This is a genomic window from Bradyrhizobium nitroreducens, assembly GCF_002776695.1.
Taxonomy (GTDB): Bacteria; Pseudomonadota; Alphaproteobacteria; order Rhizobiales; family Xanthobacteraceae; genus Bradyrhizobium; species Bradyrhizobium nitroreducens.
The window spans coordinates 2,392,327-2,449,833 of record NZ_LFJC01000003.1 but is presented as its reverse complement, the minus strand read 5'-3'; the positions used below and the strand labels follow the sequence as shown (position 1 = coordinate 2,449,833).

Sequence of the window (57,507 nt, the reverse complement as noted above, 5' to 3'; positions counted from 1 at the left end):
GATAGTCGCCGGACGCACTGATGTCTTCGAGCAGCCGTCCGCAGATCTCGGGCAGGTCGTCCAGGCAGTGGCGCAGCGGCGGCAGCTCGATCGAGAGCACGTTGAGTCGGTAATAGAGGTCGGCCCGGAATGTCCCCTCGCTGACCCGTTTGTGCAAATCGACATTGGTGGCCGCGATCACGCGCAGGTCGACCTTGGTGACCTTGTCGGAGCCGAGCGGCTCGATCTCGCGCTCCTGCAGCACGCGAAGAAGCTTGGCCTGCAATTGCAGCGGCATCTCGCCGATCTCGTCGAGAAACAGCGTGCCGCCGTCGGCGACCCGGAACTTTCCCTCGCGTCCCTTGCGGTCCGCGCCGGTATAGGCGCCCGGCACGGCGCCGAAGAATTCCGATTCGATCAGCGTCTCCGGGATCGCCGCGACGTTGACGCTGACGAACGGCTTTTCGGCGCGGGCGGACGCGTTGTGGATGGCCTGCGCCAGCATTTCCTTGCCGGTGCCGGTCTCTCCGGTGAGCAGGACGGTGACGCTCTGGCGCGCGGCACGCGCCGCGAGCTCCTTGGCCTGCGCAATGCCCGCGGTGGTGCCGACATAGTCTTCGAAGGTGAACCGCGCGGCGCGCGCATGCGACAATTGCCGCCGCGCCAGCCGCAGATCGTTCTCGAGCTGGGCGACGCGGCCGAGCAGCGGCTTCAGGCCTTCGAGGCGGTCGTAAAGCACGAAACCGATCGCGCCGATGATGTTGCCCTTCTCGTCCTCGATCGGCATGCGCGTGACGACGAGCTGCTCGCCGCCGAGCTCCATGATGTCGAGGATGATCGGCTCCCCCGTCTCCACGACCCTTCGCATCAGGCTGTTGGGGATGACCTCCTCGATCGGGCGGCCGAGCGCCTCGGATTCATGCGAAAGGCCCATCGCGGTGACGTATTTTTCGTTGACATAGACGACGCGTCCGCTGCGGTCGATCGCGATGGCGCCCTCGCACAGATGCTCCAGCCGCTCGAACAGCGTTTCCATGGCGCGTGCGCGGATATAGGCGGGATCGCTGACGACGGAAGAGGGACCGGACATGGCATGCCTCGCGGGAAGCCTGCCCGTGTATTACCAAAAGACCAGCAATTTCAAAGGGGGAAATGGGGGCGTCGAGGTGCCGCCCCATCCCCGCTGTCATGCTCCGGCTTGACCGGGGCAGCCAGTATGCCGCGGCCTTTCGATTCAATAACGACTGTCTCTGGAATACTGGGTCGCCCGGTCAAGCCGGGCGACGACAGCGAGATTGGAGCGGCGCGATCGTCCCTACCGCCGGTATCCGCTCGCGCGCGAATAGCCCTGGCGGTTGTGCTGCATCGGGCGGCTGACGACGCTCGCCCGCGACTCGCTGGAGAGCGGGGTGGCGAGCTTCAGCTCCTCGAGAAAGATCGGGCGCGAGAAGTAATAGCCTTGCGCGTAGCGGATCTTGGTCGCGGCCTGGAGATAAGCGAGCTCTTCGTAGGATTCGAGGCCTTCGGCGATCACGGTCATGCCGAGCGCCTCGCTCAAGGATTCGATCGCGCGCAGGATGCCCTGGCTGCGCGGGCGCTTATGGATGTCGGTGATGAAGGAGCGGTCGATCTTGATCTCGTCGGCCGTGATGTCGGCCAGCGCCGAGAGCGAGGAATAGCCGGTGCCGAAATCGTCGATCGAGATGCCGACGCCGAGCTTGCGGAACATCGGCAGGATCTCGGCCTGGAAGTGATTCTTGGCGACGAAAGCGTCTTCCGTCACCTCGATCATGAAGCGCTGGGGAAAGCCGGTCTCTTCCAGCGCCTGCGCAAAGCTGCGCATGAACTCGGGCTTGCCGGCCTGCTTGGCGGCGACATTGATGCTGATGGTGGCTTCCGCGCCGAACGTCTCGTTGATCAGGTCGATCGATTTGACGATCTCGGCGAGCACGAGATGAGTGAGCTCGTCGATCAGCCCGAGCTCGCCGGCGAGATTGATGAACGAGCCGGGCGCCTGGATCACGCCTTCGTCGTCGCGCAGGCGCACCAATGCCTCGATGCCCTTCACGGCCTGCGTGCGGATGTCGACCTTGGACTGGAAAGCGCAGCAGAAGCGCTTTTCGAGGATCGCGAGCCGCAGCGACTGCTCGATCTTGGTCCGCGCCTGCGCCTCGCGCTCCATGCTGGCATCGAAGAAGGCCGCCATCCCCTTGCCGTCATTCTTGATGCGATACATCGCGATGTCGGCGTTCTGGCGCAGCGTCTCGAAGCTGCTTCCGTGATCGGGATAGAGGCTGATGCCGACCGAGGTCGAGGCGAAGACCTCCGAATTGTCGATGAAGAACGGCGCGGTCAGCCGCTCCAGCGTCGCCTGGATGAACTCGGCGACCTCCTCCTGGCTCTGGATCGGCGAGAGCAGCAGCAGGAATTCGTCGCCGGAGATGCGCGACAGCATGTCCGAATCGCGCAGGTCGCGTCCGAGCCGCTTCGACAGCTCGACCAGCAGCGCGTCGCCGACGGCGTGGCCGTAATAGTCGTTGATGTGCTTGAAATTGTCGACGTCGAGGAAAGCCAGCGCGAAACGCTCGCCGCCGCTTCTCTCCGACAGCAGGCCGTTGGCGCGATGTTCGATCACGCGCCGCGAGGGCAGCCCGGTCAGCTCGTCGAAATAGGCCGAGCGGAACAGCTGGTCCTCGAAATTCTTCTGCTCGGTGATGTCGGAGGACGCCGAGATCAGCAGCTCGCGTCCGGCGAGGCGGACGGGACGATGGGTGGTGAGCAGCACTTGTCGGGCGGCGCCGCCATGAAGTGCCTCCTCGGTGACGACAGGCTGGCCGGCACTCAGGGCCTGGCGGCAGGCTTCGCGGCGCGGCGAAAGATCGGGTGAGGGACGGCTGCCGTCCATGCCGAGCTGCGCGGCCGCGGCGTCGTTAACCAGCAGAAGCTCGCCATGCGCATCCTGCACGGTCAGGCCCGCCGGCAGCATTCTAACGATTTCCTTGAGAAATCCGAGCTCGGCTTCGCTCGCGCCGGAATATTTGTTGTCGTTCATAGAAGTCATGAATCTTGTTGTTTCAGCGCGTTTTGCAATGAGCACGATCTTGCGTGGTTCCCTCTTAAGTTTGGTTAAGGGCTCCGGAGAAATACGGGGGTGTTTTGGGTGAAACTTGCGACGATGCGAGCTACGCCGACGATCGTCATTAACAGAGCGTCAACGGCGCATGCGAAACGGCGGGCAGCGCGCGGGTTGCGCTTTCGCTTGGCGTGCGATGCTATTCGCTTCGCGGGATTCGACACTGCATGATGCAATGCAGCCCGGTCTTCAAATAGGTGATCTCGGTTCTGCCGTCGAAGGCCGACAATGCCGATTTCAGCAGCTTGGTGCCGAAGCCGGGTTCGGACACCTTGTCCACGCTCGGGCCCTCGTTTTCGTCCCAGGTGACGGTCAGGCGGTCGTCGCTGATGGTCCACGAGACCTGCAACAGGCCACGGGGCGAGGAGAACGCACCATATTTGCCTGCATTGGTGGCGAGCTCGTGAAACATCAATGACAGCGTGACCGCGAGCTTCGGCGGCAGGAACAGCCGATCGCCATTGAGGGTGAAGCGGACGTGGCCGTAGGGGCCGAGCTCCGAGATCAGGAGGTCGCGGATGTCGCAGCCGGCCTTGTCGATCCGCGAGATCAGATCGTCGGTCGCCGCGAGCGAGCGGAGCCGCGGATCGATCCGGGCCCAGACCAGCGGCTGGTCATGCAGCACCTGGTGCAGCACGGCGTGCACCGTCGACAGCTTGTTCTTCAGCCGGTGCTGGAGCTCGTCGACCAGCAGCTTGCGATACTCTTCTTCCTCGATCAGGCGTTTGGAGATCCGGCGCTGCTCTGCCAGCATGGTGCGGTAGTGCTCGACGCCCCAGATGGTGAGCGCGCAGACCGCCCAATAGAGTGCAAGCAGGGCAAACCGGGCGCGGTCGGCGAAGGCATCGCCGAAATTCACGACGACGCCGAGCACGCCGCCGACGAGGGCGGTCACGATCCCGATCCGGAAGCCTCCGAACGCGGCGGCAAAGAACACGGCCGGAAAGTAGGGTGTGAAGTAGACGTCGGGCCGCACATGGGCCAGCGCCCAGCGCGCCAGCGTCGCAACCAGCAGGCAGGCCACCGCAAACGCAATGCTCAGACCGACGGATGGCGGCGCCGCGCCCTGCCAGCCCTTGCGGAATTCGTCGATCAGCTTCCCCATGCGCAGCTCAGTTGCGATATGCGTTCGAAATTCGATCGGCCCATGAGGATGTTACGCATCCCGTTCGCCCAAGCATAGCTTGCCTTGTCGCAAGCAGGCGGGGATAGTGGCCGCTGCTGCAACGGCAGCGGTCGATGTTCGTCATTTGTCATCAAATCGTTCGAAAACAGGAACATTCCATGGGCAGGCTGGACGGCAAGGTTGCGGTGATCACGGGAGCGACGAGCGGGATCGGATTGCGCACTGCGGAAGTCTTCGTTGCCGAAGGTGCCAAAATTGTGATCGCGGGCCGGCGTCTACCGGAAGGCGAGGCGCTGGCGAAGCAGCTCGGGGCCAATTGCGTCTTCCTCCAAACCGACGTCACAGTCGAGGCGCAGATGCAGGCCCTGATCGCGCTCGCCGTGGACAGGTTCGGCCGCATCGACTGCCTGTTCAACAATGCCGGCGGTCCGGCGCAGACCGGCGGCATCGAGGGCCTCGAGGTCGAGCGCTTCGACGCGGCGATGGCGACCCTCGTGCGCAGCGTCATGCTCGGCATGAAGCACGCCGCGCCTCATATGAAGAAGCAGGGGAGCGGCAGCATCATCAACAATGGCAGCATTGCCGGACGTCTCGCCGGCTTCTCGTCCTCGATGGTCTATAGCGCGGCCAAGGCCGCGGTGATCCATCTCACCAAATGCGTGGCGATGGAGCTCGGCGAGTCCAATGTGCGCGTCAACGCGATCTCGCCGGGCGCGATCGCGACCGGCATTTTCGGCAAAGCGCTGGGGCTGTCGACTGATGCCGCGGAGAAGACGCCTGCGGTGATGCGCGAGGTCTACAAGACCGCGCAGCCGATCCCGCGCGCCGGCCTGCCCGACGACATTGCCCAGGCCGCAGTGTTCCTGGCCAGCGACGAATCCAGCTTCATCAACGGCCACGACCTCGTCGTCGACGGCGCCATGACCGGTGGCCGCAACTGGAGCCAGCAGCAGCAGGGCTATGTGGCCTTGCGCAAGGCGTTCGATCAGGGGGCGTAAACAGGTCTCGTGCCCCGGACGCAGCGCAGCGCTTCTTCAGCGGTGCGCTGCAGAGCCGGGGCCCATCGCTCCGAACTGAACGCACTTCAGGATTCTGTGTCCCGGCTCGCGCTTCGCGCGTCCGGGACACGAGAAGCTCACACCGCCTTCACCCTCACCCGCAGCCCATCTCGTGGCTTCGGGATCGGCCACATCTGCCAGTCCGGCTTGTAGCCCGGCTCCAGCGACACTTCGAGGTTCTGCAGGAAGTGCCGCGCGAAGCATTTCGCCTGCATGTAGGCGAAGTGCAGGCCGAGGCACATATGCGCGCCGCCGCCGAACGGGACGAAGGCGAAGCGATGACGGTCGCGCTGGGCGTCCTCGGTGAAGCGCAAGGGATCGAAGCGGTCCGGCTCCGGCCAGATGTCCTTCATGTGATGCGTATAGAGTGGATTGACGCCGACCGCGGTGCCGGCGGGTATCGTAAAGCCTTTGAAGGTGAAATCGCGCATCGCGCGGCGCGGCATCGAGGGCACCGGCGGCTTGATCCGCAGCGCTTCCTTGAACGCCATCTCCGACAGCGGCATCTTCTCCAGATCGTCGAAGCTGCTCGGCGCTCCCGGAGCGAGCCCGAGCGCCAGAACTTCCGCGCGCAGACGGTCCTGCCAGTCCGGATTGGCGGCGAGCTCACCGATGAAGGAGGTCAGCGACGAGGTCAGCGTGTCGTGCGCCGCCATCATCAGGAAGCTCATGTGGTCGATGATGTCCTGCTCGGACAGCAGCGCGCCGTCCTCATGGGTGGCGCGGCAGAGCTGCGAGAACAGATCGTCGCCGCCGTGATTGCCGCGTCGTAGCGGGATCTGCTCGCGGAAATAGGCGACGATGCGCTTGCGCCCCGCAACGCCGCGCGCCATCTGGGTGCCGGGCAGGGGGCGGCGGATCGGCGCGACGGCAGCCGCGACCATGTCGACGAAGGCGCGGTTGATCTCGTCGACCTCCGGCCCGATGTCGGCGCCGAGGAAGGATGCCGCCGCGAGATCGAGCGTGAGCTGCTTCATTGCGGGATAGAGCTGCATCTCGCCGGGTTTGGCCTTCCACTCCGCGACCCGCGCGGCGATGCCACGGTCGAGATCGGCCAGATAGGATTTCATCGGTCCCGACTTGAACGCGACAGACAGCGCCTTGCGGTGCAGCCGGTGCTCGTCGAAATCGAGCAGCATCAATCCGCGCGGAAACAACAGGCCGAGCACCTTGTTCCAGCCATGGGTCGAGGAGAACAGTTTTTTCTGGTCGAACATCACGAGCTCGTTGGCCTCGGGCCCGAGCAGCACGACATTGGTCTCGCCGAAAATATGAGTGCGGTAGACCGGGCCGTATTTGGCGCCGTTCGCCTCGACATGGCCTTTGGGATCGGCCAGCACCTGAAAGGTCTTGCCGACGATCGGCCAGCCTTCGTCGCCGGGAATGTGCGTCAGGGCGTTGCGCTTGGGCGCGGTGTAATCGGGCGCCGTTGCGGCCACATTCTGCATCGACATGACGATTGCTCCGGTTGGCAGATTCCGCGAACATACCACGATCCGGCCGCGATGAGCTGCGGTCGTCTTACGCACAAAATCGTCACACCTACATCGTCGTCCCGGGCCCTGCGGAGCTGCGCGGTGGGGGGCCGGGACGACGAATGGCGACAGGCCTTCCCCGGTTATCCCCTCTTCGCCGCTTCCTTCTGCAGATCCGGCGCGTTGACGGCGGGAATGGCGACGCGGCCGGGGCCGGTCACCTTCAGCGCCTCGGCGGCTTTCTCGTTCTCCATGATCTTGGCCATCACCGCCTGTCCCGCACGCTCGAAGATGGCGCGGTTCTCGATCACGAATTTTTGCGACCTGCGCAGGCCGTCGATATAGCCGTTGATCTCGGGCACGACGTAGCGCGCGACCATGTCCCAGCTCCGGCGCGTATTTTCCGGATTGGCCCAGTCGTGCACGAAGCCGATGATGGCGCCGACGCCGCCCGACACCTGCATCACGTTCTTGATGGTTTTGACGAGATCGTCGGGCGTGCCGATGGTGGAGGCCGCGCCCTCGACGAAGGCAGTCTTGTCCACGGCCTCATCCGGCGAGGAGAAAGCGGTGAGGCCCGGCCGCTGCAGCGTGCCGACATTATATTCGTTGTGCCAGCGCATCAGCCCGGCGCCGGCCTCGCGGCGCGCCTGCTCGCGGGTCTCGGCGATGTGGAAGGTCAGCAGCACGCGCCAGTCGGCGCGGTTCACCGTGGTGCCGTGTTTCTTCGCGGCGTCCTCGGCGAACTGCCATTGCTGCTGCAGCGACATCAGTCCCTGCGTCGTCATCGAGCCCAGCGAGATGATGCCGATGCCGTATTTGCCGGCGAGTGTCATGCCTGAAGGCGAGATCTGCGAGGCCACCACGAACGGCATCTCCTCCTGCAGCGGCAGGATCTGCAGCGCGGCGTCGTTCATCGTGAACCAATCGCTCTTGGCGGTGACGCGCTCGCCGTTGAACAGGCGCCGGATGACGCCGATCGCCTCGTCCTGGCGGTCGCGCTGCGTCATCGGGTCGATGCCGAGCGTATGGGCGTCGGAGGCGAGCGCGCCGGGGCCGGAACCGAAGATGGCGCGGCCGCCGGTCATGTGGTCGAGCTGCACCATGCGTTGGGCGACGTTGTAGGGATGATGATAGGGCAGCGACACCACGCCGGTGCCGAGCTTGATCCGCTTGGTTCGCTCGCCGGCCGCCGCCAGGAACATCTCGGGCGAGGCGATCATCTCCCAGCCCGAGGAATGGTGCTCGCCACACCAGAATTCATCATAACCGAGCGCGTCCAGCTGCTCGACCAGGTCGAGGTCGCGCCGGAACTGGAGCATCGGATGCTCCCCGATCGGGTGATGCGGGGCAAGGAAGGCTCCGAACTTCAGACGCGCCATGACGTTTTCTCCGGCCTTTGATTTTCTGATTGTTGAGGCCACAAGGCTACGTGCCCGGGGGCACGAACGCAATCGCGCGGTCTCCCGTGCCACGGAATGCAGGCATGCGATGAAGCCAGGTTCTCCGTCATGGCCGGGCTTGGAGCCCGCGAATCTGACCTCCGAGGTAATCGCGACACCGTCCACGGTCTGAAATCATCGGGCAAGGATAGTCCCGGATTCTGCGCCGATGCACCAGATCGTCACGCGACAAGTCGATTCCTCCCGCCGCTGGTGGGTGCTGGCGATCGTCGTCGCCGCCCAGTTCATGTTCGGCGTCGATGCCTTCATCGTGAACGTCGCCATTCCCACCATCGCGGTCGAGCTGCGCGCGACGCCGGCGGAGATCGAATCCGTGGTCGCGATTTACTTGATCGCCTACGCCACGCTGGTCGTCACCGGTGGCCGTCTCGGCGACATCCACGGCACCAGGAGCGTGTTCCTGGCCGGTTTGCTCGGCTTCACCTTGACGTCGCTGTGGTGCGGCCTCGCGCATTCGGCTGCGGAGCTGATCATCGCCCGGCTGGCGCAGGGCGCGACCGCGGCGCTGATGGTGCCTCAGGTGCTGGCGACACTGCATCTGCTGTTCACCGACGAATCGCGCAGTCGCGCCTTCGCCATCTACGGCATCGTGCTCGGGCTGGCCGGCGCCGCAGGCTTCCTGCTCGGCGGTCTCTTGATCACGGTTGATCTGGCCGGCACCGGCTGGCGTTCGGTGTTCTTCGTCAACGTGCCCAGTGGCCTCATCATTGCTCTTGCCGCCTGGCGCATCATGCCGTCGGTGCCGCGGCGATCAGGCACGAGGCTCGACATCAAAGGCAGCTTGGTCCTGTTCGCGGGGTTGCTGTGCCTGATCGGCCCGCTGCTGTTCGGCCACGATGTCGGCTGGGCACCCTGGCTGTGGGCCGTGATGGCAGCCGGCGGCGTCGTCCTGGCCGCGTTCCTGAAGCTGGAGCATGCGGTCGCGCGTGCCGGCGGCATGCCGCTCATCGACCTCACGCTGCTGGCGGACGCTGCTTTCCTGCGCGGGCTCGGCGCCGCCTTCTTTTTCTTCCTCGCCAATCTCTCCTTCTACCTCGTCATGACGCTGTTCATGCAGCGCGGCCTCCACATCCCGCCGCTCTCCGCCGGCTTGGCCTTCATTCCGCTCGCGATCGCTTTCGTCGTCGCGTCGCGCCATAGCGGCGCGCGGACGCGGCATCGCGGCACCAAGGTGTTGATTGAAGGCTGCGCGGTTCAGATCACAGGTCTCGCCGCCCTCGCGCTCGTCGCAGGCTTTGTCGATACGCCGTCGCCGCTCCTGCTCGCCTTCACCATGATCGTCTTTGGCTACGGCCAGGGATTGGTGATGGCGCCGCTCTCCGGCGCGGTGCTCGCGACCGTGAAGCCCGTCGCCGCAGGCTCGGCCTCCGGCATCTACGGCACCACGGCGCAGATTGGAAATGCGGCCGGAGTGGCCGCAATCGGCGCGGTGTTCTTCGCGCTGGAGGCGTTGCAATCAGCGCGCGCAGGATTTCTGGTCTCGCTTGTGCTGTTTGTGACACTCATCATGATCTGCGCCGCATTTTTGTCGTGGCTGCGCCGCGCATCTGCATCAAGTTGAGGCATTACGGTTAATACGTGCGGATTCCCCCGTGATTTCCGTCGTTTTTCATTGGATTGACAGCGCACGGTCTTTTTATTTTGCAATGCAGCAACTATCTGGTTTGGCTGGACGTTGAACGTTGCCCACCAGGAATTTGCCGTGTCGTTAGCCAGAAATGTCGATCTGTTGAGACGTCTGCCGAGGCTGGACGGTCTGCGCTTTGCCGAGCTCGGTCGCCGCGCGGATGCGTCCAGTCCGTTGGAAGAGGTCACGGGCTTCGGCGACAATCCCGGAGCCTTGCGCATGTTCGCATTCGTCCCGGCGCGGTTGCAGAAGCCGCGTGCGCTGGTCGTCGTGCTGCATGGCTGCGGCCAGACCGCAGCGGCTTACGACCTCGGCGCCGGCTGGTCGACACTGGCTCAGCACTATGGCTTCGCGCTGTTGATGCCCGAGCAGCAGCGCATCAACAACGGCAATACCTGCTTCAACTGGTTCAACCCGGAAGACACGGCGCGAGGCAGCGGCGAGGCACATTCGATCCGCGAGATGATCGCGCACACGGTCGGGGCACATCGCATCGATCCCAGGCAGGTCTTCATCACCGGCCTATCCGCCGGCGGCGGCATGACGTCGGTGATGCTCGCGACCTATCCGGAAGTCTTCGCGGCCGGCGCGGTCATCGCCGGATTGCCCTATGGCATCGCCTCGAATCTGCGTGAGGCGCTCGACGGCATGTTTCATTCCCCGGTGCGTCCGGCGCGCGAGCTCGGCGATCTCGTGCGCAACGCCTCGGCTCATCGCGGCCCCTGGCCGAAAATCTCGGTGTGGCACGGCAGTGCCGACCGCACCGTCAATCCCGGCAACGCCAACGAGATCGTCAAGCAATGGCTCGATCTGCACGATCTGCCGGAAGCGCCGATGGCGGAGACCAATGTCGACGGCTATCCGCGCCAGGCCTGGTGGGGCAGGGACGGCGAGACCCTGGTCGAGTCCTACGCCATCACCGACATGGCGCATGGCACGCCGCTTGGGCTCGCCGACAACGATCAGCGCTATGGCGTCGAAGGCGCATTTCTGATCGAAGCCGGCATTTCCTCATCCTACCACATCGCAAAGTTCTTCGGCCTCACCGACTGGATCGCCGACGCTGCAAAGGCGGAAGCCAAGCCTGTCGCGAAGCCGGCACTTTCACCCGCGCCGCATCTCGCCCGCTCGATCCGCACAGCGGTTGCTGACGAGTCCGCCGAGCGGAAGCAGGAAGCTCGCGGCTTCGACCTCGGCCAGATCATCACGCGCGCACTGACCGCTGCGGGGCTGATGAAGTAGTTGGACGACACGCATTTCAGCCGTTGTCCCGGACAAGCGCGCGCAGATCCGGGACCCATAGCCAAAGGACAAGTTGGGCACGAAGAGGTAGCTCCGAGTCCCCGTAACCACATCGCCGTGGGGTTATGGATCCCGGATCTGCGCTTGCGCTTGTCCGGGATGACAGCGGAGCCTGTCGTGGGCCTCACATCTCGCCGGTGATGAACGGATTGGTCATCCGCTCCTGGCCGATGCTCGAGCCTGCGCCGTGGCCGCAGATGAAGCCGACGTCGTCGCCGAGCGGCAGCAGCTTGGTCAGGATCGAGTTGATCAGGGTCGCGTGACTGCCGCCGGGCAGATCGGTCCGCCCGACCGAGCCGGCGAACAGAACGTCGCCGACATGGGCAAAACGCAAGTCCTTGTTGAAGAACACCACGCTGCCCGGTGAATGGCCGGGGCAATGCAGGATGTCGAACGAGAGATCGCCGATCGACACGGTGTCGCCCTCGTTGAGCCAGCGGTCCGGCGCGAAGTTGCGTACGCCGGTCATGCCGAAGCGCGCGCCGCTCGCGACCACATTGTCGAGCAGGAACTTGTCCGCTTCGTGCGGCCCCTCGATCGGCACCTTCAGCGCATCGCGCAAATCCGCGGCGCCGCCGACATGGTCGATATGGCCATGGGTCAGCCAGATCTTCTCCACTGTGACGCCGGTCTGCTTGATGGCGTCGAGGATCTTCGGCACGTCCCCACCGGGATCGATCACCACGGCCTTCTTGGACGGCTCGTTCCAGATGATGGTGCAGTTCTGCTCGAACAGCGTCACCGGGACGATGATCGCGCCGGCCTTGGCTTGCGAGGAGTCTTGAGTGTCATTTTGCTCGGTCATGGCGCCACAATGCCGATTTTTGCCATGCCGCCAAGCAAAAGATTCGGGTGAAGGCCCCGGGGAACGATCGTTCCCCGGGCCCCTGCGATTACCGCTTGATCTGCGCCTTCAACGTCTCCCGGACGACACCGTCGAAGGTCGAGGCCTTGGGCGATTTCGCCGCCTGCTCGGCGATGTATTTGTCGCGCTGGCCGACCAGCGCGGTGAGCTTCTCGTTCAAGGCCTTGCGCTGCCCGACCTGCCTGGCCACCTCGGCCTCGCGCTGCTCGGGCTTCATGGCGCGCAGATTGTCGGGCAGGTCGGCATCCTTGACCGCGGCGACGCTGGTGGTGCCCTTGGCCGCATCGGCGACGAGGTCGCCGCCGCCGGTGACCGCTTCGGAGGTCGAGGCGGATCGCTTGTTGATATAGCTCGCCATGTCGCTGGCCGTTGACGGTGCGGATGCCGCCACGCTGGCCGTCTGCCGCAGCTTCAGCTCGGTGTGCCGTTGCCGCTCGCGCGGGCCATAGGGGATCACCGTGTCGTTGAGCTGCTGTTGCAGGATGATGATGTCCTGGTCGTACGGCGTCTCGATCACCACGACCTGCCCGCCATCCTGCGGAATCGGGATGAAGCGGCCGCTGCCGATCTGGGCGATGTCGCGCCACACCCGCTCGGTATCGCGGGCATCGCCGGCGAGCACGGCATTGACGATGATGTCCTTCTGCCGGGCGACCGCGAGGGTGGTCGGATATTTGGTGTCCTGCGCGTAGTCCATGTGCGGCGGGGCATCGCCGACCAGGAAGACGATGTGCCTGACGTCGCCGCCGGCGGTCCATTGCAGCTTGTTGACGGCGACGTCGAGCGCCTCGTTGACGCTTTCGGGCCAGTCGCCGCCGCCGCGCGCCTTCAGCTCCAGCAAATTGGCGTAGAGATCCTGGATATCGCGGGTCAGCTCGATCTTCGACGTCACGTAATCGTCGCCGATGTCGCGATAGGCGACGAGGCCCATGCGGATGTCGGCGTCCGGATTGGAATCGACGATCGTGGTGGCGATCGACCAGATCTTGCGCTTGGCACCTTCGATCAGGCGGGCCATCGAGCCCGTGGTGTCGAGCACGAAGGCGACCTCAACGGTTGGCTTGGCCTGGGCGGGAGACAGTCCTGCCGCAAGCGGCATGGTGGCGAGTGCGAAGGCGAGCGAGCACAGTGTGATGCGTGACCTCATCGGGTCCCTCCAGTGGTTTCGTCCCTCGGAACCAAGGTTCCACTGGCATCGCGGTGGCCTGAAGCCGGAACGAAGGCGCAACCGGCGCGAAATTGCGGCGTTTCCCGGGGAACCCTGAACATGCGGCGTCGGACGACGGCATGCCGCGCTGCACGCGTCACATCGCCGTCCCAAAGCCCTGTTCGTTTGTCCGTTCCTGTGAACCGCTGGCGCGATCCGGCGTTGCTGTCCGCGCGAAGGACATTCGGGGGACGATTTGGCTCAGGGCGACGACAATTGGTGGCGCGACGGCATCTTCTACCAGATCTACCCGCGCTCGTTTCAGGACTCGAACGGCGACGGCGTCGGCGATCTCGCCGGCATTTTGCGGCGGCTGCCTTACGTGAAGTCCCTCGGCGTCGACGCGATCTGGCTGTCGCCGATCTTTCCCTCGCCAATGGCCGATTTCGGCTACGACATCTCGGACTACACCGGGATCGAGCCGCTGTTCGGCACGATGGCGGATTTCGATGCGCTGATCGCAGCCGTCCATGACAACGGCCTGAAGCTGATCCTCGATCTCGTGCCGAACCACACCTCCGATCAGCATCCCTGGTTCGTCGAGAGCCGCGCCTCGCGCGACAATCCCAAGCGCGACTGGTACATCTGGCGCGATCCAGCGGGCGACGGCGGCGTGCCCAACAACTGGCTGTCCGAATTCGGCGGCAGCGCGTGGGCTTTCGACGAGACCACGGGTCAGTACTACTATCATGCCTTCCTCGCCCAGCAGCCCGATCTCAACTGGCGTAACCCGGATGTCCGCAACGCCATCTACGACGCGATGCGGTTCTGGCTGGAGAAGGGCGTCGACGGCTTTCGTGTCGATGTGATCTGGCATTTGATCAAGGACGCCGAATTCCGCGACAATCCGCCGAACCCGCATTATGTCGAGGGCCGGCCGCCGAACGAAAAGATCCTGACGCAATATTCCACCGACCAGGACGAGGTGCACGACGTCATCGCCGAGATGCGGCGCGTCACCGATGCCTATCGCGCGCGCGTTCTGATCGGCGAGATCTATCTGCCGCTGCACCGTCTCATGGCCTATTACGGCAACGACCTCACCGGCGCGCAGATGCCGTTCAATTTCGCGCTGCTGTCGACCTTCTGGAGCGCGCGCTCGATCGAGAAGATCATCGAGGATTACGAGAAGGCGCTGCCGCGCGGCGCCTGGCCGAACTGGGTGCTCGGCAACCATGATCGTCCGCGTGTCGCCAGCCGCATCGGCAGCGACCAGGCCCGCATCGCCGCCATGCTGCTGCTGACGCTGCGCGGCACGCCGACGCTCTATTATGGCGACGAGATCGGGATGCACCAGGTGGCGATCGCGCCGGAGGACGTGCGCGATCCCTTCGAGAAGAACGTGCCCGGCATCGGCGTCGGCCGCGACGGCTGCCGCACCCCGATGCAGTGGGACGCGACCGAATTTGCAGGCTTCTCCACGGCGCGGCCGTGGCTGCCGCTGCCGGAGCATTATGTGCGTGACAATGTCGTCAATCTCGAAGCCGATTCTCGCTCGATCCTCAGCCTCTACAAGCGTCTGATCGGCTTGCGGAAGAGCTGTCCGCCGCTGGTCGCAGGCGAGTATCATCCGATCGCCGCGCAAGGCGACCTGCTGGTCTATCGCCGCGAGGCCGAGGGCTGGGCGGTGATCGCGGCGCTCAATCTCGGCCCGGACCCGATTGCGGTGACGACGAGTGCGATCAAGTTCGGCAGCAGTATCTTGCTGTCGACGTTCCTGGATCGCGAGGGCGAGCGGATCGAAGGCGTGCTCGATCTCAGGGGCAATGAGGGCGTCATCGTCGCTCCACCTGCGCGCGCTCCGGAATGACGAGCCCCATGGAATCGGCTATCCTTCCACCCATGGACAACGCCGCCCGCAACATCGCCCTCGTGCCACCACCCGATCGCCGCCAATCCGAGACGGCGCTCGCGATCGCGCGCGGCACGTCGCGGCTGCTGCGCTCGCTCGGCTTCTCCTGCATCAGCGAATTGCCGTTGCCCTCGGGCCGGCGCGCCGATCTCGTTGCGCTGAACGAGCGCGGCGAGATCTGGATCGTCGAGATCAAATCGTCGGTGGAGGATCTGCGCGCCGACCAGAAATGGCACGAATACCGCGCCCATTGCGACCGGCTGTTCTTCGCCTTCACGCAGGATCTGCCGTGCGAGATCTTTCCTGCGGAGACCGGCCTGATCGTCGCCGACGCCTATGGCGCGCACATGCATTGCGAGGCGCCCGAGCACAAGCTCGCCGCCGCCACGCGCAAGCAAATGACGGTGCGGTTTGGAATGGCGGCGGCGCTGCGGATCAACCGTCTGGTCGATCCGCAAGGCCATGCGGAGTTCTGGGAGTAGCGGCGGCCTCGTGTCCCGGACGCGCTGCAGCGTGAAACGCTGCTGCGCAGAGCCGGGACCCAGAAGGTTAAATGTATGCTGAGTCATGGGCCCCGGCTCTGCAGCGCACCGCTGAAGAAGCGCTGCGCTGCGTCCGGGGCACGAGAGCCGTTGAAGCTTACCGCGGCGCGCGCTTGGCCAAAATGCGCTGCAGCGTCCGGCGGTGCATGTTGAGGCGGCGCGCGGTTTCCGAGACGTTGCGGTTGCACATTTCGTAAATGCGCTGGATGTGCTCCCAGCGCACGCGGTCGGCCGACATCGGATTGGCCGGCAGTTCGGATTTCTCCGCGCTGGTCGACAGCAGCGCGGCGACGACGTCGTCGGCGTCCGCGGGCTTGGAGAGATAATCGATCGCGCCCATCTTCACCGCGGTGACGGCAGTGGCAATGTTGCCGTAGCCGGTCAGCACGATCGCCCGCGCATCCGGGCGCTTCTTCTTCAGCGCCGAGACCACATCGAGGCCGTTGCCGTCGCCGAGCCGCAAGTCGACCACGGCGAACGCGGGGGCCGCCTTGCCGATCTGCGCAAGACCGTCCGAGACGGTGTCGCATGACGTCACCGCAAAGCCGCGCGTCTCCATGGCGCGCGACAGGCGCTCCAGGAACGGCTTGTCGTCTTCCACGATGAGCAGCGAGCGGTCGGTCTGTTCGTTCAGTTCGGCGATGGCGTTCAAGGTTTTTTCCTCTCTCCAACGCGTCTACATATGGCCTCGCAATCGGGCGGTGCCAAGGCCGCCGATAGTCGATCGGCCCCGTCGTGCGACGCAAGGTCGCGGCCTATCCTATTGTTTCTTCGAGCGCCTCGATAGCCTCAAAACGCTCTCGCGGCCACGTGATGTGGACCACCGCGCCGTGTTCCGGGAAGGTCCGGTTGGTAAACGAGACCTTGGCGCCGGTGCGCTCCAGCAAGGTGCGCGCGATGAACACGCCGAGCCCCAGGCCGCGCCGCTCGCCGCCGCCGTCATCCTGGGGGCGCCGCCGCGACAGATAAGGCTCGCCGATCCGGTTCAGGATGTCGGGGGGAATGCCGGGGCCGTCGTCGGAGATCACGAGCTCGATATTGTCCTTGTTCCACCACGCGTTCACCTCGACGGTGGTATGGGCGAAATCGACCGCGTTCTCGACGATGTTGCCGACGCCGTAGAGGATCGCCGGATTGCGTGAGCCGACCGGCTCGGACACGGCGGCAACCGCGATCCGCACCTTGATCTCGACGCCGAAATCGCGGTGCGGGGCCACCACCTCCTCGATCAGCTCCGACAGCTTCATGCGGTCGAACGGTGCGTCGGTGGAGAGCTGGGTGATCTTGCTCAGGATGTCGCGGCAGCGCTGGGTCTGCTCGCGCAGCGTCTTCAGGTCGGCGGCGATGCTGGCGTCCTTCACCGTCTTTTCCAGCTCGCGCGAGATCAGGAAGATCGTGGCGAGTGGCGTACCGAGCTCGTGCGCGGCGGCAGCGGCAAGCCCGTCGAGCTGGGTCAGGTGCTGCTCGCGCGTCAGCACCAGCTCGGTCGCGGCCAGCGCGTCCGCGAGCTTGCGCGCCTCTTCCGTCACCTGGAACGAGTAGAGGCTGGTGACGCCGATCGCGAGCACGATCGAGAGCCAGACGCCGACCAGATAGATCGGCGGCAGCACCAGCGGATCGTCGGAATCCCAGGGCAGCGGCAGATGGAAGAAGAACAGCACCGAGGCGCAGGCCACGGCGAGCACGCCGAGGCCGAACGTGAAGCGTGCCGGCAGCGCCGTGGCCGAGATCAGCACCGGCGCGAGGAACAGGAACGAGAACGGGTTCTGCAAGCCCCCGGTGAAGAACAACAGGCCGGCCAGTTCCACGATATTCAGCGCCAGCAGTCCGGCCGCCTGTATCGGCTCCAGCCGGTGCATCGGATTGGCTGCAGTCTGGAGTGCCAGATTCAGTGATGCCGACAGGGCGATGATGCTGACGCAGGGGACGATCTCGACGTTGAATTCCAGACCCTGTGCCACGATGAAGATTGCGGCCAGCTGGCCCAGCACCGCGAGCCAGCGCAGCCGCAGGATTGTATCGAGGCGGATATGCCGCTGCGCATGGCGGAAGTTGGAGGCGGCAATTTCGGTCATATCGGCCAATGTGGCGGTGCCTTCTAAGCTCACAAACGCTGGGCTCGCGGAACCACCGGATTACAAGCCTTGCGCTCCCTGCCGCAATAGCAGAAGAACGGTCAGCATGACGGAGAATGACGAGGCTTCAAGTCGGCCGACTGTCGCGGAGCGCAGCTTGCCCGCGGCGATCGCGGTCGATCACCTCGTCAAGGTCTACAAGCAGACCCGGGCCGTCGACGATATCTCCTTTGTCCTGCCGCGCGGCAGCATCACCGGGCTGCTGGGCGGCAACGGCGCCGGCAAGACCACGACCATCGCGATGATCATGGGCCTGGTGCTGCCGACCTCCGGCCGCGTGCAGGTGCTCGGTCACGAGATGCCCGCAGAGAGCGCCGCGGTGCTGGGGCGGATGAACTTCGAGAGCCCTTATGTCGACATGCCGATGCGGCTCACGGTGCGGCAGAACCTCACCGTGTTCGGCAAGCTCTATGCGGTGAAGAACCTGTCGGAGCGGATCGCCGCGCTCGCCGACGATCTCGACCTCACCGAATTCCTGGACCGCGCCAACGGCAAGCTGTCCGCCGGGCAGAAGACCCGCGTCGCGCTGGCGAAGGCGCTGATCAATCAGCCCGAGCTGTTGCTTCTGGACGAGCCGACCGCCTCGCTCGACCCGGATACCGCCGACTGGGTGCGGGCGCATCTGGAGCGTTATCGCCGCGACAACAACGCCACCATCCTTCTGGCGTCGCACAACATGCTCGAGGTCGAGCGGCTCTGCGACCGCGTCATCATCATGAAACGCGGCCGCATCGAGGACGACGATACGCCCCGGGCGATCATGGCTCGCTACAACCGCACCAATCTGGAGGAGGTGTTCCTGGACGTTGCGCGCGGCCGGGTGAACGGCGCGAAGGAGGTGGCGAGGTGAGGGGGCTCTCGTGTCTCGGCCGTCATTCCGGGGCGCGCGGAGCGCGAGCCCGGAATCCATTTCGCGACGTTTGCTGCGGGCCGATGGATTCCGGGCTCGATGCTACGCATCGCCCCGGAATGACGGCTCCTTTTAAGATGAAGGAGCTGCCATGACCTCTCTCCCCCTCCACCGCGGCATCTCCGCCCACCGCATCGGCGCGATGATCCTGCGCTACTGGTACCTGCTGCTGTCGTCCTGGCCGCGGCTGCTCGAGCTGTTGTATTGGCCGGCGCTGCAGGTCATCACCTGGGGCTTCATCCAATATTACATCGCCGAGAACTCCAGCTTCTTCGCGCGCGCCGGCGGCACGCTGATCGGGGCCGTCATCCTCTGGGACATCCTGTTCCGCGGCCAGCTCGGCTTCTCCATCTCGTTCCTGGAGGAGATGTGGGCGCGCAATCTCGGCAACCTCATGATGAGCCCGCTCCGGCCGATCGAGTTTCTGCTGTCGCTGATGGTCATGAGCCTGATCCGGCTCGCGATCGGGGTGATTCCGATGACGCTGCTGGCGCTGTTCCTGTTTCACTTCAACGTCTACGCGCTCGGCCTGCCGTTGATCGCCTTCTTCTGCAATCTGATCTTCACGAGCTGGTCGGTCGGCATCTTCGTCTCGGGCCTCGTGCTGCGCAACGGCCTCGGCGCCGAGAGCATCGTCTGGACCTTGATGTTCGCGATCATGCCGCTCGCCTGCATCTACTATCCCGTCAGCGTGCTGCCGGTGTTCTTGCAATACGTCGCATGGACGCTGCCGCCGACCTACGTGTTCGAAGGAATGCGCGCGCTCCTGATCGAGAACACCTTCCGCGCCGACCTGATGTTGGCTGCGCTGGCCATCAATGCCGTGCTTCTGGGTGCATCCTTTTGGGCATTCCTTGCCCTTTTGCGCAGCGCCAAGCGACAGGGCTCGCTGCTGTCCGGCGGCGAATAGCGTCACTTTCTCGTGGATTCGGGTAGGTTTAGCCGTTTCGGCTACGTAGATGTACGGAACCATGCATTGACGCAATATTACGCATTCGGCAGTATGCTGCGATGCGAAGAAGGATATAGCGATGCCCATTGGTGAGTTTGGCGGCGCGCCGCCCCTGGCGGCTGAAGGCAGTCCGGTCCTGACGACGCCGATGTACTGGATGTACGAGATGGCGCACGCCGCTCTCAATCCGGCGCGTGCCGTCACGGACGCGACCAAGCTGCTGTTTCAAAATCCGCTCAATCCCTGGACGCGCACCGAGGTCGGCAAGTCGGTCGCCGCGGCCTGCGAATTGTTCGAGCGCACCACGCGCCGCTACGGCAAGCCGGAATGGGGTCTCGACGACACCGAGGTCAACGGCATCCGCGTCCCCGTCGAGGTCCGCTCGGTCTGGGAAAAGCCGTTCTGCCGGCTGCTCTACTTCGATCGCAAGTTCACCCGTCCGCTGCGCAGCCCGCAGCCGCGCGTGCTGATCGTCGCGCCGATGTCCGGCCATTACGCGACGCTGCTGCGCGGTACGGTCGAGGCCTTCCTGCCCGCGCATGAGGTCTACATCACCGATTGGGCCGACGCCCGCATGGTGCCGCTCAGCGACGGTCGCTTCGATCTCGACGATTACATCGATTACGTCATCGAGATGCTGCACGTGCTCGGCGGCAACACCCACGTCATGGCGGTGTGCCAGCCCTCCGTGCCCGTCGTTGCCGCGGTCTCGATCATGGAAGCGCGGCGCGATCCCTTCGTGCCGACGTCGATGACGCTGATGGGCGGCCCGATCGACACCCGTCGCAATCCGACTGCGGTGAACAATCTCGCCCAGGAGCGCGGCATCGACTGGTTCCGCAACCATGTCATCACCAAGGTGCCGTTTCCGCATCCGGGCATGATGCGCGACGTCTATCCGGGATTCCTGCAGCTCAACGGCTTCATCAGCATGAATCTCGACCGGCACATGGACGCCCACAAGCAGCTCTTCGCCCATCTGGTGAAGGGCGACGGCGACCTCGTCGACAAGCATCGCGAGTTCTACGACGAATACCTCGCGGTGATGGACCTCTCCGCCGAGTATTACCTCCAGACCGTCGACACCGTGTTCGTGAAGCACTCGCTGCCCAAGGGCGAGATGACCCATCGTGGAACACGCGTCGATCCCTCCAAGGTCACGCGCGTCGCGCTGATGACGGTCGAAGGCGAGAATGACGACATTTCCGGTCTTGGTCAGACCGAAGCGACGCACGCGCTGTGCAGCGCGATCCCCGATCATCGCCGCGTTCATTACGTCCAGAAGGGCGTCGGACATTACGGCGTGTTCAACGGCTCACGCTTCAAGTCGGAAATCGTGCCGCGGATTCATGATTTCATGGTCTCAGCAGCGAATCCGAGCTCATTGCAGGCGCGCGCCGCCGAATAACCTCTCGTTTCGGCTTTCCCGTCGAAAATCAGGCCCGGCCGGAGGCTCCGGAAGGGGCCGAGTTCCCGCCAGATTCGCGGTATTTAGGTAGCCTTATAGGAGTGAGTCCATCCTCACCCCTTGGGGGTGTCGCATGCGTCCAGCGGGGGCGAAAAAAGCCGGTTCCGACCCCAGTCTGTAGGGTCTCCCGGACGCCAACCCGCTGTATATTGGGCAAATGATTTGTTTTTGCGCCGAGCGCTTTCCCTGGCGGCGGTTATGGCAGAATCCGGGCGCCCTCCTGCCCCCCGGACTGACAGACATGGCCACTCGCGCTCTCCTCTATCGGCGGCCCCACGAGCCAAAGACCCTGGTCATCACCCACGGATCGCAATTTTTTGCCATCCGATTGCGCCGGCATCGCCGCGCGCGCCGCTATACGCTCAGAATTCATCCGAGCGATCGCGAAGCCATCCTCACCATGCCACCGCGCGGCACGCTGGCCGAAGCCAAGGACTTCGCGCAGCGTCACGGTGCGTGGATCGCCGCACGTCTCGGTCGCTTGCCGAAGGCTGCGCCGTTCCAGCCGGGCACGGTGATACCGCTGCGCGGCACGCCGCATCGTATCGTTCATCGCGCCGGCACGCGCGGCACGGTGTGGACGGAGGTGCGCGACAGCGGTGAACGCATCCTCTGCGTCGCCGGCGGGCTCGAGCATGTCGACCGCCGCGTCAGCGATTTCCTCAAGCGCGAGGCGCGCCGCGATCTGCAGCGTTCGGCAGAGGCCTACGCCGCCGAGCTCGGTGTCCGGGTCAAGCGCCTGTCGATCCGCGACCAGTCCAGCCGTTGGGGCTCCTGCACCTCGGCCGGCTCGCTGTCGTTCTCCTGGCGCCTGATCCTCGCGCCGCCCTTCGTGCTCGACTATCTCGCCGCGCACGAGGTCGCCCATCTCGTCGAGATGAACCACTCGGCACGGTTCTGGCGCGTCTGCGGCAAGGTCTGCCCGTCGATGGAGCGCGCCAAGAAGTGGCTCGACACGTATGGCAACGATCTGCACCGCTACGGGGTCGAAGACTAGGGCGCGGCTCGTCAAGGCGCAGCCGCGACCGGATTGACGCCAGCTGGACAAATGCAAGGTCGTTGGCGGCGCGCTTGTCCTAAAGCATGATCCGGAAAAGTGCGAAGCGGTTTTCCGGAAAGATCATGCGCAAACAATAACCTAAAGCGCGATGGCGATTCATCCAGATCTCATCGCGCTTTAGCGCATCGCCACCAGACGGCATTGCTTGGTCCTGTCGAAGCGTTTGTCGTGCATGACCCTCAACAGACGTCGCGAGCCGATAGCTGCACGCAGATCACTGAGGCAGCGTCACCCCGGCGATTTGCATGACACCAAGCTGGTCGAACAACTCAATCTGCTCACCGTTCAGCACGGGAATGTAGCAGCGACGTCTGGCACCCAAGATACAGAGCTTGTCCTCCACGACCGTCCATGTCCCGGCCTTAGGTCCAAGGGACTCGTCCCAGTGCGGATAGGTCATCCGGCCGTCGGGCTCGAATCGCATCGTGAACGGGCCATTCCTGAGCTTGGTACCGAAGCTGATCGTCTTGCCCTGGAATTTTGCGGCCAGGGTCTCGCCTGTCGGTCGTTCGCCGGCCGCTGCGGTGAGCGAGGCATCGGGCCCGGGATCATAGCCTTCGGCTTTCAGGATCAGCCAGAAGAGCCTGCCAATGCTACGCATGGTCGGTTCGGTGAAGGGCATGTCGCGGTCGACACGATGCACCACGACGAGGTCGAGCGCGGGCACGACCAAGGCGTATTGGCCGCCGGATCCCTGGGCCATAAAGCTGCCCTCCGGCAAAGTGACCGTAGGCGCAACGGCACCGCCCAGAAAACCGATCCACCAGAGATAGCCATAGCCCATCCCTAACGCGGCTCTCGAATGGCTACGCGTGCTCTCTTCGACCCAGTCCCGGGGCACGATCTGGTGCCCGGCCCAATTGCCTTTGTGCAGATAGAGAAGTGCAAAACGCGCCAAGTCCCGTGCGCTCATCCGGGTCTCATAGGCGGGGTGGATAGAGGCTTCGCCGCGGATATAGCTGCCATCCTGTGGCCGGTAGTCCTGCATGCCGATTGGCTTTGCGATCTTTTGGTCGAGCGCCTCGAAGATGCCGTTGCCAGTTGCGTGCTCGTAGATCGTGCCGAGCGCGTTGAAGTCCCAATTGTTGTAATACCAGAAGGTCCCGGGCGGGTGGCTGCCGCGCGGCGGTCTCATCTTGGCCATGTCCGGCGTCTCATAGAGCGCCGCGTGGTAGACCCCGGAGCGCGCTTGGAGGAGTTCGCGCGCCGTCGCGCCCTTCTCGATTCCGGTCAAGCCAGGCGGATTATCGTCGATGCCGAGTTCGCCAAGCGTGCTGTCGAGGTTGATCAGGCGATCCGACACCGCGATGCCGATCAGGGCGCTGAGCACGCTCTTGCGGATGGAGGCGAGTTCCATCGGCTTCGTCGTATTGCCCCACTCGGCGACCACCTTTCCGTGCTGAACGATCACAACCGCGCTCGAGCGAATCTGATCCGAAAAGGATCGCGCTTGGGCCAATTCGGTCTCTGACCAGCCCGATTCTGCAGGGGTGACGCGCTCCCACTCCGCTGCCGGAAAGCCATCCTCGGCTGCGGCAGCCCCGAACCGAACCAAAACGCCGAGCAGCACGACGGCGAAAACAATCTGGCGCATATACATCGGATCCCACGCGCTGCGCGCTTCACCTGATCGCAGCACAATACTCATTGACGGCGCCAGGCAGAACGCCCGTCGACGTATTTTTTTGGATTCCGGCCGACGCGCGCTCAGCGGCCTCAGGCAACCCTCATGCACTGAAATCCGCACTCGTTCCTGCCTGCGTGCGTGAGGCCGGATAGGACGATTGCCGTTGCGCGCTGGCCTTTTGCCCCTCCGCCAGCATCGCCTGGAAGGCGGCGTCGAGTTGCTGGCGGCTATAGGCCGTGGATCTGCTTTCACGCGGCGTCCATTGCGCTTGCGTGATCGCGGTGGATGCCTTCTCGACGGTGCCGCCAAGCCGCGCGGCATATTGGTCGGCTCGCCACTGCGCGAGATCCGGCCCGGCCAAGCCGGGAGGATCCTCAAGCTTGCCGATGTTGGCTGCCGCCGCATTGGTCATGGTCGAGGAGCCGCCATTGTACAGCGTGGCCACCACCCGGCCGTCGACCTTGACCTGAGCGTAGGTGTTCTCCGGTGCATCGTCCGAGACGGTCGGTTGCGTCGCGTTCGCGCCGTGAGTCATCAGCCAGTTCGTGGCCATGAGGTCATGCAGGACAGGATTATCCGCCACCGAAATCGGCTTGGCGCCCGACAACAGCTTCACCTGCGAGACGTCGACCCGAAATCCGTTCGCGGCAGCGCCGGTCTCATCCGGTGCCACCGGTTGAAGGCCGGATGCGGCATGGGAAGCGGACGTCGATGCAGGCCGCAGATAGGGCAACGTCGCGCCGGACACACCTGACATCATGGAACGCTCCTTCCCACTCGCTCAACTTATGAGAGCAAATCCCGGGCCGGTGGCGCGCGCTTGAAGAGACTGGTGTTTTTGCTTTCGGGGAGGATCACACCCCGGTTGATCTTGCCGCAATAGGCAGGACTTGCCGAAGTGGCGGCGGACTTCAAGGCCTGCCTCATGCGTCTGTGCCGTCCGCGCAAGCCGTTGATTTCGCTATCCTCGGCTACTGTGCATGGGGTTGTTTTCGCAGTTTTTGTCTTGAGGCCGCAGGCGACCTCAGGCGGAGCCTATCGGTTTCCGCCAAACAGGCGGTCCATCAGCCAGCCATCGAGACCTGCCGCAGCCTCCGGCCGCGCATTGGCGCGCGTCGGTGGCGGCGGACGATAGCCGCCGTTGTTCGCCGCTGCCGGTGCGGGCGCGGCCGCCGTCGGCGGCGATACCTGCGATGCGGCCTGCGCGAGATTCGACAGGCCCCAGCCGCCGGGCGCGCTCGGCAGGGCCGCCACCGGCACGCCCTCGTGCGCGGTCTTCATGAAGCGCGTCCAGACTTCCACCGGCAGGCCGCCGCCGGTGGCCTTCTTGGTCGGCGAGTTGTCGTCATTGCCGAGCCAGACGCCGGTGACGAGATTGGCGGTGTAGCCGATGAACCAGGCGTCGCGATAATCCTGGCTGGTGCCGGTCTTGCCGGCGGCCGGCCAGCCCGGGATCTCCGCCTTCTTGGCGGTGCCTGAGATCAGCGTCTCCCGCATCATCGTGTTCATCATCCCGACATAGCGGGGGTCGATGACCTGGGTGTGCTCGTCGGGCTGGCGCATGTAGAGCAGCTTGCCGCTGAGCGTCCTGATCCGCGTCACGACATGCGGCGCCACCGCGAAGCCGCCATTGGCGAAGGGTGCATAGGCGCCGACCAGCTCGACGACAGAGACTTCCGACGTGCCGAGTGCGATCGAGGCGTTGGGCTCGAGCTTGGAGGAGATGCCGAGCCGGTGCGCGGTGCGCACCACGTTCTTCGGTCCGACCTCGAGGCCGAGGCGGATGGCGACGGTGTTGAGCGACATCGCCAGCGCCTGGGTCAGCGTCACCGCGCCGAAATATTCGTGGGTGTAGTTCTCGGGCTTCCAGCCCTTGACCTCGATCGGCGCGTCCTGGCGCATCGTGTCCGGCGTCAGGCCCTGCTCGAGCGCGGTGAGATAGACGAACGGCTTGAACGAGGAGCCCGGCTGGCGCTTGGCGGTCACCGCGCGATTGTACTGGCTCTCGGAATAGTTCCGCCCGCCGACCATGGCGCGCACCGCGCCGTCAGGCGTCATCGCCACCAGCGCGCCCTGGCTGACGTTGAACTTGACGCTCTTGGCCGCGAGCTCATCGATGATGGCGGCTTCCGCAACGCTTTGCAGCTTGGGATCGATGGTGGTCTCGACCTTGATGCTTTCGTCGATCTGGCCGACCAGATCGTCCAGCACCTCGCCGATCCAGTCGGCGACGTAGTTGACCGTGCCGGCACCGACCGGCTTCACGTTGTAGGAGGGATGGCCGATCGAGGCCTGCGCCTGCGCATCGGTGATGAATTTCGCGTCCGCCATCGCCGCGAGCACGATCTGCGCGCGCGCTTCGGCACCTTCCGGATTGCGGTTCGGCGCAAGGCGCGAGGGCGACTTGACGAGGCCGGCGAGCATCGCGGCCTCGGCGATGGTGACGTTCCTCGCCGACTTGCCGAAATATCTTTGCGCGGCGGCTTCGACGCCGTAGGCGCCGGAGCCGAAATAGACGCGGTTGAGATAGAGCTCCAGGATCTCGTCCTTGGAATGCTTGCGCTCCAGCCAGATCGCGAGCTCCGCCTCCTGCAGCTTGCGCTGCATGGTGCGCTCCTGGGTCAGGAACAGGTTCTTCGCCAGCTGCTGCGTCAGCGTCGAGCCGCCCTGCGAGACGCCGCGATGGAGCAAATTGGTGACGAGGGCGCGCAAAATGCCGACGGGGTCGATGCCGAAATGCGAATAGAAGCGGCGGTCCTCGATGGCGATGAACGCCTTCGGCAAATAGGGCGGCAGATCCTTCAGCGCGATATTGGCACCGGCCATCTCGCCGCGCTGCGCCAGCATGCTGCCGTCAATGCCGACGATCTGGATCGTCGGCGGGCGCTTGGGGATTTCCAGCGACTGGATCGGCGGCAGATGGGCGCCGACATAGATCACGGCGCCGATCACGGCGATCACGCCCCACAGGCTCAGCACCGCGCCCCAATAGACCAGGCGACCGAGACTGAACCCGCCGCGTGACTTCGCGCGGCGCTTGGCGCCGCTGCGGCTGGCCGGCGCCTTGCGCTCGCGCGGCGGCTCGTCGCCGGCGTCCTCGCTCTTGCGCTTGGTGGATGATTTTGCTGATTTCTTCGGCTTGTCCTCGCCGCCGGGAATGCGATCGGCCGGGGTCAGGCGCAGATCGGCGAGCGCCGCGGGCAAGCCGAACAGCGGCTCCTTCCGCCCACCCTTTTTCTTTCCCCACGCCATATGCAAACGCCCGGTCAGCCCGCCCCGCCGCACGCTAGCGGTCGCTGTTTAAGGCCCGGTTACCCCGGCGTTAACGCGTGATTAGGAGGTGGGGCATTCGCACCCCGCAGTTCCGCTCCTTTGGCGCCGGAGCTAGGATCGCCGGCACAAAAAGAGGAAGCACCCAGAGGAAACCCACATGGGCCATATCGATCCGACCAAGGAAGTCTTCGCGCAGTTCCGGGAGAACGACCGTCCCGGTCCGATCCACATGCTCAACCTGGTGCGGCTGCGGAAAGAGGCGGCCTATCCGGACGGCCGCAAGGCGAGCGGCGCGGAAGCCTACGCGGCCTATGGCCGCGAGAGTGGCCCGGTGTTCGAACGTCTCGGCGGTCGCATCGTCTGGCAGGGCAAGTTCGAGCTGATGCTGATCGGCCCGCAGGACGAGCGCTGGGACCATTGCTTCATCGCGGAGTATCCGAGCGTTGGAGCCTTCGTCGAGATGATCCGCGATCCCGCCTATCGCGAGGCCGTGAAGCACAGGCAGGCCGCGGTGGAGGATTCGCGCCTGATCCGGCATGCCGTTCTGCCGGTCGGCAAGAACTTTGGGGAGATACCGGAGTAGACGTCTGTCTCCGTCGTCATGGCCGGGCTTGACCCGGCCATCCACGATTTCTCAATCAGTCATTCCGGGGCGGCTCGTAGCGCCGAACCCGGAATCTCGAGATTCCGGGTTCGATGCTGTCGCATCGCCCCGGAATGACGGCGATGGAAGCTAACCCGCCGGACCGGCATCCTCCAGGATCGGGCCGAACAGCTCCCAGCGCTCGCCGTTGAACTTCATCATCTGAAGCTGCTTGTTGACGCGGTAGTCGGTCGGCGAGGTGTTGGCCTTGATGCCGGGCAGGGAGAGGTCGAGCTCCACGTCCTTCAGGCTGGTCGCGACCTTCATGACGTTCTCGCGGGTCAGGTCGTCGCCGCATTTCTGGAGCACGTAGGCCATCAACTGCGAGGTCGAGTAGCCGTAGCTGTTGAAGCTCGAGTCCTTGTCGCCGTCCGGATAGTACTTGGCCATGAACTCGAAATATTTCTTCATGCCCGGATCGTTCTTCCAGCTTGGATCGAGCGGATCCTTGCCATAGTTGACGCTGATCACGCCCTTGGACGCTTCGAGTCCTGCGGGCTTCATCACGGCGCCGACCGACGTGGCGTTGATGTCGAGGATGTGCACGGGATGCCAGTCGAGCTCGGCGATCTTCTTGATCGCCTGCGCGGCCTGTTTTGGCGTTGTGGCGCTGAAGAACAGATCGGCGCCTGCCGACTTGATCTTGAGGATCTGCGAGTCGATGGTGGGGTCGGACACCTCGTACGATGCTTCCGAGACGATCATGCTGGAGGCCTTGTCTCCAAGCCCGGCCTTGATGCCGTTCAGATAGTCTTTGCCGAGATCGTCGTTCTGGTAGAGCACGCCGATCTTGGCGTTCGGATGGTTCTTGATGATGTACTGGCCGTAGATGCGGCCTTCGACGAAGTAGTTGGGATTGAAGCCCATCGTCCACGGGAAGTTCTTGGGGTCGGTGAACTTCGAGGCGCCGGTGGCCGCGAAGAGCTGCGGCACCTTCTTGGCGTTGAGATATTTCTGCACGGCGGCGTTCGAGGGGGTGCCGAGCAGCTGGAAGGTCAGCAGCACCTCGTCGCTCTCGACCAGCTTGCGCACCTGCTCCACGGCCTTCGGCGGCGAATAGGCGTCGTCGTACTGGATCAGATTGATCTTGCGGCCGTTGATGCCGCCCTGATCGTTGATCATCTTGAAATAGGCAGCCTGCGTCTTGCCGATCGTGGCATAGGCGGAGGCGGGGCCGCTAAACGGGTTGGTCTGACCGATCTTGATCTCGGTGTCCGACGCGCCGGGATCATATTTCTTCTGGGCATTGGCCGCCGAGATCGACAGCGCCAAAGCGAGCGCCGTGCCGGTGACCAGATGCAAAAGTCCGTTCCTCATTCGCAATTTCCTCGGTTTGTTATCGCAGACGATCTTTCTGCTGCCGTGGCGGCGGCGGACGTCATCGCTGGAGGGGAGTGTGGCGGAGGCCTTGCTGCGACGCAAGATTACATGCTGGCAACGGAACCGACTTTAGTCGAACCGACGCCGGAGTCCTCCGGTAAGGTTGACGACGCGGGCAGCCTGAAAAGAAGGATGCTCCGCACCGTGGGTGCGGAGCATCCGTGTGGCTCTGCCGGGGCAGAGGCGGGGTATCAGGGGCGTGCTAGCCCGACGGTCCCGTGTCCTCGATGATCGGTCCGAACAGCTCCCAGCGCTCGCCGTTGAACTTCATCATCTGCATCTGCTTGTTGACGCGGAAGTCGTTCGGCCCGGTGTTGATCTTGATGCCGGGCAGGGCGAAGCTCGGGGTGAAGTCCTTGATGTTGGCGACCTGCCTCATGATGTTCTCACGCGTCAGATCGTCGCCGCATTGCTTCAGGACCTGGACCAGCAGTTCGGCCACCGAATAGGCATAGGTGTTGACCGTGTTGAGCTTGTCGCCTTCCGGGAAATACTTGTCCATGAAGGCGAAGAAGGCCTTCACGCCGGGATCGTCCTTCCACTGCGGATCGCTCGGCTCCTTGCCATATTGGGTCGAGATGATGCCCTTGGAGATGTCGAGGCCGGCCGGCTTCAGCGTCGCCGAGATCGGGCTCGCATTGATGTCGAGGATGTGCACCGGCGTCCAGCCGAGGTCGGCCAGCTTCTTGATCGCCTGTGCCGCGAATTTCGGCGTCGAAGCGTCGAAGAACACGTCGACGCCCATCGACTTCAGCTTGACCACCTGGGAGTCGACGGTGGGGTCGGTGACCTCGTAGGAGACCTCGCCGACGACCATGCTGGCGGCCTTGTCGCCGAGGCCGCTCTTCAGGCCCGCGAGATAGTCGCGGCCCATGTCGTCGTTCTGGTAGAGCACGCCGATCTTGGCGTTCGGATGCTCCTTGAGAATGTATTTGGCGTAGATCCGGCCCTCGGACACGTAGTTGGGATTGTAGGCGATGGTCCAGGGATAGTTCTGGGGATCGTTGAAGCGGGCCGCGCCGGTCGAAGCCAGCAGCTGCGGCACCTTTTTGCCGTTGAGATATTTCTGCACGGCCGCGTTGGCCGCGGTGCCGATCAGCTGGAAGGTGAACAGCACCTCGTCGCCCTCGACCAGCTTGCGCACCTGTTCGACCGTCTTCGGCGGCGAGTAGGCGTCGTCATACTGGATCAGATTGATCTTGCGGCCGTTGATGCCGCCCTGATCATTGATCATCTTGAAATAGGCGGCCTGGGTTTTGCCGATATTGGCGTAGACGGAGTAGGCGCCGGAGAACGGCACGGTCTGGCCGATCTTGATCTCGGTGTCGGTTGCGCCAGTGTCGTATTTCTTCTGGGCAAGCGCTTGGCTCGCGGAGAACGCAAGGACGAGCGTCGCCGCGGCAGCTATGAAGGCTCTGCGATTGTTCATCTTGGTTGTTCCTCCTGACGGAATTTCCGGTCGACGGTCTTTTCCCGTTGATTGCAACGGTTGCCATCGCTGCCGAAGATTGTGGAGGAAGGTGCGGCGCCGCGCAAGGATCGCAGCGCTGCGCCGTAGCGTCTCAGGCGTCGGAGTCCGAGCTCAGGGCGTTCAGGCCAGAAACAACGTAACCAGCGCCATCGCCGCCGGCAGCGCCTGCACCATCAGGATGCGGCTGCTGACGGTCGCGGCGCCATAGACGCCGGCCACGATCACGCAAAGCAGAAAGAACGCCTTGATCTGGAATGCGAAGGCGGGGTTGCCGTGGACCAGCCCCCAGACCAGGCCGGCGGCGAGGAAGCCGTTATAGAGCCCCTGATTGGCGGCCAGCACTTTCGTGATCTCCGCCTTCTCGGGCGTGTTGCGGAATGTCTTCAAGCCCAGCGGCTTGTCCCAGAGAAACATCTCCAGGGTCAGAAAGTAAGCGTGCAGCGCGGCGACCAGCGCCACCAGGATATTGGCGATCCAGATCAAGATGAGCTCCCCCAAAAAGCGTCAGCTTTCGGGTGGACGTTAGCATGGCCGGCATGGCAAGTGCGATGGCCGTGTTCGATGCAATGGTGCCGCAATGCCCAGCCGATCAACCAAGTCCTCCGTGAGCTTCGGCCTCGATCGCCTGACGACGCCGATCGGGATCGCCTTGCTCGTCACCGATGCCGCAGGTGCGCTGCGCGCGCTCGACTGGGACGATTACGAGCACCGCATGCGCGAACTGTTGCGGCTGCATTACGGTGCGGTCGATCTGAGTGATCGATCCGCGCCGGTGGACATCCGGACCGCCCTGTCACGCTATTTCGAAGGCGACCTCGGCCAGCTCTCGAACATCGCCTGGCGCATCGCCGGCACGCCGTTTCAGCAAAAGGTCTGGACTGCGCTGGCGAAGATTCCTGCCGGCACCACGATGAGCTACGGCGCGATGGCCGCGACGATCGAGATGCCCAAAGCCATTCGCGCCGTCGGCCATGCCAACGGCTCCAACCCGATCAGCGTCGTGCTGCCGTGTCACCGCCTGATCGGCGCCGACGGCTCGCTGGTGAAATACGGCGGCGGGCTCGAGCGCAAGCGCTGGCTGCTCAGGCATGAGGGGGTGGATGTTTAGCTCCGCCGTCATTCCGGGGCGCGCGAACCCGGAATCCATTTGTCGGCGTCGTCGGTGGCTTGATGGATTCCGGGCTCGCCGCTATGCGGCGCCCCGGAATGACGAGTGGAAAGAGACGCGCCCCGGAACGACGAGACAGCGTCACGCCGCCGGCTGGACCGCCTTGTCGCCGGCCATCACATGGGTCAGCGCGCTCTTGATCGCGGCCTGGCGCGTCGGCGCGTTGATCTGCGCGCCCAGGAGGTCGGTGACGTAGAACACGTCGCGGGCGCGCTCGCCGAAGGTCGCGACGTGCGCCGAGGCGATGTTGAGGTTGAGCTTCGAGATCGCGGTGGTCAGCTCGTAGAGCAGGCCGGGCCGGTCGAGCCCGGAGACCTCGATCACGGTGTAGCGGTCGGACCATTGGTTGTTGATGGTGACTTCCGGCTCGATCACGAAGGGGCGCGCCTTGCTGCGCACGGTGCGCCGCGCCACCACTTCGGGCAGGCGCAGCTTGCCTTCCAGCACGTCCTCGATCATCTCGCCGATGCGGGTGGCGCGCCGTCCCTCGTCCTCGTCGCGGTCGTATTCCCTGGAGATCGAGATGGTGTCGAGCGCGCGGCCGTCGGTCGTGGTGTAGATCTGGGCGTCGACGATGTTGGCGCCGGCCGAGGCGCAGGCGCCCGCGATGATCGACAGCAGCCAGGGATGGTCGGCGGCGAAGATCGTCAGCTCGGTGACGCCGCGCACCTCGTCGAAGCCGACATTGATCGCGAGCTTGTGGCCGGCCTGCTCGCTGGAGCGGACGAAGCGGGCATGGCGGATCTTGCGCGGCAGCTCGACCTTGAGCCAATAGGCCGGATAGTGCCGGCCGATATAGGCGTCGAGCTCCTCCGCCGGCCATTCGGCGAAGGCGTTGCGGAATTCGGCATAGGCGGCGGTGAGGCGCTTGCCGCGATCGACTTCGGAGAAGCCGCCCGTGAGCACCGGCTCGGTCTCGTAGTAGAGCGAACGCAAAAGCTGCGCCTTCCAGCCGTTCCACACGCCGGGACCGACGCCGCGGATGTCGGCGGTGGTCAGGATCGTCAGCAGCTTCATCTGCTCGACCGACTGCACCACGGCGGCGAAATTCTCGATGGTCTTGCGGTCGGACAGGTCGCGCGACTGTGCGACCGTGGACATCGTCAGATGCTCCTCGATCAGCCAGGCGATGAGCTCGGTGTCGGCGGCGCTGAAGCCGAGCCGCGGGCAGAGTCGCCGCGCGACCTTGGCGCCGGCGATCGAATGATCCTCGGGCCGGCCCTTGGCGATGTCGTGCAGCAGCGTCGTGATGTAGATCACCGCCCGGTGTTCGGGGCGAATTTTGCGCATCAGGTCGCTCGCGAGCGCGAATTCATCGAGGCCGCCGCGCTCGATGTCCTGGAGGAAACCGACGCAGCGGATCAAGTGCTCGTCGACGGTGTAGTGATGATACATGTTGAACTGCATCATCGAGACGATCTTGCCGAAGGCGCGGATGAAATGGCCGAGCACGCCGGTCTCGTTCATCCGCCGCAGCACGATCTCGGCGTTGTCGGAGGTCAGGATCTCCATGAACAGCCGGTTGGCCTCGGGATTCTCGCGCATCTGCGCGTTGATGAGGCCGAGCGAGCGCGTCACGTCGCGCATCGCGTCCGGATGGAAGGCGAGGTTGTTCTTCTGCGCGAGGCGGAAGATCCGGATCAGATTGACCGGATCGTGCTTGAAGACGTCGGGCGCAGCGACGTTGATGCGGTTGTTGTCGACGATGAAGTCGTCGCTGTCGGGGACGCGCCGCTTCGCCGCGGTCGGGCGCAGCCGCGCCATCATCCGGCTCAGCACCGGCGCCGGCTTGGCCTGCTGGTCCTCGAGCTTGGCGCACAGGATGGCGGTGAGGTTGCCGACTTCCTTGGCGACCAGGAAATAGTGCTTCATGAAGCGCTCGACGTCCTGCATGCCGGGATGCGAGGTGTAGCCGAGCCGCACTGCGATCTCGCGCTGGAGGTCGAACGAAAGCCGCTCCTCGGCGCGGCCGGAGTAGAAATGCAGATTGCAGCGCACCGACCAGAGGAAGTCGGCGCAGCGGCGGAAGGTGCGATATTCCTGCGCGTCGAACACGCCGCGCTCCACCAGCTCGCTGGTGTCGCGCACGCGGTAGACGTATTTGGCGATCCAGAACAGCGTGTGCAGGTCGCGCAGCGCGCCCTTGCCGTCCTTGACGTTGGGCTCGACCAGGTAGCGCGACTGGCCGCCGCGGCGATGGCGCTCCTCGCGCTCGGCGAGCTTCGCGGTGACGAATTCCGATGCGGTGCCCTGCACCACCTCCTTGTCGAAGCGCGCGACCAGCTCCTCGTAGAGCGGCTTGTCGCCGGTGAGGAAGCGCGTCTCCAGGATCGCGGTGCGGATGGTCATGTCGCCGCGCGCCTGCCGGATCGACTCGTCCACCGAACGCGTGGCGTGGCCGACCTTCAGCCCCATGTCCCAGAGGCAATAGAGGATGGCTTCGGCCACCTGCTCGCCCCAGGCGGTCTGCTTGTAGGGCAGGATGAACAAGAGATCGATGTCGGATTCGGGGGCCATCAGGCCGCGGCCGTAGCCGCCGGTCGCCACCACCGCCATGCGCTCGGCGCCGCTCGGGATCGGCGAGCGGTAGAGATGACGGGTCGCCGCCGAATACAGGATGCGGATGATCTCGTCCTGGACGTAACACAGCCGCTCGGCGCAGCGACGGCCGTGGCGGTCCTTCAAGAGGATTTCCTGTGCCGCGGCGCGTGCCGCGATCAGCTCGGCCTTGAGCAATTGCGCCGTGGCCGTGCGGAACGCGTCTTCGCGTCCCTGGTGCTTTTCGGCAAGCGCATCGACCGCCGCGGTGATCCGCGCAGTGTCGAAACGATCGTCCCCCTCGGCCTTATGCTCAGTTGTGACGCTGTCCATGTCTCACCGGATATAAGAGGTGACAGGCGCTGTCACCCGCCATTCTCTGGCAATAGTCGTTCCATGCTGGAAAGCTGCGGCTTCGGGCAAATCTGTTCTCGGCCGGCGGGCTTTCTGGGGGCGGATTTTCTCGTTGACCTCTAGATATAACTCATTGAAAAACAATGAAGTTTTGGAGGGCTCTGGGCATGACCGAGATTTCACGACGCATTCTGTTGGCCGGAGCGGTCGCGCTCGTCATGGCGCCTGCAGCAAGGGCCGCGGATCCGCTCAAGGAAATCCGCATCGACTGGGCGACTTACAATCCGGTGTCGATGGTCCTGAAGCAGAAGGGCCTTCTGGAGAGGGAGTTCGCCAAGGACGGCATCACCGTCACCTGGGTGCAGTCGGCCGGCTCCAACAAGGCGCTCGAATTCCTCAATGCCGGCTCGATCGATTTCGGCTCGACCGCGGGCTCGGCGGCGCTGGTGGCGAAGATCAACGGCAATCCGATCAAGTCGATCTATGTCTATTCGCGTCCCGAATGGACCGCGCTGGTGACATCAAAGGATTCCAAGATCGCCGGCGTGGCCGACCTCAAGGGCAAGCGCGTCGCGGTGACGCGCGGCACCGATCCGCACATCTTCCTGGTGCGTGCGCTGTTGGGGGCGGGCCTCACCGAAAAGGACATCACGCCGGTGCTGCTGCAGCACGCCGACGGCAAGACTGCGCTGATCCGCGGCGACGTCGACGCCTGGGCCGGCCTTGATCCCATGATGGCGCAGGCCGAGGTCGAGGAGGGCGCAAAGCTGTTCTACCGCAAGGCCGACGCCAATACCTGGGGCATCCTCAATGTGCGCGAGCAGTTCTTGAAGGATTATCCGGACGCCGCCCGCCGCGTGCTCGCCGTGTATGAGGAGGCGCGCAAATATTCGCTGGCGAACTACGACGAGCTGAAGAAGACCTTCATCGCCGTGACCAAGCTTCCCGAGGCCGTCGTCGACAAACAGCTCAAGGAGCGCACCGAGCTCACCCATAGCCGCATCGGCGCGCCCCAGCGCGAGTCGATCCTCGCCGCCGGCCTTGCCCTGCAGCAGGCCGGCGTCGTCGATGCCAAGGTCGACGTGAAGGCCACGCTGGATGCCCTGATCGACGACCAGGTCCCGCTGCCGACGAATTGATCCTCTTACCCTCCCCTGGAGGGGGAGGGTCGATCGCGCGCAGCGCGAGCGGGGTGGGGTGATCTCTCCACTCGGGCACTGCTTCGTGGAGAGACTGTCACCCCACCCCGTCACGCAATCTCGCTTTGCTCGATCGCGTGCCGACCCTCCCCCTCCAGGGGAGGGTAAGAGGCGCCCTTGCATTCCCTGACCAGACGCGCTTGCTAATGACTATGGTCTCCGACGCGCCAGCCTTACAACAGACTTCGGAACCGGCCGACAACGCCGCCGCGCCGTCGCGCGCCGCGCGCTATGCGCGGCCGTTGCTTGGAATTCTGCTGCCGCTGACGCTCGCGCTCGGCTGGGAGCTCGTTGTCTGGCTCGGCTGGTCCAATGGCCGGCTGGTGCCGCCGCCCTCGCGCGTGTTCGCTACCATCGCCGAGCTTGCTCGCTCCGGCGAGCTGGTCCGCCACATCGCAGCGACGCTGTGGCGCGTCTCGCTCGGTTTTGCCTTCGGCGTGGTCGCGGGCACGTTGCTGGGCGCCATCTCCGGCTATTGGTCGCTGGCGCGGCGGCTGCTTGACCCGACCGTCCAAGCCTTGCGCGCGATCCCGTCGCTCGCCTGGGTGCCGCTGTTCATTCTCTGGCTCGGCATCTTCGAGACCTCGAAGGTCGCGCTGATCGCGGTCGGCGTGTTCTTCCCGGTCTATCTCGGTGTGATGGGCGCGATCCTCATCGTCGACCGCAAGATCGTCGAGGTCGGCCGCACCTTCCGCCTCTCGGGCTTCGCGATGATCCGCCGCATCCTGTTGCCCGCCGTGCTGCCGGCCTATGTCGTGTCCTTGCGCGTCGGGCTCGGCCTCGGCTGGATGTTCGTGGTGGCGGCGGAGCTGATCGGCGCTTCCGAAGGCCTCGGCTATCTCCTGCTCGACGGCCAGCAGCTCGGCAAGCCCGCGCAGATCCTGGCCGCCATCGTGATCTTCGCCATTCTCGGCAAGCTCACCGACTGGCTGATCGAGCTTGCCGCTGCGCCGTTCCTGCGCTGGCAGGACGCCTTCGGTCCGGCCAAGGGAGCGTAAGGCGATGCTGGCGCTCGACCGGGTCAGCAAGACCTATCCCAACGGCGTCGCGGCGCTGGCGCGCTTCTCCGCCGAGATCAGGCAGGGCGAGATCATCGCCATCATCGGCGGCTCCGGCTGCGGCAAGTCGACATTGCTGCGCGCCATCGCCGGGCTCGATCGCGCCAGCTCGGGCACGGTGACGCTCGACAATGAGGCGATCGCCTCGCCGCACGCCAAGATCGGCATCATCTTCCAGGAGCCGCGGCTGCTGCCCTGGCTCAGTGTCGCCGACAATATCGGCTTCGGCCTTACCGATCTGCCCGCGACCGAGCGGCGCGAGAAGGTGGTGCGTGCGCTCGAGCGCGTCGGGCTGGTAGACAAGGCGCAGGCCTGGCCGCGCGAACTCTCCGGCGGGCAGGCGCAGCGCGTCGCGATCGCCCGCGCGCTGGTGCCGCAGCCCGAGGTGCTCCTGCTCGACGAGCCGTTCTCCGCACTCGACGCCTTCACCCGCCGCGACCTGCAGGATCATCTGCTCGACCTCTGGGCCGACACCCGCCCGACCTTGATCCTCGTCACGCATGACGTGGATGAAGCCGTGGTGCTGGCCGATCGCGTGCTGGTGATGCGGCCGCGGCCGGGGCGGCTGTTCGACCAGATCGAGATCAATCTCGCCCGCCCGCGCGACCGCAATTCGCCGCTATTCGAGAACTTCAAGCGAAGTGTGCTGACGTCACTCGACCGTTCGCTCGATCGCAGCGTGCCCGACCGCGACGCAACCCAGGGTCCCGGTCAGGCCATGTGGTGGTGACAATGTCCCTCCGAGCCGGTACATCGAAGGGCAATTTTCCGGGAGAGAACAAGATGGACGCCGCCCAACTGCGCCAGATGCAGGCTCCGATCAAGGAGCGCTACAAGACCGATCCCAAGACCGCACTGATCACCCTGAAGGCCAAGGGCTCCACCGATAGCGAAGGTATCGCCTGCAAGGTCGAGACGGGCCGCGCCATCGCGCTTGCGGGCCTGCATCCGGCGACGGGCGGCTCCGGCCTCGAGCTCTGCTCGGGCGATATGCTTCTGGAAGCCTTGGTCGCCTGTGCCGGTGTCACGCTGAAATCGGTCGCCACCGCGATCGAGGTGCCGCTCAAGACCGGGAACGTCTATGCCGAGGGCGATCTCGATTTCCGCGGCACGCTCGGCATCGACAAGGAGACCCCGGTCGGCTTCGCCGAGATCCGTCTGCGCTTCGAGGTCGACACCGACGCGCCGCAGGACAAGCTCGATCTCCTGCTGAAGCTCACCGAGCGCTATTGCGTGGTCTACCAGACCATCAAGAACGGCCCGAAGGTCTCGGTGTCGATGCAGCGGATGTGACTCTGTGTACCCTCCCCTGGAGGGGGAGGGTCGATCGCGCGTAGCGCGAGCGGGGTGGGGTGATCTCTCCACTCGGGCACTGTATCCGTCGAGAGACCGTCACCCCACCCCGTCTCATATTCGCTGCGCTTCATATGAGCCGACCCTCCCCCTCCAGGGGAGGGTAAGAAGCCAAGATGTCCCTCGACCTTCACTTCCTCCTCATCCTCCTCCTGCGCATGGCGATCGCGGCGGCGTTCGTCGTGTCGGCGTCGATCATCACTGAACGCGCAGGTCCGGTGATCGGTGCGCTGATCGCGACACTGCCGGTGTCGGCGGGGCCCTCCTACGTCTTCCTCGCGCTTGACCACGACGCTGCCTTCATCGCGCAGGGGGCGCTGGCGAGCCTGCCGGTCAACGCGGCGACGATCTTCATGTGCCTCACTTACGTCGTGCTGGCGCAACGGCACAATCTTCTGTTGAGTTGCGGAAGCGCGGTCGCGGTCTGGATCGTGCTGGCTTCCATCATCCGCCAATTCGACTGGTCGCTCAGCGCTGGCCTCGCTGCGAACCTGATCGCTTTCGGCATCTGCATTCCGCTGCTGGCCGGCTATCGCGATGTAAAGATGCCGCTGGTGACACGCCGTTGGTACGACGTGCCGATGCGGGCTGCGCTGGTCGCGACCCTTGTTGCCATCGTGGTCTCGACCTCCGGCTGGGTCGGTCCCCGCATCAGCGGCATCATCGCGCTGTATCCCGTAGTGTTCTCCAGCATCATGGTGATTCTGCATCCGCGTATCGGCGGCCCGCCGACCGCCGCTGTGCTGGCCAACTCCGCCTGGGGTCTGCTCGGGTTCGGCATGGCAATCGCCGTTCTGCACGTTGCGGTGGTGGCATTCGGGTCGGCCGTCGGCCTGTGTCTCGCACTCGGAACCTGTATTGCTTGGAACCTGACGCTGTGGGGACTCGGCCGGCGTGCGATGCACAAGGCGCGGCAACAGCCGTGAGACTACGGATAGACCTGATGTCGCGTCGCGAAAAGCCCTGTGCAGGAATGTCGATTTCACGCTGATGGGCAGCGCGGCATCTCCGCAAGCCATTGAATGAGATGCGTCATTTCAAGTTGCGTCGACGCTCATGCCCGATCGCGATAGGGGCGAAGGTCGTTCCAGCTCCCGCCGATTTCCGACATTTCTATTAGAACTTTCTTCGCGCTTTTCGACTACGAGTGACTCAAGCGTACCCCGCTGTCGTCAGCGTGAACTCGTCCGAGCTGCATCCGAGTGCACGGACTCGCGGGAATTGTAGATTTGAATACGGCTGTGTTGTTGCCGCAACGGTCACTTCCCTACGGGCTGTCCACGCTATTTCGAGATGGAGATTGTTTGATGTTCGGTCGCAAGTCCCACAGTGATGCGCAAGCGCGGCTCGACGCCATTGGCCGTTCGCAGGCCATGATCGAATTCAATCTCGATGGCTCGATCATCACGGCTAACCAGAATTTTCTCGACGCCCTCGGCTATCGGCTCGACGAGATCCAGGGCAAGCATCACTCCATGTTCGTGCCGGCCGATCAGCGCGACACCGCCGAGTACAAGGCGTTCTGGGCTGCATTGAACCGCGGCGAGTATCAGGCGCGCGAGTTCAAGCGGATCGCGAAGGGCGGCCGCGAGGTCTGGATCGAAGCATCCTACAATCCGGTGCTCGACGGCAACGGCAAGACGGTGATGGTCGCCAAGATCGCAACCGAGATCACCGCGAAGAAGATCCGGAGCATGACGGATGCGTCGAAGATCGCGGCCATCAGCCGTGCCCAGGCCGTCATCGAGTTCAAGCTCGACGGCACCGTCGTCACCGCCAACGAGAATTTCTGCAAGACGCTCGGCTATTCGCTGGCCGAGATCGAGGGCAAGCATCACAGCCTGTTCGTGGCCGAGGCCGAGCGGAGCGGTGCCGCCTATCGTGATTTCTGGGCCGCGCTCAACCGCGGCGACTACCAGGCCGGCGAGTTCAAGCGCATCGGCAAGGGCGGCCGCGAGGTCTGGATTCTCGCCTCCTACAATCCGCTGCTCGACGAGAACGGCAAGCCGTACGGCGTCGTCAAGTTCGCGACCGACATCACCGCGGAGAAGCTGAAGAACGCCGACCTCGCCGGCCAGATCGCGGCGATCGACAAGGCCCAGGCGGTGATCGAGTTCAACATGGACGGCACGATCATCACCGCCAATGCCAACTTCCTCGGCGCGCTCGGCTACTCGCTGGCCGAGATCAAGGGCAAGCACCACAGCATGTTCGTCGAGCCCTCGGAACGCGACGGCGCAGCGTACCGCGAGTTCTGGGCGGCGCTCAACCGCGGCCAGTACCAGGCAGCCGAATACAAGCGCATCGGCAAGGGCGGCAAGGAGGTCTACATCCAGGCCTCCTACAATCCGATCCTCGACCTCAACGGCAGGCCGTTCAAGGTCGTGAAATATGCCACCGACACCACGCGCCAGGTGCTGGTCCGCATGGGCAACGAGCGCGTCCGCGGCATGATGGAATCGGTCGCGGCGGGCTCGGAGGAGCTGAACGCCTCGGTGCGGGAGATCTCCGAGGCGATGACGAAATCCCGCGAGACCGCGATGAGCGCGGTGGAGCAGGTCTCCTCGGCCGACGCGCAGGCACAGCGCCTCACCGAGGCGGCGCAGGCGATGAGCGGCATCGTCGAGCTCATCAACAACATCACCGGGCAGATCAACCTGCTCGCGCTGAACGCGACGATCGAATCCGCGCGCGCCGGCGAAGCCGGACGCGGCTTTGCGGTGGTCGCCTCCGAAGTGAAGAGCCTCGCCAACCAGGCCAAGCAGGCGACCGACAAGATCGGTCAGGAGATCGGCAGCCTCAACGGCATCTCCGGCGACGTGGTCAGCGCGCTGGGCTCGATCAAGCAGGCGATCAACAATGTCAGCGAATACGTGACGTCGACCGCCGCGGCCATCGAGGAGCAGAGCACGGTGACGAACGAGATGTCGACCAGCATGCAGCGCGCCGCCGCGGAAGCGGCCGCGATCGCGGCGCGGGCGTAGCCTAAGCACTCGGAAGCGTAGGGTGGGTTAGCGCAGCGTAACCCACCATTTCTCTTGGTTGCGCAGCGGTGAAATCGGTGGGTTACGCCTTCGGCTAACCCACCCTACGGCACCGTCACGCCTTCGGCAGCTTGGCCTTCAGCGCGTAGAGCGCATCGAGCGCCTGGCGCGGGGACATCTCGTCGGGGTGCAGCGCCCTCACGGCTTCCATCAGCAGTTCCGCTTCGCTCGGCGGCGCGGCTTCTGCGGCGGCGCGCGAGGGGACTGCGAATAGCGGCAGATCGTCCACCAGGGCGCGCGCGGTCTGGCCGCGGTCCTGCGCCTCCAGCTTGGAGAGCACGGATTTCGCGCGCGTGATCACGGCCGGCGGCAGGCCGGCGAGCTTGGCCACCTGGATGCCGTAGGAGCGGTCGGCCGAGCCCGGCAGAACCTCGTGCAGGAACACGACATTGCCCTGCCACTCCTTCACCCGCACCGTCGCGTTGAACATGCGCGGCAGCTTGGCCGAGAGCGCCGTCAGCTCGTGATAATGCGTCGCGAACAGCGTGCGGCAGCGGTTGCTCTCGTGCAGATGCTCGATCGCGGCCCAGGCGATCGAGAGACCGTCGAAGGTCGCGGTGCCGCGGCCGATCTCGTCGAGGATCACCAGCGCACGCTCGCCGGCCTGGTTGAGGATCGCCGCGGTCTCGACCATCTCCACCATGAAGGTGGAGCGGCCGCGGGCGAGATCGTCGGCGGCGCCGACGCGCGAGAACAGGCGGTCGACGATGCCGATGCGCGCGCGTGTCGCCGGCACGAAACTGCCAATCTGGGCAAGAAGAGCAATCAGCGCGTTCTGGCGCAGGAAGGTCGATTTACCGGCCATGTTCGGACCGGTGAGCAGCCAGAGCTGGCCGGACTTTTGCGCAGGGTTTGGTGACAGGTCGCAGGCATTGGCGATGAACGGCTCGCCGTTGCGCTTCAGGGCCTGCTCGACCACGGGATGGCGGCCGGCTTCGATCGCGAAGGCGAGCGAGGAATCCACCTCGGGCCGGACGTAGTTCTCGTCGATCGCCAGCTTGGCCAGCGATGTCGCGACGTCGAGCAGCGCGAAACCTTGCGCGGCCGCGCGCAGATCGTCGCTGATCTCGAGCGCCTTGGCGCAGAGCCGCTCGAAAATCTCGAGCTCGAGCCCGAGCGCGCGGTCGCCGGCATTGGCGATCTTGGCCTCGATCTCCCCTAGCTCGGAGGTGGTGAAGCGCACCTGGCCGGCCAGCGTCTGGCGATGGATGAAGGTCGCGTTCAGCGGCGCCGACATCAGCTTGTCGCCGTGCTGTGCGGTGACCTCGACGAAATAGCCGAGCACGTTGTTGTGCCGGATCTTGAGGCCTTTCACGCCCGTGTGGTCGGCATAGCGCGCCTGCATCGAGGCGACCACCAGGCGCGAGGCGTCGCGCAGGTTGCGCGCTTCGTCGAGGGCAGGTTCGTAACCCTGGCGAACGAAGCCGCCGTCGCGCTTGATCAGCGGCAGCTGATCGTCGAGCGCCGTCGCAAGCTCGGCAGCAAGCTCGCGCGATGGTCGCTTCAAGGCCGCCATCACCACCGCGATCTCCTGCGGCGGATGGTCCAGTTCGCCCAGCCGCGCCAGCACCTGGTCGGCGGCGATGATGCCGTCGCGAAGTCCGGCAAGGTCGCGCGGGCCGCCGCGCCCGACCGAGAGGCGGGCCAGCGCCCGCGACATGTCGGGCGCGCCGCGCAATATGCTGCGGATGTCCTCGCGCGCGGCGGAATCGGCAACGAAGGTGCTGACCGCGTCTAACCGCCGCGCGATTGCGGGCGCGTCCGTCAGCGGTGCCGCCAGGCGCTGGGCCAGCAGGCGCGAACCGGCCGAGGTCACGGTGCAATCGATCGCGTCGAGCAGCGAGCCGCGGCGTTCGCCCGCGAGCGTCCGCGTCAACTCGAGATTGGCGCGCGTGGCCGGATCGATCGCCATGGTCGCGCCCGAGGCCTCGCGTGCGGGCGGCGACAGCGGCGGATGCTTGCCGACCTGGGTGCGGTCGACATAGGTGACGGCAGCAGCCGCAGCCGTGGCTTCCAGACGGGTGAGCTGCGCGAGGCCGTCCATGGTCGCGACCGCAAAATAGTCGCAGAGTCGCTTCTCGGCGGTGGCGCCGTCGAAGACGTCGCGGGTCAGCGGCGTCACCGCCGGCAGCTCGCGCAAGGTCTGGCTCAGCTCGTTGTCGCTGTAGAGCGCATCGGTGACGATCGCCTCGTTCGGATTGATCCGCGCCAGCGTTGCCGCGAGCTCGCCGCCCGAACACTCCAGCACCGTGAATTCGGCGGTCGAGATGTCGATCCAGGCGAGGCCGAAGCGGTCGCCGCCTGCCGATGAGCGTGCCCGCGCGATCGCCAGCAGATAGTTGTTGGCGCGCGCATCGAGCAACGTGTCCTCGGTCAGCGTGCCCGGCGTGACCAGCCGCACCACGCCGCGGCGCACCACGCTCTTGTTGCCGCGCGCCTTGGCTGCGGCGGGATCCTCGGTCTGCTCGCAGACCGCGACCCGGTGGCCGGCCGAGATCAGGCGATGCAGATAATCCTCGGAACGTTCGACCGGCACGCCGCACATCGGGATGTCGGCGCCCTGGTGCTTGCCGCGCTTGGTCAGCACGATGCCGAGTGTTCTGGAGGCGATCTCGGCGTCCTCGAAGAACAATTCGTAGAAATCGCCCATCCGGTAGAACAGCAGCAGGCCCTGATGCGCCGCCTTGATCTCCAGGTACTGTTCCATCATCGGCGTGACGCGCGCGGCGGCTTCCGCCTGGGGCGCGGGCGCTTCGTCGGGGGGCGGTGCTTGTATCGGCTGTTGCATCGTCATGGGCGGCGCAACCTACAAAATTTCGCTTCCTGCTCCTATCGGTTTGGCTTGATAGGGGAGGTTTTCCACGTTGTCCGTGTGGGGGGCGCGAGGTGCTGCCACATTCTCGCTCGTCATTCCGGGATGCGCCGGCAGGCGCAGACCCGGAATCTATCGGGCCGCACGTCACGCGGACAAATGGATTCCGGGCTCGCGCCAAATGGCGCGCCCCGGAATGACGTCTGCCCCGCGAAACCGTCAATTGACCTGCTGCGGGCACCCTCCTAAAACTCCGCCGTCATTGAAGAATTCTGGCCGAACCGCGGCATTCAGGGAGAACAACGATGCGTGACGTCTTTATCTGCGATGCCGTGCGGACCCCGATCGGCCGTTTCGGCGGCTCGCTCGCCAAGGTGCGCGCCGACGATCTCGCCGCCGCCCCGATCAAGGCGCTGATGGCCAAGCACCCCAATCTCGACTGGGCGCAAGTGGACGAGGTCTTCTTCGGCTGTGCCAACCAGGCCGGCGAGGACAACCGCAACGTCGCGCGCATGGCGCTGCTGCTCGCAGGCCTCCCGGATTCGGTTCCCGGCCAGACCCTGAACCGCCTCTGTGCCTCCGGCCTCGATGCGGTCGGCGCCGCGGGCCGCGCCATCCGCTCCGGCGAGATCGAGCTCGCCATTGCCGGCGGCGTCGAGTCCATGACCCGCGCGCCCTTCGTGATGGGCAAGGCGCAGGAGGCCTTCTCGCGCTCGGCCGAGATCTTCGACACCACGATCGGTTGGCGCTTCATCAATCCGCTGCTCAAGGCGCAGTACGGCGTCGATGCGATGCCGGAGACCGGCGAGAACGTCGCCGAGGAATTCCAGGTCTCGCGCGCCGACCAGGACGCCTTCGCCATCCGCTCGCAGCAGCGGGCAGGCGCCGCGATTGCGGCGGGCTATTTCGCGGAGGAAATCACGCCGATCACCATTCCCGGCGGCAAGGCAGGTCCGATCACGATCGACAAGGACGAGCACCCCCGTCCCGAGACCACGCTGGAAGGCTTGGCCAAACTGAAGCCGATCGTGCGCAATCCAGGCACGGTGACCGCCGGCAACGCCTCCGGTGTCAATGACGGCGCTGCTGCCATGATCCTGGCATCCGAGGCCGCGGTGAAGAAGCACGGCCTGACGCCCCGCGCCCGCATCCTCGGCCTTGCCTCGGCCGGCGTGCCGCCGCGCATCATGGGCATCGGCCCCGTGCCCGCGACCCGCAAGCTGATGGAGCGCCTCGGCAAGAAGATCGGCGATTTCGACCTGATCGAGCTCAACGAAGCCTTCGCCTCGCAGGGCATCGCCTGCATGCGTCAGCTGGGCGTTGCCGACGATGCCGATTTCGTCAATCCGCATGGCGGCGCCATCGCGCTCGGCCACCCCCTCGGCATGAGCGGCGCGCGCCTCGTGCTCACCGCCGTCCACGGCATGGAGAAGCGTGGCGGCAAGCTCGCGCTCGCCACCATGTGCGTCGGCGTCGGACAGGGCGTTGCCGTGGCGATCGAGAAGCTGAATTGACGAGACGCACAGCGTCTCGTCATCCCGGGGCAGCCCGTCAGGGCTGAACCCGGGATCTCGAGATTCCGGGTTCAGCCCTATCGGGCTGCCCCGGAATGACAGGGAAGGACCGCCCCATGATCATCGAGCGTGAGCAGGACGTCACGGCCGCGGCGCTGGCGGTGATGGAGCGGACGTCCGATCCGCGGCTGCGCCAGATCATGGTGTCCCTGGTCAAGCATCTGCACGACTTCGTCCGCGATGTCCGCCTGACGGAGAAGGAGTTTCGCGATGCCACCGCGGTCATCGCCGAGCTCGGCAAGCTGACCACCGATACGCACAACGAAGTCGTGCTGATGGCGGGCTCGCTCGGCGTCTCGCCGCTGGTGTGCCTGCTGAACAATGGCGATCAGGGCAATACCGAAACCGATCAGTCGCTGCTCGGGCCGTTCTGGCGGCTGAACTCGCCGCGGGTCGAGAATGGCGGATCGATCGTGCGCTCGGAGACGCCGGGGGCGCCGCTGTTCGTCAACGGCCGCGTCGTCGACAGGGACGGCCGTCCGGTTGCCGGTGCGGAGGTCGATGTCTGGCACGCTTCGCCGGTCGGCCTTTATGAGAACCAGGACCCCGATCAGGCCGACATGAACCTGCGCGGCAAGTTCACGACCGACCAGGATGGGCGCTTCGCCTTCCGCTCGGTGATGATGGTCGGCTATCCCATTCCGACCAATGGCGTGGTCGGCCGCCTGCTCGCGGCGCAGGGCCGCCACCCCTATCGACCGGCCCATCTTCATGCCCTGATCTTCAAGCCGGGATTCAAGGTCCTGATCTCGCAGGTCTACGATCCCAACGATCCCCATATCGACAGCGACGTGCAGTTCGGGGTGACGCAGGCGCTGATCGGCAAGTTCCAGCGCCACGATGCGCCGCATCCGACCATGCGCGACGTCGCGACGCCATGGTACTCGCTCGACCACACCTACCGGCTCGAGGCCGGTGAGGCCGTGCTGCCGCGCCCGCCGATCAAATAGCGCTGCTGACGGGCGCAGGGCGCCCGCCAAACCCGCTTCCCCAAATTAGTTATATCCTATAATGATTGGCGGAAGCGTTGACCGGCCGGATCAAAAATGGCCGGGGAGGAGTTCGCCTATGACATTCATCTACCCCACGGACAGCAACAAGGCGCATCCGCTGCCGCTGTCGCCCGACTACAAGAGCTCGATCAAGCGTGCGCCGAACAAGCCCTTGATCCCGATGCGCCACACGCTGTCGGAGCTGACCGGCCCGGTCTACGGCCATGAGACCGTGCGCGAAGGCGACAACGATCTCACCACCCAGCACACCGGCGAGCCGATCGGCGAACGCATCATCGTTCACGGCCATGTGCGCGATGAGGACGGTCGCGGCGTGCCGAACTCGCTGGTCGAGATCTGGCAGGCCAATTCCTGCGGCCGCTACGTCCATGTCCGCGACCAGCACCCGGCGCCGCTCGATCCGAACTTCACGGGCGCCGGCCGCACCGTGAGCGATGCGAGCGGCTACTATCGCTTCGTCACCATCAAGCCGGGTGCCTATCCCTGGGGCAATCACCACAATGCCTGGCGTCCCGCGCATATCCATCTCTCGGTGTTCGGCCATTCCTTCGTCACGCGCCTCGTGACGCAGATGTACTTCCCGGCCGACCCGCTATTCCCGTTCGATCCGATCTTCAATTCGGTGCCGGACGAGAAGGCGCGGGCGCGGATGGTCTCGTCGTTCGACCTCGAGAATACCCAGCCCGAATGGGCGCTGTGCTACCGCTTTGACGTCGTGCTGCGCGGCAAGAACGCCACGCCCATGGAGAACCACTAAAGTGCAAGAGTCCGTGAAGCCCGACGGTATCACCCCGTCGCAGACCGTCGGTCCGTTCTTCAAATACGGTCTGACGCCGACCGGCGAGTACGCCTGGAACGACGCGTTCACCAATTCGACGCTGACCCCCGACGTCACGGGCGAGCGCGTCCGTATCGAAGGCCGCGTGTTCGACGGTGACGGCGTTGCCGTGCCGGATTGCATGCTGGAGATCTGGCAGGCGGACGCGCAGGGCCGCTTTGCCGACCCGCAGGACAAGCGCGCGCTGCCGAATGCGAGCTTCCGCGGCTTTGCCCGCTGCGGCACCGACAAGGACGGCAATTATTCCTTCGAGACCATCAAGCCGGGCGCGGTGCCGGATCCCGACGGTAAGCCGCAGGCGCCGCACATCCTCCTTGCGGTGTTCGGCCGCGGCATGCTGCGGCATCTCTACACCCGCATCTATTTCAGCGATGAGGCCGGCAACGCCGCCGATCCCGTGCTGGCGCTGGTGCCGGCGGATCGCCGCGCCACGCTGACCGCCGTGCGGGATGCCGGCAAGCCGGTCTACCGGCTCGACCTGCGGCTTCAGGGCGACAACGAAACGGTGTTCTTCGACGTGTAAGGCCATGCGTGCCGGGGAGGGCTCATCCCCGGCACGCATATCTCATCCGGCGCATCGACGCCGAGGCTGCGTTGTTGCAGCCGAAACGTTTCTCCCGTGCGTGTGTCAGCTTCGCTGACTCAAATACCGATAGCGCGACGTCCAAATCCCGTAATTATGCGGAGCTCGCGCGATGCAATTCCTCCGCGAAGCAATCCCGCATTTACCGTATTTGTCTAAGGTGGCCGCAGTTCAATGCCGCTGCTCCGGATTGTTTCATGAAATTTCGGCTGTCCTTGTCCTCTGCGATCGTCGCGTTCGGCATCGTTCTCGCCATTGGCTTTGCCGCCGTGGTTTCGACCAGCCTGTACGCCTTGAAAGAGCTCAAGGTCGGCGGTCCGCTCTACTCCGACATCAAGCTGGGCAACGACCTCATCGCGGACATCCTGCCGCCGCCGGAATATGTCATCGAGGCCTATCTCGAGGCGACCCTGGCGATGCGCGAGCCGGATCAGCTGGCGGCCCACGGCGAGCGGCTGGTTCAGCTCCGCAAGGACTACGACGAGCGCAAGGCGTTCTGGGTCACCTCGAGCCTGTCGGCCGACCTGAAGACGGCGCTGGTGTCGAAGTCCGACGCCGAGGTGCAGAAATTCTGGAAGGCGTCCGACCAGCTCCTGCCGGCCCTCGAGGCCAAGGACGCCGCCGCTTCCGAGCGTGCCTACGCGCAGCTCAGGGACGCCTACACCGCACATCGCGCCGTGATCGACAGCATCGTCGAGAGCGCCAACAAGCAGAATGCCGCCATGGAGAAGCTGGCCGCGGACCGCGACAGCTCGATGCTCTATATCCTCCTCGGCGTCTCCGCCGCCGTCCTCGCCTTCGTTGCCGCGGGCCTGCTCGGCGTCGCCCTCGGCGTGGTGCGCCCGATCGTCCGCATGACGGGCACGATGCAGAGACTCGCGACCGGCGATCTCGCCGCGGACATTCCATTCGCTGAGCGCCAGGACGAGGTCGGCTCGATGGCGGGGGCGCTTGTGGTGTTCAAGCAGGCGGCGGTCGAGAATGCCCGTCTGCGCGAGGAGCAGTTGCGGCAGGAGCAGGAGGCGGCGCTGGCCAAGCGCTCCGCCCTGCACCAGATGGCCGAGACTGTCGAACGGGAGACCGGTCGTTCGGTCGACACAGCCGGTGCGGCGACGCAAGGCGTCGAGCGGGCGGCGTCCAGCCTGTCCGAGATCGCAAGGTCGCTCTCCGCGCAGTCGCAGGCGGTGGCGGCAGCCTCCACCCAGGCCCTCGGCAGCTCGCAGACCGTCTCGGCCGCGGCCGAACAGCTGAGCGCCTCGATCCGCGAGATCGCAAGCCAGGTCCTGCGGACCAGCACTGTCACGAAGTCGGCGGTCGCCGGCCGCGAGCAGGCGCGCTCGACCATCCAGTCGCTGGCCGGATCGGTGAAGAAGATCGCCGAGGTCTCCGACCTCATCGGCGGCATCGCCGGCCAGACCAACCTTTTGGCGCTCAACGCCACGATCGAGGCGGCGCGCGCCGGCGAGGCCGGCCGCGGCTTCGCCGTGGTCGCCGCCGAGGTGAAATCGCTGTCGGACCAGACCGCCAAATCCACCGAGGAAATCACGCGGCTGATCGCCGAGATCCAGACCTCGACGCAGGCTGCGGTCGACGCCGTCGAGACGATGGGGGGGCACATCGCCGAGATCGACGGCGTGGCGACCTCGGTCGCCACCGCGATGGAACAGCAGGACGCTGCGACCCGCGAGATCTCGCGGTCGATTTCCGAATCGGCGTCCGCGGCGAAGGAGGTCTCGGCCAAGATCGGCAATGTCAGCCGCGACGCCGCCTCCGTCAACGAGCGCGCCGCGGAGGTCAGGCAGGCGATCGCCGGCATGGCGGCCAATCTCGAACAGCTGCGGTCGGTCGTGGTGCGGACCGTGCGCGACTCCACCGCGGCGGCTTGAACCGGGCGCCAGGCCTGCCGCTGGTGCCCCGGGTTGTGATCGTGCAGTATGGCGCGGGACAGGGGCATCGTGGTCATGACACCTCCACAACTGCCGGCGGTCGTTGAGCCCGCCCAACTGACAGCAGCGCTGCGCAGGGGCGGCGTGCTGGACGCCGGCGCGGTCCGCGAGGTGAAGGTGCTGCATCAGCGCGACACCGTCGTGTCGCACATCATCCGGCTCGGCCTGCGCTATGTCGGCGAATCCGCCGGCGCCCCGCAATCGCTGATCCTGAAGACCGCGAATTCCGAATTCGCGGCGAAGCTTGCCAATGGCGGCCGGCACGAGGTGGAATACTACACGCAAGTGACGCCAAGCATGCCGCCCGGACTGGTGCCCCGCTGCTTCGACGGACATTTCGACGAGGGCAGCCTCACCTGGCATCTTCTGCTCGAGGACCTCACGGACAGCCACGACATCGCGGCGGCCTGGCCGCTGCCGCCGTCGCGCCAGCAGACGATCGCCATCGTCACCACGCTGGCACGCTGGCATGCGGCCTGGTGGGACCACCCGAGGCTTGGCGACACCGTCGGCACATTCGCGAGCCCCGAGGACAGTGCGGCGCGGATGGAAACTTTCGCGGGCCATTACGACCGCTTTGCCGATTCTCTCGGTGACCGTCTCAGCGAGGAGCGGCGCATCCTCTATCGCCGCCTGATCGATCAATCGGACCGGCTGTCCCAGCGTTACCATTCACGCCGTCATCTCAGCATCACCCATGGCGATGCCCATGTCTGGAATTTCCTGCTGCCGCGCGCCGGCGTTGCCGATACCACCCGCATCTTCGATTTCGACCAGTGGAGCATCAACGTTCCAACCCACGACCTCGCCTATATGATGGCGATGCACTGGTATCCGGAGCGCCGGCAGGCGCTGGAACGCGCGCTGCTCAACCTCTATCACGACGCGCTGATCGAGAGCGGCATCACCGGCTACACGCGCGGCGCGCTCGATCGCGATTACCGCTGGGCCGTGCTCTGGCAGATCACGCGGCCGGTCTGGCAGCGGAGCATCAACATCCCGCCGGTGATCTGGTGGAATAATCTGGAGCGGATTTTTGCGGCCGTGGACGATCTGGGCTGCGAGGAATTGCTGGGGTAGGGCCGCGCCGTTCGCTCGGTGCGGTGTGAGGCGCGGTGACGGCTCAACCTTCTCGGTGTCGTCGCTGCGAACGCAGGGACCCATAACCACAGGGAGAGGTTCGGCGCGAGACTGGTAACTCCGAGCCTTCGCCAAAACGTCTCCCTGTGGTTATGGATCCCGGCTCTGCGCGCGCTGAACGGCGCGCTTGTCCGGGACGACAGCGCAGAGTGCTGATCGAGCGGGCTACTCCATCACCGCGTGTTCCGGCCCGGCTGCCTGCTTGCGCAGCGTGGCCTTGGTCGAGCCGATCAGCAGAGCGAGCGGGATGGTGCAGAGGATGAAGAGCATTACCAGCTGGTAGTCCTGCGAAAACGCGATGATCTGTGCCTGCACGCTGACCATCCTGTCGGCCATGGCGCGGCCGGCGTCGGTGGACAGGTTGATCAGGCCCCGGACGTCGGGCATCTGCAGCGCATGATTGAACGGGTTGATGTGCTCGGACAGGATCGCGTAGGTCCGCCGCGTCCCCTGCGTCAACTGCGCGATGACGACGGAGATGCCGACCGAGCTCGCGACGTTGCGCATCAGGGTCAGCATCGCGGTGCCGTCGGTACGCAAATCGTTCGACAGCGTCAGGAACGCCACGGTCGAGAGCGGCACGAAGACGAGGCCGAAGCCAAACCCCTGGATGACGCTGACGGTGACGATCTCCGGCACCTGGGTCAGGTCGGTCCAGCCGGTCATCTGGAACAGCGAGCCCGCGGTCAGCGTCAGGCCGGAGATGATCAGCGTGCGCGCCTCGAAATATCGCATCATGCGGCCGACCAGCATCATCGCGAAGAAGGTGCCGAAGCCGCGGCTCGCCAGCAAGAGGCCGGCGGTGATGATGGGATAGCCGATCACGTTCTGCATGTAGGGTGAGGCCAGCGCCATGGTCGAGAACAGCACGAGCCCCATCACGATCATGAACATGCAGCCGGTGACGAAGTTGCGGTCCCGGAACAGCGCGAAGCGGATGAACGGTGTCGAGGTCGTGAAGGAGTGCGCGAGGAAGAAGTAGAAGGCGACGGCCGAGATGATGAACTCCGCGAGGATCTCATTGGATTCCAGCCAGCCCAATTGCTCGCCACGGTCGAGCGCGAGCTGCAGGGCGCCGATCGCAACCGCGAGCGCCGCGAAACCGAAAAAATCGAACTTGAGGCTGAGGTCCTTCCTGGTCTCGTCCATGAACACGATCAGCCCGAGCACGGTGATGGCGCCGAACGGCAGGTTGACGAAGAACACCCAGTGCCAGGAATAGGTCTCGGTCAGCCACGCGCCCAACGACGGCCCCATGATCGGGCCCATCATCACGCCCATGCCCCAGATCGACATCGCCTTGGCGCGTTCCTGCAGCGTGTAATAGTCGAGCATCACCGATTGCGACAGCGGCACCAGCGCGGCGCCGAACACGCCTTGCAGCAGGCGGAACAGCACCATCTGGTTGATGTCCTGCGCGAGGCCGCACAGCACCGAGGCCATGGTGAAGCCGGCCGAGCAGATGATGAAGATGCGCTTGCGGCCGAAGCGGTTGGCGATCCAGCCCACCGGCGCCGTCATGATCGCGGCAGCGACGATATAGGATGTCAGCACCCAGTTGATCTGGTCCTGCGAGGCCGACAGCGTGCCTTGCATGTAGGGCAGGGCGACGTTGGCGATGGTGGTGTCGAGCGCCTGCATGATGGTCGCCGTCATGGCGCAGATCGTCACCATGTTCCGGCGCAGGCCGGGGACCATCAAATTGGCGTTGGGACCGGACATCCGATCAGTCCTCGTCTCGTCAGTCTTTGTCTTGCTGGTCTTTGTCCTGGCTCGCCGTCGCCGACAAGCCGAACAGGCCCGCGAGCGATCGCTTGTGGCCGGTGTCGATGGTGGCATAGACGCTCATGCCGGCCTTCAGCTTCCGCACGTATTTGTCGGTCTCGTCGAAATAGATGCGGATCGGCACGCGCTGCACCACCTTGACGAAATTGCCGGTGGCGTTCTGAGGCGGCAGGATGGCGAATTGCGCGCCGGTGCCGGGCGAGAGCGAGCCGATCTTGCCCTTGAAGACGTGGTTCGGGAACGCGTCGACCTCGAGCGTGACCGGCTGCCCCTCGGTGACGTGGGTGAGGTCGCTCTCCTTCGGATTGGCGTCGACCCAGGGATGGGCGACGTCGATGATGGAGAACACCGGCGTGCCGGCGGCGACGAAGCGGCCGAGCTGGATCTGCTCGACCTGCGTCGCGACGCCGTCCATCGGCGCGCGCAGCACGGTGTGGTCGAGATTGCGCTGGGCATCATCCAGCTTGGCTTTCGCCTGTGCGTAGGGCGGGAATTGCTCCAGCGGCAGATCGGGATTGCCCAGCAGCTGCGTCCTGGCGTTGGAGAGCTGCTGCTTGATGTATTGCGCCTGCGCACCGGCGGTGACCAGCGCATTCGAGGCGTTGTCGAGATCGAGTTGCGAGCCGAAATTATTCTTCACCAGCGCCTGCTTGCGCTCGACGTCGCGCTGCTTCAGATCGATGCCCTGCTGGGCGAGGCCCAGCATGTCGCCATAGATCTTGATGTTGGCGACGAGGTTGTCATAGGTCGTGCGCGCCTGCGCGAGCTGCGCCTTGGTCTCCTCCACCGCGAGGCGGAACGGAACGGGATCGATCTCGAACAGCTCGTCGCCCCGTTTGACCGACTGGCCTTCCTTCACGACCACCTTCAGGATCTTGCCGGAGATGTCGGGCGTCACCAGCACCTTCTGCGCGCCGACATAGGCGTCGTCGGTGCCGACATAGCGCCCGCCATGGAGGTAGAAGGTCAGGCCGCCGATGGCGGCGATCACAGGCAGCACGACGAGGAGCAGGAAGCGGCGGTAACGCCGGAGGCCCGCGACCAGGCGGCGGCGCGGATCGGTGCCGGCTTTCTTTGTGGGCTTGCCCCCGTCGGTCTTCTGCTCCGGCTGGAACTTGAGGACTTGGTCAGCCATAGCGCTGCTCCTTGCGTGCTTGCTCCGCGCCGGATGTCTGGATCGCGGTCCGCACGTTTTCCTTGATGGTTTCGAGCTGGGTCAGGAGGCGATGGGCGTCCGCCGGCGTGATGCCGTCCAGCGCGTTGGCCGTAAGCTCGGACTTCAGCCCGCTCATCCGCCCCAGCAATTGTCGCCCGGCCTTCCTCAGGTACAGCCGCTTGACGCGGCGGTCTGAAGGATCGTTGCGGCGCTCGATCCAGTCGCTGTCGCAGAGCTTGTCGATCAGGCGCGTCAGCGTGATCGGCTGCATCTCGAGGAGCTCGGCGAGTTCCGACTGCTTCATGCCCTCGCTGCGCTCGACCTTGGCCAGCACCGCCCATTGGGCGCGGGTGATGCCGAACCGCGACGCCTCCTTGTCGGCATAGACGCGCAAGAGGCGGTAGAGCTCGCCCAGCGTGAACAGGAAATTCTGGTCGACGGACCCGCGGGTCATAAGCTTGGTCTCCAATAAGCTTGGAATATAATAAGCAAGCTTATGATTATTCCATGGCCGATTAGCAGGATGCTGTCCCGCAGCGCGAGCATGGCTGGCAGCCGCTTGCAGGGTCGTGCTTTGGGTTCCCGGGCCCAAATGCTAGAATATTTTTATATGACCCTCGCAAAGCCGGCATTTCCGACGCCCGACCACGATCACGGCCGCTGCACAGCGGATGCGCTGGCGCATGCCGAGGAGGTCTGCGAGCAGCGCGCGCAGAAATTCACGCCGATTCGCCGCCAGGTGCTGGGGGCGCTGCTCTCCAGCCACCGCCCGCTCGGCGCCTACGAGGTGATCGACGAACTTGCCAAGTCCATGCCGCGGCCGGCGCCGATCACGGTCTATCGCGCGCTCGATTTCCTGATGGCCAACGGCCTTGTGCACCGCATCGAAAGCCGCAACGCCTACCTCGCCTGTGCCGCCCATGATCACGATGCGACCTCGGCGGTGGCGTTCCTGATCTGCGAGCGCTGCGGCCTGGTCGGCGAGATCCCCTCGGCGTCATTCGCCAAGGACCTCAACGCCGCGGCGCGCAGCTCAGGCTTCGCGCCCAAGCTGTCCGTGGTGGAGATCACGGGCGTCTGCACTCACTGTCAGAAAGCTGCATAAAGCAACAACGGCGCAAAGCCGGTTTTTCGGGAAGACATGCCCTCACCACAAGCCAACCCATCTGCCGCGCGCCCCCTCAGTGCCGGCGCCATCGCCCTGATGCTCATGCTGTGCCTGACCTGGGGGTTCAACCAGATCGCGGTGAAGCTGGTGCTGCCGGATATCCCGCCGATGCTCCAGGCCACGATCCGCTCGGCGGGCGCGCTGCCGGTGCTGTTCATCATCGGCACGCTTCGCGGCGTCAAATTCTTCGAGAATGACGGCACCTGGAAGCCGGGCCTCGTTGCCGGGCTGATGTTCGGGATCGAATTCGTGCTGATCTTCCAGGGGCTGCGCCTCACCTCGGCCTCGCGTGCGGTGGTGTTCCTCTACACCGCGCCGTTCTTCGTCGCGCTCGGCTCCTATCAGGTGCTGGGCGAGCGGCTCGGCGCCTCGCAATGGCTCGGCCTCGCCATCAGCTTTGCCGGCGTTGCGCTTGCGATCGGCGTGCCGCAGCCCAATGTCGATTCGCATGTGCTGCTCGGCGATCTCATGATCGTCGGTGGTGCCGCGCTGTGGGCGGCGACCACGCTGGTTGCCAAGGGCACGCGGTTGCGGTTCGCCGCGCCGGAGAAGGCACTGGGCTATCAGGTCGCGACCTCGATCCCGATCCTGGGGCTGGCGGCCTGGCTGTTCGGCGAGAGCATCACGCACATGCCGGCGCCGCTGTCGCTCGGCCTGATGGCGTTCCAGGCGATCTGGGTGGTTGGAACCACGTTCACGCTTTGGTTCGCACTGGTGAAGGTCTATTCGGCCAGCAAATTGTCGGCTTTTACCTTCATCACCCCTTTGTTTGGCGTGGTGGGTAGCTATTTCATCATGCACGACACCCTAAGCCTGGCATTCGGGGCGGCTGCCCTCCTTGTAATTGCTGGGCTTTTTCTGGTTAACCGTCCCAGCCAAGTGGCTGCGGCGCCGCGTGATGCATTGCTGAACGTCACCAAAACCTGATATTTGGACCCCATGAACAAGCCCGAAACATCAATCGATTCCGACATCGCGGGGCCCGCGCCGCGCCATCATACCACCCAGGTCAAGGTCGGCGACGTCGCCGTCGGCGGCGGTGCGCCGATCGTCGTGCAGTCGATGACCAACACCGACACCGCCGACATCGACGGTACCATCGCCCAGGTCGCAGCACTCGCGCGCGCCGGCTCCGAAATGGTCCGCATCACCGTGGACCGCGAGGAAGCCGCAGCGGCCGTGCCGCACATTCGCGACGGCCTCGCCAAGCGCGGTATCACGACGCCGCTGATCGGCGACTTCCACTATATCGGCCACAAGCTGCTCGCGGCCTATCCGGCCTGCGCCGAGGCGCTCGCCAAGTACCGCATCAACCCGGGCAATGTCGGCTTCAAGGACAAGCGCGACACCCAGTTCGCCGACATCATCGAGATCGCGAACAAGAACAACAAGCCTGTCCGCATCGGCGCCAATTGGGGTTCGCTCGATCAGGAGCTCCTGACCAAGCTGATGGACGAGAACGCCGCGTCCGCCAATCCGCGCGACGTGCGCGCGGTGACGCGCGAGGCCATGGTGCAGTCCGCTCTGCTGTCGGCCGCGCGCGCCGAAGAGCTCGGCATGCCCAAGAACCGCATCATCCTCTCCGCGAAGGTCTCGGCGGTGCAGGATCTCATCGCGGTCTATCAGGATCTCGCCAGCCGTTCCGACTACGCCATCCATCTCGGCCTCACCGAAGCCGGCATGGGCTCGAAGGGCATCGTGGCGTCATCGGCCGCACTCGGCATCCTCTTGCAGCAGGGCATCGGCGACACCATCCGCATCTCGCTGACGCCGGAGCCCGGCGGCGACCGCACTCGTGAAGTGCAGGTCGGCCAGGAGCTGCTGCAGACCATGGGCTTCCGCACCTTCGTGCCGCTGGTCGCGGCATGCCCCGGCTGCGGCCGCACCACCTCGACCACGTTCCAGGAGCTGGCCCGCTCGATCCAGGATTTCATCCGCGACGAGATGCCGACCTGGAAGACCAAATACCCTGGCGTCGAGGAGCTCAACGTCGCGGTGATGGGCTGCATCGTCAACGGCCCCGGCGAATCCAAGCACGCCAATATCGGCATCTCGCTTCCGGGCACCGGCGAAGCGCCGGCCGCGCCCGTGTTCGTCGACGGCAAGAAGTTCCGCACGCTGCGCGGCCCGACCATCTCCGCCGACTTCAAGGCGCTGGTGATCGACTACATCGAGCAGCGTTACGGCCAGGGCGCCAAGGTGCCGGTATCAGCGGCGGAGTGATTTCACT

General features: G+C 64.9%; 46 protein-coding genes (1 of these 46 only partly in view). 26 read left to right on the top strand and 20 right to left on the bottom strand.

Annotation, left to right across the window (positions count from 1 at the left end):
• The 3 genes from TSA1_RS12050 to TSA1_RS12040 all read right to left on the bottom strand — a co-directional run.
• Positions 1–1,069, bottom strand: the 5' portion of a protein-coding gene (locus TSA1_RS12050) for a sigma-54 interaction domain-containing protein (protein WP_100176554.1). The gene continues 374 nt to the left of window position 1, outside the view; the window shows 1,069 of its 1,443 coding nt (coding positions 1–1,069); the start codon lies at positions 1,067–1,069; the stop codon falls past the left edge of the window.
• 225 nt (positions 1,070–1,294) lie between these two features.
• A complete protein-coding gene (locus TSA1_RS12045) occupies positions 1,295–3,031 on the bottom strand; it encodes a putative bifunctional diguanylate cyclase/phosphodiesterase (protein WP_174718864.1) in 1,737 nt (578 codons plus the stop codon).
• Positions 3,032–3,251: 220 nt separating this feature from the next.
• Positions 3,252–4,217: a sensor histidine kinase gene (locus tag TSA1_RS12040; protein ID WP_100176552.1), complete on the bottom strand. Its 966-nt coding sequence runs from the start codon at positions 4,215–4,217 to the stop codon at positions 3,252–3,254.
• A 179-nt stretch (positions 4,218–4,396) separates the two neighbouring features.
• On the opposite strand from TSA1_RS12040, the gene TSA1_RS12035 reads away from it, so the two are divergent.
• Positions 4,397–5,236, top strand: coding sequence for an SDR family NAD(P)-dependent oxidoreductase (locus TSA1_RS12035; RefSeq protein ID WP_100176551.1), 840 nt, complete (start codon positions 4,397–4,399; stop codon positions 5,234–5,236).
• Between the two features lie 137 nt (positions 5,237–5,373).
• Here TSA1_RS12035 and TSA1_RS12030 read toward each other — a convergent pair whose 3' ends face one another.
• Both TSA1_RS12030 and TSA1_RS12025 read right to left on the bottom strand, forming a co-directional pair.
• Positions 5,374–6,750, bottom strand: coding sequence for a cytochrome P450 (locus tag TSA1_RS12030; protein WP_100176550.1), 1,377 nt, complete (start codon positions 6,748–6,750; stop codon positions 5,374–5,376).
• Positions 6,751–6,914: 164 nt separating this feature from the next.
• On the bottom strand, positions 6,915–8,153 hold the full coding sequence (locus TSA1_RS12025) for an LLM class flavin-dependent oxidoreductase (protein WP_100176549.1): 1,239 nt from the start codon (positions 8,151–8,153) through the stop codon (positions 6,915–6,917).
• A gap of 229 nt (positions 8,154–8,382) precedes the next feature.
• On the opposite strand from TSA1_RS12025, the gene TSA1_RS12020 reads away from it, so the two are divergent.
• Positions 8,383–9,795: an MFS transporter gene (locus TSA1_RS12020; RefSeq protein WP_100176548.1), complete on the top strand. Its 1,413-nt coding sequence runs from the start codon at positions 8,383–8,385 to the stop codon at positions 9,793–9,795.
• Positions 9,796–9,936: 141 nt separating this feature from the next.
• Positions 9,937–11,103, top strand: coding sequence for an extracellular catalytic domain type 1 short-chain-length polyhydroxyalkanoate depolymerase (locus TSA1_RS12015; RefSeq protein ID WP_100181089.1), 1,167 nt, complete (start codon positions 9,937–9,939; stop codon positions 11,101–11,103).
• A 184-nt stretch (positions 11,104–11,287) separates the two neighbouring features.
• Here the strand turns inward: TSA1_RS12015 and TSA1_RS12010 are convergent, their stop codons facing one another.
• On the bottom strand, positions 11,288–11,968 hold the full coding sequence (locus TSA1_RS12010) for an MBL fold metallo-hydrolase (protein WP_100176547.1): 681 nt from the start codon (positions 11,966–11,968) through the stop codon (positions 11,288–11,290).
• An 88-nt stretch (positions 11,969–12,056) separates the two neighbouring features.
• Complete coding sequence (locus TSA1_RS12005) at positions 12,057–13,175, bottom strand: vWA domain-containing protein (RefSeq protein ID WP_100176546.1); 1,119 nt, start codon at positions 13,173–13,175, stop codon at positions 12,057–12,059.
• A 256-nt stretch (positions 13,176–13,431) separates the two neighbouring features.
• On the opposite strand from TSA1_RS12005, the gene TSA1_RS12000 reads away from it, so the two are divergent.
• The gene (locus tag TSA1_RS12000; RefSeq protein WP_100176545.1) at positions 13,432–15,045 is read left to right on the top strand and encodes an alpha-amylase family glycosyl hydrolase; all 1,614 of its coding nucleotides are present in this window, start codon (positions 13,432–13,434) and stop codon (positions 15,043–15,045) included.
• 32 nt (positions 15,046–15,077) lie between these two features.
• Entirely contained in the window at positions 15,078–15,569 is a 492-nt protein-coding gene (locus TSA1_RS11995) for an MmcB family DNA repair protein (protein ID WP_100176544.1), read from the top strand.
• A 157-nt stretch (positions 15,570–15,726) separates the two neighbouring features.
• Here the strand turns inward: TSA1_RS11995 and TSA1_RS11990 are convergent, their stop codons facing one another.
• Together TSA1_RS11990 and TSA1_RS11985 are read right to left on the bottom strand one after the other, a co-directional pair.
• The gene (locus TSA1_RS11990; RefSeq protein WP_097661536.1) at positions 15,727–16,281 is read right to left on the bottom strand and encodes an ActR/PrrA/RegA family redox response regulator transcription factor; all 555 of its coding nucleotides are present in this window, start codon (positions 16,279–16,281) and stop codon (positions 15,727–15,729) included.
• A gap of 103 nt (positions 16,282–16,384) precedes the next feature.
• Positions 16,385–17,704: an ActS/PrrB/RegB family redox-sensitive histidine kinase gene (locus TSA1_RS11985; protein WP_100176543.1), complete on the bottom strand. Its 1,320-nt coding sequence runs from the start codon at positions 17,702–17,704 to the stop codon at positions 16,385–16,387.
• 106 nt (positions 17,705–17,810) lie between these two features.
• Between TSA1_RS11985 and TSA1_RS11980 the strand changes: the two genes are divergently transcribed.
• From TSA1_RS11980 to TSA1_RS11965, 4 genes are all read left to right on the top strand, one after another.
• Positions 17,811–18,614, top strand: a complete 804-nt coding sequence (locus TSA1_RS11980) for an ABC transporter ATP-binding protein (protein WP_100176542.1) — start codon at positions 17,811–17,813, stop codon at positions 18,612–18,614.
• Positions 18,615–18,765: 151 nt separating this feature from the next.
• Positions 18,766–19,584, top strand: coding sequence for an ABC transporter permease (locus TSA1_RS11975; protein ID WP_100176541.1), 819 nt, complete (start codon positions 18,766–18,768; stop codon positions 19,582–19,584).
• A 121-nt stretch (positions 19,585–19,705) separates the two neighbouring features.
• Positions 19,706–21,034 (top strand): polyhydroxyalkanoate depolymerase, encoded by a 1,329-nt coding sequence (locus TSA1_RS11970; protein ID WP_100176540.1) that lies wholly within the window; start codon positions 19,706–19,708, stop codon positions 21,032–21,034.
• Between the two features lie 217 nt (positions 21,035–21,251).
• Complete coding sequence (locus tag TSA1_RS11965; protein ID WP_097661541.1) at positions 21,252–22,091, top strand: M48 family metallopeptidase; 840 nt, start codon at positions 21,252–21,254, stop codon at positions 22,089–22,091.
• Between the two features lie 277 nt (positions 22,092–22,368).
• On the opposite strand, the gene TSA1_RS11960 is transcribed toward TSA1_RS11965, so the two are convergent.
• The 3 genes from TSA1_RS11960 to TSA1_RS11950 all read right to left on the bottom strand — a co-directional run bounded on the left by TSA1_RS11960 (position 22,369) and on the right by TSA1_RS11950 (position 27,033).
• Entirely contained in the window at positions 22,369–23,802 is a 1,434-nt protein-coding gene (locus TSA1_RS11960) for a serine hydrolase domain-containing protein (RefSeq protein WP_245448222.1), read from the bottom strand.
• A 79-nt stretch (positions 23,803–23,881) separates the two neighbouring features.
• Positions 23,882–24,541 carry a hypothetical protein gene (locus tag TSA1_RS11955; RefSeq protein ID WP_100176538.1) on the bottom strand — a complete coding sequence of 220 codons (660 nt, stop codon included), beginning with the start codon at positions 24,539–24,541 and terminating at the stop codon, positions 23,882–23,884.
• A 275-nt stretch (positions 24,542–24,816) separates the two neighbouring features.
• Positions 24,817–27,033, bottom strand: coding sequence for a transglycosylase domain-containing protein (locus TSA1_RS11950; protein WP_100176537.1), 2,217 nt, complete (start codon positions 27,031–27,033; stop codon positions 24,817–24,819).
• Positions 27,034–27,211: 178 nt separating this feature from the next.
• Between TSA1_RS11950 and TSA1_RS11945 the strand changes: the two genes are divergently transcribed.
• Positions 27,212–27,637, top strand: a complete 426-nt coding sequence (locus TSA1_RS11945) for a DUF1330 domain-containing protein (protein WP_100176536.1) — start codon at positions 27,212–27,214, stop codon at positions 27,635–27,637.
• A 150-nt stretch (positions 27,638–27,787) separates the two neighbouring features.
• Here TSA1_RS11945 and TSA1_RS11940 read toward each other — a convergent pair whose 3' ends face one another.
• The 3 genes from TSA1_RS11940 to TSA1_RS11930 all read right to left on the bottom strand — a co-directional run bounded on the left by TSA1_RS11940 (position 27,788) and on the right by TSA1_RS11930 (position 31,031).
• On the bottom strand, positions 27,788–29,014 hold the full coding sequence (locus TSA1_RS11940; protein WP_100176535.1) for an ABC transporter substrate-binding protein: 1,227 nt from the start codon (positions 29,012–29,014) through the stop codon (positions 27,788–27,790).
• Between the two features lie 265 nt (positions 29,015–29,279).
• Positions 29,280–30,506: an ABC transporter substrate-binding protein gene (locus tag TSA1_RS11935; protein ID WP_100176534.1), complete on the bottom strand. Its 1,227-nt coding sequence runs from the start codon at positions 30,504–30,506 to the stop codon at positions 29,280–29,282.
• A 162-nt stretch (positions 30,507–30,668) separates the two neighbouring features.
• Positions 30,669–31,031, bottom strand: coding sequence for a DUF1304 domain-containing protein (locus TSA1_RS11930; RefSeq protein WP_181770140.1), 363 nt, complete (start codon positions 31,029–31,031; stop codon positions 30,669–30,671).
• 94 nt (positions 31,032–31,125) lie between these two features.
• On the opposite strand from TSA1_RS11930, the gene TSA1_RS11925 reads away from it, so the two are divergent.
• Complete coding sequence (locus TSA1_RS11925) at positions 31,126–31,656, top strand: methylated-DNA--[protein]-cysteine S-methyltransferase (RefSeq protein ID WP_100176533.1); 531 nt, start codon at positions 31,126–31,128, stop codon at positions 31,654–31,656.
• Between the two features lie 141 nt (positions 31,657–31,797).
• Here the strand turns inward: TSA1_RS11925 and TSA1_RS11920 are convergent, their stop codons facing one another.
• Positions 31,798–34,587 (bottom strand): [protein-PII] uridylyltransferase, encoded by a 2,790-nt coding sequence (locus tag TSA1_RS11920; RefSeq protein ID WP_100176532.1) that lies wholly within the window; start codon positions 34,585–34,587, stop codon positions 31,798–31,800.
• 188 nt (positions 34,588–34,775) lie between these two features.
• Between TSA1_RS11920 and TSA1_RS11915 the strand changes: the two genes are divergently transcribed.
• The 6 genes from TSA1_RS11915 (at position 34,776) to TSA1_RS11890 (ending at position 41,202) form a co-directional block, all read left to right on the top strand.
• Entirely contained in the window at positions 34,776–35,747 is a 972-nt protein-coding gene (locus TSA1_RS11915) for an aliphatic sulfonate ABC transporter substrate-binding protein (protein WP_174718863.1), read from the top strand.
• Between the two features lie 212 nt (positions 35,748–35,959).
• Positions 35,960–36,805 (top strand): ABC transporter permease, encoded by an 846-nt coding sequence (locus TSA1_RS11910; RefSeq protein ID WP_100176530.1) that lies wholly within the window; start codon positions 35,960–35,962, stop codon positions 36,803–36,805.
• A gap of 4 nt (positions 36,806–36,809) precedes the next feature.
• Positions 36,810–37,595: an ABC transporter ATP-binding protein gene (locus TSA1_RS11905; protein ID WP_100176529.1), complete on the top strand. Its 786-nt coding sequence runs from the start codon at positions 36,810–36,812 to the stop codon at positions 37,593–37,595.
• A gap of 53 nt (positions 37,596–37,648) precedes the next feature.
• The gene (locus TSA1_RS11900) at positions 37,649–38,158 is read left to right on the top strand and encodes an OsmC family protein (RefSeq protein WP_100176528.1); all 510 of its coding nucleotides are present in this window, start codon (positions 37,649–37,651) and stop codon (positions 38,156–38,158) included.
• Between the two features lie 176 nt (positions 38,159–38,334).
• Positions 38,335–39,144 carry a hypothetical protein gene (locus tag TSA1_RS11895; protein ID WP_100176527.1) on the top strand — a complete coding sequence of 270 codons (810 nt, stop codon included), beginning with the start codon at positions 38,335–38,337 and terminating at the stop codon, positions 39,142–39,144.
• Between the two features lie 381 nt (positions 39,145–39,525).
• Entirely contained in the window at positions 39,526–41,202 is a 1,677-nt protein-coding gene (locus TSA1_RS11890; RefSeq protein WP_100176526.1) for a methyl-accepting chemotaxis protein, read from the top strand.
• Between the two features lie 115 nt (positions 41,203–41,317).
• On the opposite strand, the gene mutS is transcribed toward TSA1_RS11890, so the two are convergent.
• On the bottom strand, positions 41,318–44,056 hold the full coding sequence (gene mutS / locus TSA1_RS11885; RefSeq protein ID WP_100176525.1) for a DNA mismatch repair protein MutS: 2,739 nt from the start codon (positions 44,054–44,056) through the stop codon (positions 41,318–41,320).
• Positions 44,057–44,379: 323 nt separating this feature from the next.
• Between mutS and pcaF the strand changes: the two genes are divergently transcribed.
• From pcaF to TSA1_RS11855, 6 genes are all read left to right on the top strand, one after another.
• The gene (gene pcaF, locus TSA1_RS11880) at positions 44,380–45,588 is read left to right on the top strand and encodes a 3-oxoadipyl-CoA thiolase (protein WP_100176524.1); all 1,209 of its coding nucleotides are present in this window, start codon (positions 44,380–44,382) and stop codon (positions 45,586–45,588) included.
• Between the two features lie 116 nt (positions 45,589–45,704).
• Positions 45,705–46,598: a dioxygenase family protein gene (locus TSA1_RS11875; RefSeq protein WP_100176523.1), complete on the top strand. Its 894-nt coding sequence runs from the start codon at positions 45,705–45,707 to the stop codon at positions 46,596–46,598.
• A 118-nt stretch (positions 46,599–46,716) separates the two neighbouring features.
• On the top strand, positions 46,717–47,418 hold the full coding sequence (pcaH, locus tag TSA1_RS11870) for a protocatechuate 3,4-dioxygenase subunit beta (RefSeq protein ID WP_100176522.1): 702 nt from the start codon (positions 46,717–46,719) through the stop codon (positions 47,416–47,418).
• A gap of 1 nt (position 47,419) precedes the next feature.
• Positions 47,420–48,022, top strand: coding sequence for a protocatechuate 3,4-dioxygenase subunit alpha (gene pcaG, locus TSA1_RS11865; protein WP_100176521.1), 603 nt, complete (start codon positions 47,420–47,422; stop codon positions 48,020–48,022).
• Between the two features lie 257 nt (positions 48,023–48,279).
• The gene (locus TSA1_RS11860; RefSeq protein WP_100176520.1) at positions 48,280–49,968 is read left to right on the top strand and encodes a methyl-accepting chemotaxis protein; all 1,689 of its coding nucleotides are present in this window, start codon (positions 48,280–48,282) and stop codon (positions 49,966–49,968) included.
• Positions 49,969–50,016: 48 nt separating this feature from the next.
• Positions 50,017–51,108 carry a phosphotransferase gene (locus tag TSA1_RS11855; protein ID WP_100176519.1) on the top strand — a complete coding sequence of 364 codons (1,092 nt, stop codon included), beginning with the start codon at positions 50,017–50,019 and terminating at the stop codon, positions 51,106–51,108.
• Between the two features lie 225 nt (positions 51,109–51,333).
• Here the strand turns inward: TSA1_RS11855 and TSA1_RS11850 are convergent, their stop codons facing one another.
• Genes TSA1_RS11850 through TSA1_RS11840 form a run of 3 tightly spaced genes read right to left on the bottom strand, consistent with a single transcriptional unit; the run spans position 51,334 to position 54,563 of the window.
• Positions 51,334–52,890, bottom strand: coding sequence for an MDR family MFS transporter (locus TSA1_RS11850; protein WP_100176518.1), 1,557 nt, complete (start codon positions 52,888–52,890; stop codon positions 51,334–51,336).
• A 19-nt stretch (positions 52,891–52,909) separates the two neighbouring features.
• On the bottom strand, positions 52,910–54,088 hold the full coding sequence (locus TSA1_RS11845) for an HlyD family secretion protein (RefSeq protein WP_100176517.1): 1,179 nt from the start codon (positions 54,086–54,088) through the stop codon (positions 52,910–52,912).
• Positions 54,081–54,563 (bottom strand): MarR family winged helix-turn-helix transcriptional regulator, encoded by a 483-nt coding sequence (locus TSA1_RS11840; RefSeq protein WP_100176516.1) that lies wholly within the window; start codon positions 54,561–54,563, stop codon positions 54,081–54,083. Before TSA1_RS11840 ends, TSA1_RS11845 begins: the two co-directional genes overlap by 8 nt.
• A gap of 156 nt (positions 54,564–54,719) precedes the next feature.
• Between TSA1_RS11840 and TSA1_RS11835 the strand changes: the two genes are divergently transcribed.
• Genes TSA1_RS11835 through ispG form a run of 3 tightly spaced genes read left to right on the top strand, consistent with a single transcriptional unit; the run spans position 54,720 to position 57,500 of the window.
• On the top strand, positions 54,720–55,214 hold the full coding sequence (locus TSA1_RS11835) for a Fur family transcriptional regulator (protein ID WP_100176515.1): 495 nt from the start codon (positions 54,720–54,722) through the stop codon (positions 55,212–55,214).
• Between the two features lie 36 nt (positions 55,215–55,250).
• Positions 55,251–56,204: a DMT family transporter gene (locus TSA1_RS11830; protein ID WP_100176514.1), complete on the top strand. Its 954-nt coding sequence runs from the start codon at positions 55,251–55,253 to the stop codon at positions 56,202–56,204.
• Positions 56,205–56,216: 12 nt separating this feature from the next.
• Positions 56,217–57,500, top strand: coding sequence for a flavodoxin-dependent (E)-4-hydroxy-3-methylbut-2-enyl-diphosphate synthase (ispG, locus tag TSA1_RS11825; protein WP_100176513.1), 1,284 nt, complete (start codon positions 56,217–56,219; stop codon positions 57,498–57,500).
• The last annotated feature ends 7 nt before the right edge of the window (positions 57,501–57,507 follow it).

Excerpts from the sequence above, each read along its gene's own strand:
- TSA1_RS11890 (WP_100176526.1), top strand. The coding sequence starts at position 39,526 with ATGTTCGGTCGCAAGTCCCACAGTGATGCGCAAGCGCGGCTCGACGCC.
- TSA1_RS11905 (WP_100176529.1), top strand. The coding sequence starts at position 36,810 with ATGCTGGCGCTCGACCGGGTCAGCAAGACCTATCCCAACGGCGTCGCG.
- TSA1_RS11830 (WP_100176514.1), top strand. The coding sequence starts at position 55,251 with ATGCCCTCACCACAAGCCAACCCATCTGCCGCGCGCCCCCTCAGTGCC.
- TSA1_RS12005 (WP_100176546.1), bottom strand. The coding sequence starts at position 13,175 with ATGAGGTCACGCATCACACTGTGCTCGCTCGCCTTCGCACTCGCCACC.
- TSA1_RS11995 (WP_100176544.1), top strand. The coding sequence starts at position 15,078 with ATGGACAACGCCGCCCGCAACATCGCCCTCGTGCCACCACCCGATCGC.
- TSA1_RS11925 (WP_100176533.1), top strand. The coding sequence starts at position 31,126 with ATGCCCAGCCGATCAACCAAGTCCTCCGTGAGCTTCGGCCTCGATCGC.
- TSA1_RS12010 (WP_100176547.1), bottom strand. The coding sequence starts at position 11,968 with ATGACCGAGCAAAATGACACTCAAGACTCCTCGCAAGCCAAGGCCGGC.
- TSA1_RS11950 (WP_100176537.1), bottom strand. The coding sequence starts at position 27,033 with ATGGCGTGGGGAAAGAAAAAGGGTGGGCGGAAGGAGCCGCTGTTCGGC.
- TSA1_RS11945 (WP_100176536.1), top strand. The coding sequence starts at position 27,212 with ATGGGCCATATCGATCCGACCAAGGAAGTCTTCGCGCAGTTCCGGGAG.
- TSA1_RS11975 (WP_100176541.1), top strand. The coding sequence starts at position 18,766 with ATGACCTCTCTCCCCCTCCACCGCGGCATCTCCGCCCACCGCATCGGC.
- TSA1_RS12030 (WP_100176550.1), bottom strand. The coding sequence starts at position 6,750 with ATGTCGATGCAGAATGTGGCCGCAACGGCGCCCGATTACACCGCGCCC.
- TSA1_RS11860 (WP_100176520.1), top strand. The coding sequence starts at position 48,280 with ATGAAATTTCGGCTGTCCTTGTCCTCTGCGATCGTCGCGTTCGGCATC.
- TSA1_RS11935 (WP_100176534.1), bottom strand. The coding sequence starts at position 30,506 with ATGAACAATCGCAGAGCCTTCATAGCTGCCGCGGCGACGCTCGTCCTT.
- pcaF (WP_100176524.1), top strand. The coding sequence starts at position 44,380 with ATGCGTGACGTCTTTATCTGCGATGCCGTGCGGACCCCGATCGGCCGT.
- TSA1_RS11835 (WP_100176515.1), top strand. The coding sequence starts at position 54,720 with ATGACCCTCGCAAAGCCGGCATTTCCGACGCCCGACCACGATCACGGC.
- TSA1_RS12035 (WP_100176551.1), top strand. The coding sequence starts at position 4,397 with ATGGGCAGGCTGGACGGCAAGGTTGCGGTGATCACGGGAGCGACGAGC.
- TSA1_RS11840 (WP_100176516.1), bottom strand. The coding sequence starts at position 54,563 with ATGACCCGCGGGTCCGTCGACCAGAATTTCCTGTTCACGCTGGGCGAG.
- TSA1_RS11845 (WP_100176517.1), bottom strand. The coding sequence starts at position 54,088 with ATGGCTGACCAAGTCCTCAAGTTCCAGCCGGAGCAGAAGACCGACGGG.
- pcaH (WP_100176522.1), top strand. The coding sequence starts at position 46,717 with ATGACATTCATCTACCCCACGGACAGCAACAAGGCGCATCCGCTGCCG.
- ispG (WP_100176513.1), top strand. The coding sequence starts at position 56,217 with ATGAACAAGCCCGAAACATCAATCGATTCCGACATCGCGGGGCCCGCG.
- TSA1_RS12045 (WP_174718864.1), bottom strand. The coding sequence starts at position 3,031 with ATGAACGACAACAAATATTCCGGCGCGAGCGAAGCCGAGCTCGGATTT.
- TSA1_RS11855 (WP_100176519.1), top strand. The coding sequence starts at position 50,017 with ATGGCGCGGGACAGGGGCATCGTGGTCATGACACCTCCACAACTGCCG.
- TSA1_RS12020 (WP_100176548.1), top strand. The coding sequence starts at position 8,383 with ATGCACCAGATCGTCACGCGACAAGTCGATTCCTCCCGCCGCTGGTGG.
- TSA1_RS11900 (WP_100176528.1), top strand. The coding sequence starts at position 37,649 with ATGGACGCCGCCCAACTGCGCCAGATGCAGGCTCCGATCAAGGAGCGC.
- TSA1_RS12040 (WP_100176552.1), bottom strand. The coding sequence starts at position 4,217 with ATGGGGAAGCTGATCGACGAATTCCGCAAGGGCTGGCAGGGCGCGGCG.
- TSA1_RS11965 (WP_097661541.1), top strand. The coding sequence starts at position 21,252 with ATGATTTGTTTTTGCGCCGAGCGCTTTCCCTGGCGGCGGTTATGGCAG.
- TSA1_RS11985 (WP_100176543.1), bottom strand. The coding sequence starts at position 17,704 with ATGACCGAAATTGCCGCCTCCAACTTCCGCCATGCGCAGCGGCATATC.
- TSA1_RS11970 (WP_100176540.1), top strand. The coding sequence starts at position 19,706 with ATGCCCATTGGTGAGTTTGGCGGCGCGCCGCCCCTGGCGGCTGAAGGC.
- TSA1_RS11940 (WP_100176535.1), bottom strand. The coding sequence starts at position 29,014 with ATGAGGAACGGACTTTTGCATCTGGTCACCGGCACGGCGCTCGCTTTG.
- TSA1_RS11895 (WP_100176527.1), top strand. The coding sequence starts at position 38,335 with ATGTCCCTCGACCTTCACTTCCTCCTCATCCTCCTCCTGCGCATGGCG.
- TSA1_RS11920 (WP_100176532.1), bottom strand. The coding sequence starts at position 34,587 with ATGGACAGCGTCACAACTGAGCATAAGGCCGAGGGGGACGATCGTTTC.
- TSA1_RS11915 (WP_174718863.1), top strand. The coding sequence starts at position 34,776 with ATGACCGAGATTTCACGACGCATTCTGTTGGCCGGAGCGGTCGCGCTC.
- TSA1_RS11850 (WP_100176518.1), bottom strand. The coding sequence starts at position 52,890 with ATGTCCGGTCCCAACGCCAATTTGATGGTCCCCGGCCTGCGCCGGAAC.
- TSA1_RS11910 (WP_100176530.1), top strand. The coding sequence starts at position 35,960 with ATGGTCTCCGACGCGCCAGCCTTACAACAGACTTCGGAACCGGCCGAC.
- mutS (WP_100176525.1), bottom strand. The coding sequence starts at position 44,056 with ATGACGATGCAACAGCCGATACAAGCACCGCCCCCCGACGAAGCGCCC.
- TSA1_RS12025 (WP_100176549.1), bottom strand. The coding sequence starts at position 8,153 with ATGGCGCGTCTGAAGTTCGGAGCCTTCCTTGCCCCGCATCACCCGATC.
- TSA1_RS11875 (WP_100176523.1), top strand. The coding sequence starts at position 45,705 with ATGATCATCGAGCGTGAGCAGGACGTCACGGCCGCGGCGCTGGCGGTG.
- TSA1_RS11980 (WP_100176542.1), top strand. The coding sequence starts at position 17,811 with ATGACGGAGAATGACGAGGCTTCAAGTCGGCCGACTGTCGCGGAGCGC.
- TSA1_RS11955 (WP_100176538.1), bottom strand. The coding sequence starts at position 24,541 with ATGATGTCAGGTGTGTCCGGCGCGACGTTGCCCTATCTGCGGCCTGCA.
- TSA1_RS11960 (WP_245448222.1), bottom strand. The coding sequence starts at position 23,802 with ATGAGTATTGTGCTGCGATCAGGTGAAGCGCGCAGCGCGTGGGATCCG.